General features: G+C 76.3%; 23 protein-coding genes and 1 pseudogene. 13 read left to right on the top strand and 11 right to left on the bottom strand.

Annotated elements, in window-relative coordinates; translation table 11 throughout:
- Positions 1–248: 248 nt before the first annotated feature.
- Positions 249–854: a rhodanese-like domain-containing protein gene (locus tag ABZ793_RS30320; protein ID WP_357463346.1), complete on the top strand. Its 606-nt coding sequence runs from the start codon at positions 249–251 to the stop codon at positions 852–854.
- Positions 851–1,609: pseudogene (locus ABZ793_RS30315) on the top strand (sulfite exporter TauE/SafE family protein); the annotation flags it as partial. The gene ABZ793_RS30320 and the pseudogene ABZ793_RS30315, both read left to right, overlap by 4 nt.
- A gap of 294 nt (positions 1,610–1,903) precedes the next feature.
- On the opposite strand, the gene ABZ793_RS30310 reads toward ABZ793_RS30315, so the two are convergent.
- Complete coding sequence (locus ABZ793_RS30310) at positions 1,904–2,908, bottom strand: zinc-binding dehydrogenase (protein WP_357463349.1); 1,005 nt, start codon at positions 2,906–2,908, stop codon at positions 1,904–1,906.
- Positions 2,909–3,039: 131 nt separating this feature from the next.
- On the opposite strand from ABZ793_RS30310, the gene ABZ793_RS30305 reads away from it, so the two are divergent.
- Both ABZ793_RS30305 and ABZ793_RS30300 read left to right on the top strand, forming a co-directional pair.
- Positions 3,040–3,753 carry a spermidine synthase gene (locus ABZ793_RS30305; protein WP_357463343.1) on the top strand — a complete coding sequence of 238 codons (714 nt, stop codon included), beginning with the start codon at positions 3,040–3,042 and terminating at the stop codon, positions 3,751–3,753.
- Between the two features lie 108 nt (positions 3,754–3,861).
- Positions 3,862–4,038 carry a hypothetical protein gene (locus tag ABZ793_RS30300; protein ID WP_357463340.1) on the top strand — a complete coding sequence of 59 codons (177 nt, stop codon included), beginning with the start codon at positions 3,862–3,864 and terminating at the stop codon, positions 4,036–4,038.
- Here the strand turns inward: ABZ793_RS30300 and ABZ793_RS30295 are convergent.
- Positions 3,995–5,626, bottom strand: coding sequence for a glycosyltransferase 87 family protein (locus ABZ793_RS30295; protein WP_357463337.1), 1,632 nt, complete (start codon positions 5,624–5,626; stop codon positions 3,995–3,997). The two genes, ABZ793_RS30300 and ABZ793_RS30295, sit on opposite strands and share 44 nt — an antisense overlap.
- A gap of 165 nt (positions 5,627–5,791) precedes the next feature.
- Positions 5,792–7,609, bottom strand: coding sequence for an acyl-CoA dehydrogenase (locus ABZ793_RS30290; protein WP_357463334.1), 1,818 nt, complete (start codon positions 7,607–7,609; stop codon positions 5,792–5,794).
- Positions 7,610–7,891: 282 nt separating this feature from the next.
- On the opposite strand from ABZ793_RS30290, the gene ABZ793_RS30285 reads away from it, so the two are divergent.
- Both ABZ793_RS30285 and ABZ793_RS30280 read left to right on the top strand, forming a co-directional pair.
- The gene (locus tag ABZ793_RS30285) at positions 7,892–8,671 is read left to right on the top strand and encodes a hypothetical protein (protein WP_357463332.1); all 780 of its coding nucleotides are present in this window, start codon (positions 7,892–7,894) and stop codon (positions 8,669–8,671) included.
- A gap of 2 nt (positions 8,672–8,673) precedes the next feature.
- On the top strand, positions 8,674–9,504 hold the full coding sequence (locus tag ABZ793_RS30280) for a hypothetical protein (protein ID WP_357463328.1): 831 nt from the start codon (positions 8,674–8,676) through the stop codon (positions 9,502–9,504).
- Between the two features lie 147 nt (positions 9,505–9,651).
- On the opposite strand, the gene ABZ793_RS30275 is transcribed toward ABZ793_RS30280, so the two are convergent.
- The 8 genes from ABZ793_RS30275 to ABZ793_RS30240 form a co-directional block, all read right to left on the bottom strand.
- Positions 9,652–21,411 (bottom strand): amino acid adenylation domain-containing protein, encoded by an 11,760-nt coding sequence (locus ABZ793_RS30275; protein ID WP_357463325.1) that lies wholly within the window; start codon positions 21,409–21,411, stop codon positions 9,652–9,654.
- Positions 21,404–21,748 (bottom strand): phosphopantetheine-binding protein, encoded by a 345-nt coding sequence (locus tag ABZ793_RS30270; RefSeq protein WP_357463322.1) that lies wholly within the window; start codon positions 21,746–21,748, stop codon positions 21,404–21,406. Before ABZ793_RS30270 ends, ABZ793_RS30275 begins: the two co-directional genes overlap by 8 nt.
- A gap of 77 nt (positions 21,749–21,825) precedes the next feature.
- A complete protein-coding gene (locus tag ABZ793_RS30265; RefSeq protein WP_357463319.1) occupies positions 21,826–22,731 on the bottom strand; it encodes a thioesterase domain-containing protein in 906 nt (301 codons plus the stop codon).
- On the bottom strand, positions 22,667–25,765 hold the full coding sequence (locus tag ABZ793_RS30260) for an AMP-binding protein (protein ID WP_357463316.1): 3,099 nt from the start codon (positions 25,763–25,765) through the stop codon (positions 22,667–22,669). Before ABZ793_RS30260 ends, ABZ793_RS30265 begins: the two co-directional genes overlap by 65 nt.
- Entirely contained in the window at positions 25,762–27,531 is a 1,770-nt protein-coding gene (locus ABZ793_RS30255) for a non-ribosomal peptide synthetase (RefSeq protein ID WP_357463313.1), read from the bottom strand. The genes ABZ793_RS30260 and ABZ793_RS30255 overlap by 4 nt, the downstream gene beginning before the upstream one ends.
- A gap of 261 nt (positions 27,532–27,792) precedes the next feature.
- Positions 27,793–28,965, bottom strand: coding sequence for an alanine--tRNA ligase-related protein (locus ABZ793_RS30250; RefSeq protein ID WP_357463310.1), 1,173 nt, complete (start codon positions 28,963–28,965; stop codon positions 27,793–27,795).
- A 260-nt stretch (positions 28,966–29,225) separates the two neighbouring features.
- Positions 29,226–30,368, bottom strand: coding sequence for an acyl-CoA desaturase (locus ABZ793_RS30245; protein ID WP_357463307.1), 1,143 nt, complete (start codon positions 30,366–30,368; stop codon positions 29,226–29,228).
- 14 nt (positions 30,369–30,382) lie between these two features.
- Entirely contained in the window at positions 30,383–31,471 is a 1,089-nt protein-coding gene (locus ABZ793_RS30240) for a ferredoxin reductase (protein WP_357463304.1), read from the bottom strand.
- 84 nt (positions 31,472–31,555) lie between these two features.
- Between ABZ793_RS30240 and ABZ793_RS30235 the strand changes: the two genes are divergently transcribed.
- From ABZ793_RS30235 to ABZ793_RS30205, 7 genes are all read left to right on the top strand, one after another.
- A complete protein-coding gene (locus ABZ793_RS30235; RefSeq protein WP_357463301.1) occupies positions 31,556–32,794 on the top strand; it encodes a helix-turn-helix domain-containing protein in 1,239 nt (412 codons plus the stop codon).
- A gap of 292 nt (positions 32,795–33,086) precedes the next feature.
- Positions 33,087–34,478 carry a hypothetical protein gene (locus ABZ793_RS30230; protein ID WP_357463298.1) on the top strand — a complete coding sequence of 464 codons (1,392 nt, stop codon included), beginning with the start codon at positions 33,087–33,089 and terminating at the stop codon, positions 34,476–34,478.
- 50 nt (positions 34,479–34,528) lie between these two features.
- Positions 34,529–35,566: a transporter substrate-binding domain-containing protein gene (locus ABZ793_RS30225; RefSeq protein ID WP_357463295.1), complete on the top strand. Its 1,038-nt coding sequence runs from the start codon at positions 34,529–34,531 to the stop codon at positions 35,564–35,566.
- 13 nt (positions 35,567–35,579) lie between these two features.
- On the top strand, positions 35,580–36,449 hold the full coding sequence (locus ABZ793_RS30220; protein ID WP_357463292.1) for a hypothetical protein: 870 nt from the start codon (positions 35,580–35,582) through the stop codon (positions 36,447–36,449).
- Positions 36,446–38,608, top strand: coding sequence for a tetratricopeptide repeat protein (locus ABZ793_RS30215; RefSeq protein WP_357463289.1), 2,163 nt, complete (start codon positions 36,446–36,448; stop codon positions 38,606–38,608). Before ABZ793_RS30220 ends, ABZ793_RS30215 begins: the two co-directional genes overlap by 4 nt.
- Before the next feature lie 35 nt (positions 38,609–38,643).
- Entirely contained in the window at positions 38,644–40,095 is a 1,452-nt protein-coding gene (locus tag ABZ793_RS30210) for a VWA domain-containing protein (RefSeq protein WP_357463287.1), read from the top strand.
- A 5-nt stretch (positions 40,096–40,100) separates the two neighbouring features.
- On the top strand, positions 40,101–41,822 hold the full coding sequence (locus ABZ793_RS30205) for a hypothetical protein (protein WP_357463284.1): 1,722 nt from the start codon (positions 40,101–40,103) through the stop codon (positions 41,820–41,822).
- Positions 41,823–41,971: the final 149 nt, after the last annotated feature.

Below are 41,971 nucleotides of genomic sequence, written 5' to 3'. Positions count from 1 at the left end.
GTGGTCGTGGTCCTCGCCCCGGCGTTCGCCCGGGCCGCGGCCGCCGGCGTCCCCTTGGGCGGCGCCCCCTCACCTTAACGTGGCCGCCGGCCGCCCCCACCGGGGGCGCCCGGCCAGCCCCCTGCGCCGGTCGGCCCCCGCGAAGCGGCTTCGGCCGGCCACCCCCTGTCCGAGTCGGCCGCCGCGAGAACGCCGTGGCCGGCCGGGCCCTGCCCAGATTCCGCGCGACACACCCCGAATGAGGAAGAATGAGTACTTCGGAGAACGCCCGCCCCGCCGTCCTCGACGCCGCCGCCCTGCGCGAGCTGATCGACTCCGGCCGCGCGCCCCGCCTGCTGGACGTACGCACCCCGGCGGAGTTCGAGACCGCACACATCCCCGGCGCCTACAACGTCCCGCTCGACCTGCTCAAGGAGCACCGCGAGGAACTGCGCCACCACCTCGACGAGGACGTGGTGCTGATCTGCCGCTCCGGCGTCCGCGCCACCCAGGCCGAGCAGGCCCTCTCCGGGGCCGGGCTGCCCCGCCTCAAGGTCCTCAGCGGCGGCATGACGGCCTGGCAGGCCGCCCACGCGCCGATCACGCAGGGCGCCCCGCGCTGGGACCTGGAGCGACAGGTGCGGCTCGTCGCCGGGTCGATCGTCCTGGTCAGCATCCTGGGCTCGGTGTTCGTGCCCGGCCTGAAGTGGGTGGCCGGCTTCATCGGCGCCGGGCTCACCGTCGCCGCCGTCACCAACACCTGCGCCATGGGCATGCTGCTCGGCAAGCTGCCCTACAACCGGGGCGCCAGCTGCGACCTGGACACCGTCGTCGGCCAGCTGCGTGAGGGGTCGACAACCAGGCGGCGGTCGTGACCGGCGGCCTCGCGCTGACCGTCGGGCTGGCCGTCCTCATCGGGGTCAGCCTCGGCCTGCTCGGCGGCGGCGGCTCCATCCTCGCCGTACCGCTGCTGGTCTACATCGCCGACCTGCCGCCGAAGGAGGCGATCGCCACCTCGCTGCTGGTCGTCGGGGTGACCAGCGCCGTGGGCGTGCTGCCCCACGCCCGCGCGGGCCGCGTCCGGTGGCGGACCGGCCTGGTCTTCGGGGCCGCGGGCATGGCCGGCGCGTACGCCGGAGGCCGCCTCGCCGCGTTCGTCCCGGCCGCGGTCCTGCTCGCCGGCTTCGCCCTGATGATGCTCGCCACCGCGACGGCCATGATCCGCGGCCAGCGCGACCGCGGCGGCGGCCGGCCCGTGCCGCACGAGCTGCCGGTGCTGCGGGTGGTGCTCGACGGCGCCGTGGTCGGCCTGGTCACCGGCCTGGTCGGCGCCGGCGGCGGCTTCCTGGTCGTCCCCGCCCTCGCCCTGCTCGGCGGCCTGCCGATGCCGGCCGCGGTCGGCACCTCGCTCGTGGTCATCGCGATGAAGTCCCTCGCCGGCCTGGCCGGCTACCTGTCCACCGTCGACGTCGACTGGGGCCTGGCCGCCGCGGTCACCGCCGCCGCCGTGGTCGGCAGCCTCGCCGGCGGCCGGCTCGCCGGGCACGTCCCCGAGGACGTGCTGCGCAAGGCGTTCGGGTGGTTCGTGGCGGCGATGGGCCTCTTCGTCCTCGGCCAGCAGCTCCCCGGGCAGGTGCGGACCAGTCCGCTGCTCTGGGTCGTGGCGGGAGCGGTGGCCGCCGCCGCGGTCGGCGCGCTGCTGCGCGACCGCCGGCGCCGCGCCCGACCCGACCGGACGGCGGGTGCCGGTGTGCCGCGCCGTCGCCGGCGACGCGACCGGCACGACCGGCACGACCGGGCAGACCGGCGCGACCGGCACGACCGGCGCGGCCGGGCAGACCGACCCGGCCGGGCGGCGGTGCGGCCGTGACGCCAGCTCCAGCGGCGGGCGGAGTCGCGGGGCGACCCAGCGGGCCGGCGCCACTCAGGGACGCAGGATCAGCCGGATGGGGTTGCCCTCCTTGGTGTGCACCCGCCGCACCGCCTCCTCCGCCTCGGCCAGCGGCAGCACGTCACTGATCGACGCGCTCAGGTCGAGCCGCTTCTGCCGGGCCAGGGACACCAGTTGCTCGACGTGCTCGGACTCCGAGCCGTAGTGGCCGAGCAGCGCCTGTTGGAAGTAGTTGAACGGGCTGTCCGACGCGATCGTGACCGGCTTGTTGGCGATCCCGGCGAGCACCAGCCGGCCCCGGCGGGCGAGCACGGTCAGCGCCTGCTCACGGACCGGGGTCACCCCGGCGAAGTCGAACGCGACGTCGAGACCCCGCCCGCCGGTCAACTCCAGCACGGCGTCGCGGAGCCCGGGGTCGGCCGGGTCGAGCGCCGCGTCGGCACCCAGCGCCGTCGCCCGGTCCCGCGCCGCCGCCAGCGGCTCCACCGCGATCACCGGGGCCGCACCCACCAGACGCAGCAGTTGGACGGCGTGCGCGCCCAGACCGCCCACGCCCCACACCGCGACCGCCTCCCCGGGTCGGGTGCGCCCGGTGTCCATCACCGCCGCCCAGGGGGTGGAGACCGCGTCCGGGATGATGCAGGCCTGCTCGAACGGCAGGTCGTCCGGGATCGGCACCACCGTGTCCTCGCGGGCCACGGCGTACTCGGCCCAACCGCCGTCGTAGTCCACGCCCCGGGTGAACACCGTGCCGCGCCGGTCCCGCTCCCCCGCCTGGAGCAGCACCCGCTGGCCCGGCTCCCACCCCTCGACGTCGTCGCCGAACGCGTCGACCACCCCGGCGACCTCGTGGCCGAGCGTCACCACGTCGCCGGGCAGGTAGAGCGGCGTGAGGGTGCCGTCGATCAGGTGCACGTCCGACAGGCAGACACCCGCCGCCTCGACCCTGATCCGCACCTGCCCACGCTCCGGCTCCGGCACCGGCACCGACTCCAACCGCAGCACCCGGTCCGCCACGTGCAGCCGTCCGGCCAGCATGTCCGCCACAGTGCGCGCTCCCTGTCCGGCCCCCGGTCGGCGGCCCTCGACGAGCGCGCATACCCGGCTGGACGGAAGGAATGCGCGCCGGTGGCCGGCCCTCGGGGCGCCACCCGGTAGCATCCGGGCCCGTGGGCGTGCGATTCGAGGAACTGGCCTGGCGGGACACCCCGATCGGCCTCATCAGCCTGCGTCGGCGCCGCGACCCGTCGCTCGACGTCGAGGTGTACGAGGTCAAGCTCGACGACGAGTTCCTGATGTCCAGCCTCTTCCCCGTCGCGGAGATCGAGCTGGCCCGGCTGGGGCTGGCACCGTTGGCCGGGCGCGACCTCGACGTGGTCGTCGGCGGCCTCGGCCTCGGTTACACCGCCCGCACGGCGCTCTCCGACGAGCGGGTCGGCTCGCTGCTGGTGGTGGAGGCGATCGAGGACGTCATCGACTGGCACCGCCGCGAGTTGCTGCCGTTCGCCGTCGGGCTGGCCGCCGACCCGCGGACCCGTTTCGTGCGGGCCGACTTCTTCGCCGCCGTCACCGACGGCACCGGCTTCGACCCGCAGGCGCCGGGACGGCGGTTCCACGCCGTGCTCCTCGACGTCGACCACTCGCCGCGCAACGTGCTGCACCCCACCCACGCCGCCTTCTACACCCCGGACGGCCTGCGCCGGCTCGCCGCCCACCTGCACCCGGACGGGGTCTTCGCCCTCTGGTCGGACGACCCGCCCGACGCCGCGTTCGAGGAGGCGCTCGCCGCGGTGTTCCGTACCGCGCGGGCACACGTCGTCCCGTTCGCCAACCCGCTGACCGGCGGGGAGTCGACCAACACCGTGTACGTCGCCCAGCTCTGACAGGCCACCTGACCAGGCGTTTTCGGGCCGTTCGCGCCGCATGGTGCGGGCCGGGCCGGGAAGGCGGGCGGGGGCCGCGCGGCGCGGCCGGAGTCACGGGAGGTGGACATGCGGGCCATGCTCTGGGTCGTCGCCGTCATCGCCGGCGCGCTCGTCCTGCTCGGGCTGCTCCTCGAGGCGGTGCGCTGGCTGGTGGTCATCGGCGCGGTGGCGCTGCTCGCGGTCGTCGTGCTGGCGGCGGTCAAGGGGCGACAGGCGATGCACCACTCCGCCGGGCGCCGGTGACGTCGAGCGCGGCGGCCAGCTCCTCGTCGTAGGTCGCGATCGGTCGCCCGTCGGCGGCGTAGGCGACGAGCCGGCCGTGGGCCATGGTCGCCGACCGGAACGAGAACGTCCGGGGCCCCGGATGGGCCGCCAGCAGCGGGATGACCCGGGGCGCGCCGCCGGGGGCGGAGTGGTATTCCAGCCGGGCCACCGCCGGCGACACCACCCCGTTGACCCGGACCTTGGTCTTCTCGCGCCGGGTGCCGAAGGTCACCGGGGCGTCGGTGCCGTACGCGGCGCACTGCACCGGGCCCCGGCAGACGAAGAAGTAACGCGGATTGTCCACGTCGGACAGCGTGTACGCCTTGAACGTCGGATCGGCGCCGGCCGGCAGCGGCTGCACGGCGAAGAACGCCACGGCCAGCGCGGCGGTGGTGCCCACCCGCAACCAGCCGCGGGCCGCCCGGGGCCGCCGGCCCGCGCCCGCCACGGCCAGTGCCGCCCCGCCGAACCCGGCCAGGCAGAGCACCCCGACGCCGAGCGCCCGGGCGTTCTCGAAGAGGAACTGGATCCCGGGGGTCGTCGAGACCGGGGCCAGCACCACCCCCAGCGAGACCACCATCGCCACCAGCAGCGCGCCGCCGGCCACCCGCCGGGCGATCCCCTCGGCGCCGATCAGCAGCATCGCCGCCAGCACCGGCCAGATCTGGTGGTGGGTCCAGGACACCGGGGACGCGGCGACGGTGGCGCACCCGACGAGCACGGCGGCGTGCCCAGGCCGCCCGTGCCCGGCGAGGTGCCGCGCCCGCAGCAGGGCCACCCCGCAGAGAACGGCCACCAGGGCCGCCCAGAGCAGCGGCAGGGACGCCTCGTCGAGCCCGATCCGCAGCAGCATGCCGTGCACCGACTGGTTGCCGAGCGAGGCGAGGTTGCCGATCCGCGCCGTGTCGCGCATCGCCTCGGTCCAGTACGTCCAGCTCGCCGCCGGCAGGACCGCCGCCCCCAGCGCGGCGCAGCCCAGGAAGGTGACCACGGACCGCCCGGCGTCCCGGTAGCGTCCGGTGGCGAGGAAGTAGACGACAAACAGCAGCGGAGTCAGTTTGATCGCGGCGGCCACCCCGACGAGCACGCCCCGGAGTCGGGCCGGGACGACGCCCATGCCGTCCAGCAGCGCAAGCAGCACGATGAAGATGCTGACCTGGCCGAAGCGGAGGTTGCTCTGCACCGGCGCGGAGAGCATCAGGGCGCAGGCGACGGCCGGCACGACGAGGGCCCGCCGGGGCCCGGGGCCGGCGAGCAGGCGGCCCACCGGCACCGCGATGGCGACCACCGCGAGGCAGGTCAGCGCCAGCCAGACGCCCTGCGCGACTCCCTCGGGGACGGCGGCGACCGGCCAGAGCACCAGCGCCGCGAACGGCGGGTAGGTGAACGGCCCGCCGTTCTCGGCGACGAAGTCGTACAGCGGTCGGCCGGCGTGCAGGTGCAGCAGCGCGCCCCGGTAGATGTGCAGGTCGGAGAGGCGGTCCGGGCGAAGCGTCACGAGCGCGGACGACCCCGCGGCGACGATGACGAAAACCGACCAGAGCACCGCCACCCGCCGATTCCGCATCGTCGGAGTCTACGGCCGCCGTCCGGCCGCCGGGGACCCCGACGGACACCGACGCGACGGTGGGTCACGAGGCCCGCGACCGGCGGTTCGCCGACGGCTGAGACGGGCGCGTCCCGGTCAGGCGGGCCACCCCGCACCGCCACGCGGGCCGGTTGCGGCGGGCGGTCAGAACCAGTCGTCGCGCATCTCCAACGTGGTCCGGTCGAGGCTGTCCAGCAGGTCGAACTGCGGCCCGGTGCGGGGCAGCTCGTAGCGGAAGAAGTACCGGGCGGCCTGCCGCTTGCCGGCGTGCAGGTCGGCGTCCGGCCCGTCGCCCGGGCCGCCGGCCGCCTCGACGACGAGCAGCTGCTCCAGCCACATCCAGGCGATCACCACGTGGCCGACCGCCTCCAGGTAGACGCTCGCGTTGGCCAGCGCCGCCGCCGGGTCGCCGGTGCTCCACAGCCGCCGGGTGACCAGGGTGATCCGGTCCAGGGCCGCGCCGAGCGGGCCGGCCAGCTCGGCGGCCTCGCCCTCGGCCTTCCACGCCCGGGTGACCGTGGCGCGGACCGTCTCGACCAGCAGCGCGAGCCCGTCCCCGCCGCGCATGGTCACCTTGCGGCCCAGCAGGTCCAGCGCCTGGATGCCGTGGGTGCCCTCGTGGATCGGGTTGAGCCGGTTGTCGCGCCAGTGCTGCTCGACGTCGTAGTCGCGGGTATAGCCGTAGCCCCCGTGCACCTGGATGGCCAGGTCGTTGGCGGCCAGGCACCACTGCGACGGCCAGCTCTTCGCGATCGGGGTGAGCACGTCCAGCAGCAGGCGCGCGCGTTCCCGGTCCGCCGCCTCCGGCGCGGTCTTCTCCTCGTCGAGCAGCCGTCCGCAGTAGAGGACGAGCGCCAGCGCGCCCTCCACGTAGCTCTTCTGCGCCAGCAGCATCCGCCGCACGTCGGGGTGGGCGACGATCGGCACCTGCGGCGCGGTGGGGTCCTTGTCGGCGGCCGGGCGGCCCTGCGGCCGCTGGCGGGCGTACGCGAGCGACTTCAGGTAGCCGGTGTAGCCGAGGGCGGTGGCGCCCGCGCCCACCCCGATCCGGGCCTCGTTCATCATGTGGAACATCTGCGGCAGGCCCTGGTGCGGCTCGCCGACCAGGTAGCCGACCGCGCCGGGGCGCCCGCCCGGCCGGTGCACGCCCTCGCCGAAGTTCAGCAGCGTGTTGGTGGTGCCCCGGTAGCCCATCTTGTGGTTGAGGCCGACCAGCACCACGTCGTTGCGCGCGTCGAGGGCGCCGTCGGCGTCGAGCAGCACCTTCGGGACGATGAACAGCGAGATGCCCTTCACCCCGGGCGGCCCGCCCGGGATCCGGGCGAGCACCAGGTGGACGATGTTCTCCGACAGCTCGTGGTCCCCGCCGGAGATCCACATCTTGGTGCCGTGCAGCCGGTACGTCCCGTCGTCCTGCGGCTCCGCGCGGGTGGTGATGTCGGCCAGCGAGCTGCCGGCCTGCGGCTCGGACAGGCACATGGTGCCGAAGAACCGGCCCTGCACCATCGGCCGGACCCAGGTGTCGATCTGCTCCGCGCTGCCGTGCGCCAGCAACAGGTTGGCGTTGCCGAGGGTCAGAAACGGGTAGGCCGAGGTGCCGATGTTGGCGGCCTGGAACCAGGCGAAGCAGGCGGCCTGCACGACGTGCGGCAACTGCATCCCGCCGATCGAGGCGTCCATGCCGGCGGCCAGCAGACCGGTCTCGGCGAAGACGTCGAGGGCCTTCTTGACCTGCGGAATGATGTGCACCCGCCGGCCGTCGAAGCTGGGCTCGGTGAGGTCGGCGGCCCGGTTGTGCGGGGCGAACCGCTCGGTGGCCACCCGCTCGGCGAGGTCCAGCACGGCGTCGAAGGTCTCCCGGGAGTGCTCCGCATAGCGGGGCCGCTCGGTCAGCCGGGTCACCTCCAGCCAGTCGTGCAGCAGGAACCGCAGGTCGCGACGGGAGAGCAGAGTGGACGACACGGGTCTCCTTCCGTCCGCGGGCGCGCCGCTGTGCCACGCGCCCCGGCGATGTCCTCGCGCAGGTCATCCTGACCGATCCGGCCGGCACGCGCATCATCCTGCGCCCCACGCGATGTCGTGGCGGGTCGCGCCGGCCCGACACCTCCCGCAGGTCCGGCCGGGCGCGCCGGGGGCCGGGCGGGGTGCCACCCGACCGGAGGCGGGCTGTGACGGGACGGCGTGCTTCGACCGGCTCCACTACGGTGGGCCGGTCAGGTCGCCGAGCCACCGGAGGACGCTTCTTTGTCCGACGCGCCGTCCGCCGAGCCGTACCTCCCCAGCTTCGATCCGAAGATCGTGCCCTGGCACCTGACCTGGGCGGAGGTGGACCCGGCCCGGCAGCCGTTCGATCCGGTCTCCGCCCCGGCCGTCGTCCGGTCGCTGCCGCCGGCCGCCGCTGTCCCCACCCGGCCACCCGGCCGGTCGGGCCGATCCGAGGTGTACGAATGGGGGCAGCGGCAGGGCACCCGGTGGGCCGACGAGATGAGCTTCGCGATCGTCGGTCAATACGGGCACTGGGCATCGGGCTGGCGGTGGGGTGTCGGCGAGGCGGACTTCGGCGGCGGCCCCGTCCACGCCTGGTGCTGCCCCGCCGACAGCATGGGTGACCCCGAGCAGACGCTCGGCGTGGTCACCGAGGCGCTGGTCGAGTGGCGGGGGTGGCTGGAGGAGCTGGCCGAGCGCTTCGACCGGTTCCTGCCGCTGATCGCCGCCGACGGCGCCGACCCGGCCGCCTGGGAACGGGCGGTGACGCACCTGGTCACCGTCGTGGTCGACCGGACCTGCGCCGACGGCGCCTGGGAGTGGCACTGCCGGCAGGTGCTCGGCTGGTTCCTCGGCTTGGCGGGCCTACCCTCCGAGCGGCACAAGCCGCTGCTCGACCGGTCGATCGACGGTCGCTTCGACGACTTCCGCACCCCCTCGAACCTGCTGATCCAGGACGTCGCCGAACGATTCGGCCGCGCGGTGACCGGCCGGGGAGCAAGCCCACCGCCGCGCCTGGAAGATTTTCCGGAGGGGTGATCATGGGCGCGGACGCCGAGATCTTCGTGTTCGACTACGGACGCTACCGCAACGACGTCGTGCCGGCGCTGCTGGAGCTGCTGCGCACCGGTGAGGTCGTGCCGTGGCTCGACGACGTGTTCCGGGCCGCGACACCGATGGACGGGCAGGGCTACGACGTGCTGTGGCCGCGGTTGGCCTCACAACTGCGGGAGCGACCCACGGATCTCGCGCGGTACTGCACATGGCTCGGCCCCGACCTGCGATACGTCGGGGAAGACCGGGTGAACCGCGCCACCCGCGAGCAGCTCACCTGTCCGTCGCTCACCTGCCCCGAGCGCCTGCGGTGTCCATTCCACCAGGACGGTGACCGGCACGCCGTCGAGGAACTGAACGCGCTGCACGAGGCGCTGGTCGCGGTGTGCTGCCTGGGGCCGTCCCAGTTCGTCGGCCGCACCGTAACCCCGGACTACTACCTGCCGGTGCTGGAACGTCAGGGCGTGCCCGCCGACGACCCACTGCGGGCGCTGCTCGCCGCACTCGCCAGGCGCGGTGCGGCGCTGGGCTACCAGTACGGCGTCACCGAGGGCATCCACGGCTGGCTGACGGTCGCGGAGACCGCCGAACTGGCAGCGCGTCTCGGCCACCTGGACCTGCCCCGGTACGAGCCCACGTTCGCCGCCATGGCGAACCTGTCGAAACGTGCCGGGCCGACGAGACGCGAGTGGCAGGACGTGAGCCTGTCGTTCGTGCGCACCGTGGCCACGATCGCTGCCGGCGCCGGGCGGTCAGTGCTGTGGGGCAACGACGTGATCCCGGATCTCTGGCGCCAGACACACGGCATCCAGGCTTGACCTCCTCCCCGACCTGAAGGCCGGGGTATCCACGGAAGGAGCCTGATGACCTCAAGGTGATCCGCACCGGACACCGGCGCCCGCGCCGCAGCCGGTGACGCGACGGCATCCATGCAGCCGATACCAGTCTCGTCCCGGGCGGCTCCGTCAGCGGGCGCCGGTCAGCTCGGCCAGCCGCCGGTCGGCGAGTTCCTGGATGCGGTCCTTGTCGCTGACGATCACCGTGCCCGGGTCGGCGTCCGGCAGTTCGTCCTCCAGCCGCCGGATCGGCCGGTACGCCCAACCGGCGGCGGCGAGCGCCAGGGTGCACAGCCCGGCGACGACGGCGGTGAGCGCGATCCCCCGGCCGGGCCCGTGCCCGAGCACCGCGCCGAGTGCCGCAGCGACGTCGCCGGAGGCCATCAGCGGCTCGAAGACCCCCTCGGCGAGCGGGGCGGCGGTGAGGAACCCGGCGGGCACCATCAGCCAGGAGAGCATCAGCGTGGTGGAGAGCACCCGGCCCTGCAGTTCCAGCCCCACCTTGGCCTGCACGATGGCCAGCCAGTGCGTGTTGACCAGCGCCGAGGCGAGCCCCAGCCCGAACAGGCCCACCGCCGGGAAGACCGGGTCCGGACGCAGTCCGACCGTCAGCATCGCGACGCCGAGCAGCACCACGCCGGTCAGGATGCCGGTGGTCCGCCGCGCCGTACCGCCCCACACGCCCATCAGGATGCTGCCGACCAGCAACCCGGCGCCGCTGGCGGCGAGCACCACGCCGAGCACGGAGGGGTCGCCGAAGGAGAGGGTCAGCGGGGTGGCCAGCACCTCGACGACGGCGAAGAAGTAGTTGAGCAGCGCGGTCAGCACGATCATCGCGAGCAGGCCGTGCCGGCGGGCGATGAACCGCCAGCCTCCGAGGACCTCCTGTCCGAACGACTCCTCCCGCCGCTTGAACAGGGTGTCGGGGAACCGTACGGCGAGGGTGATGCCGACCGCGACGGCGAAGCTGACCAGGTCGATCAGGACGATGCCGCGCAGGCCGATCGCGACCACGAGCGCGCCGCCGACCAGCGGGGCGAGCACGGTGCTGGTCGCGGTGCCCAGCGAGATGAGGCCGTTGGCGCGGCCGTAGTACCGCTTGGGCACGAGCTGGGTCACCGCCGCGAGGTACGCCGGTTGCTGGAACGCGGTGGCCAGCGCGCTGGCCGTGAGCGCCGCGAAGACGTGCCAGAGCTGCGCCCGGCCGGTCCAGAGCAGCACCGCCAGGACCACCGTGCCGCAGGCGGCGAAGGAGTCGGCGCAGACCATGATCAGCCGGCGGTCCCAGCGGTCGGCCAGCGCGCCGGCGATCGGTGAGAGGACCACCGCCGGCAGCAGCGCCAGCACCGACGCCAGCGCGAACCAGGCGATCGAGCCGGTGCGCTGGTAGACCCACAGCGACAGGGCGAACCCCGTCAGCCCCGTGCCGACCAGCGACACGAGCTGCCCGAACGCGACCAGGAAGAACGTGGCCAGCCCGGAGCGGGCCGGCGGGACCGGCGGGGGAACGGCCGGCGGGGGAACGGCCGGCGCGGGAACGGCCGGCGCGGGAACGGCCTTTGTCGGGACGGCCTGGACGGAAATGACCTGCGCGGGGACGGCCGACGCGGGGACCGCCGCGTCCGGCGGGTCGGCCAGGATGATGTCCGCCAGCTCCGTGGCCTGGTGCTTCTGGAAGTAGTGCCCCGCGCCCTCGATGGTGCGCAGGCAGACCGAGTCGGAGAAGAACCCCCACTCCAGGTAGCGCTCCTCGTACAGCTCGGTGGCGCGGTCGCCGGTGCCCACCACGCAGACGATCGGGGCGGCCAGCCGCCGGGGCAGCCCCTGGGCGTAGACGTCGGTGTAGTAGTCCTCGCCGACCCGGGTGTCGGCCAGGAAGACCCCCATCAGGAAGTCCTTCTCCCGTTCGTCGAGCACGTCGGTGAAGAAGCCCATGGCCCGCAGGAAGTCCAGCGCGTGCCGCTTCGAGGTCCAGCGCTCCATCGGGAAGGCGCGGCGGAACCAGCGGGCGAACCGGCCCGGCAGCCGGGGTGCCGGGAAGTGCCCGCCGACGACCACCCGGCGCACGTCGACTCCGGCCGCCTCCAGCCGCCGGCCCAGCTCGACGGCGGTGGCGCCGCCCATGCAGTGGCCGTAGACCAGCACCGGCCCGGAGATGCCGGCGGTCACCTCGGCCACGCACCGCTCGACCAGCTCGGTCATGCCCAGGGCCGGCTCGTCGGGGCGGTTGAGGTCGTGCCCGGGGCGTTGCAGGGCGTAGAGCGCGACGTGCGCGGGCATCGCGGCGGCCAGGGACTGGTAGGTCACCGCGCCGGCCCCGGCGAACGGTACGCAGAGCACCGTCACCGCCGGCGCGGCGGCCCGGGGCGGGGTCAGCTCGTGCAGCAGCCGGCCCGGCTCGCCCGCCGCGGTGTCGGCGTGCCCGGTCAGGCCGCGGATCGTCGGGTGGCGGAACAGGTCCAGCACGCTGATCGGCGGCGCGATGCCGCTGAGCGCCCGGATCGCCGTGAACGAGTCCCCGCCGAGGTCGAAGAAGTCGTCGTCGATGCCGACCCGGTCGTAGCCGAGCACCTGCGCCCAGCGCTCGGCGAGGGCGGCCTGCAGCGGGGTGGTCGGCGCCGCGCCGCCGTCGCCACGCGGCCCGCCGCGCTCGGGCGCCGGCAGGGCCCGGCGGTCGACCTTGCCGTTGTCGGTCAGCGGCAGGGCGTCGAGCGGCACGTACGTCGTCGGGACCATGTAGTCGGGCAGCCAGTCGCGCAGGAACGCCCGCCACCGGCCGGCCCCCTCGTCCGGCGGCTCGGGGCGCGGCGCGAGGTACGCGACCAGGGCCGGCTCGCCGTCGATGTCGCGGACCACGACGGCCGCTTCCCGCACCGCCGGGTGCCGTTGCAGCGCCGCCTCGATCTCGCCCAGCTCGATGCGGTGGCCGCGCACCTTCACCTGGGAGTCGTTGCGGCCGAGGCACTCGACGGTGCCGTCGGGACGCCACCGGGCGAGGTCGCCGGTGCGGTAGAGCCGGGCGCCCGGCCGGTCGGCGTACGGGTCGGGGCGGAACCGGTCGGCGGTCAGGCCCGGCTGGTCGAGGTAGTCGCGGGCCACCCCGGCGCCGCCGAGCCAGAGTTCGCCGACCACCCCGACGGGCACCGGCCGCAGCGCCTCGTCGAGCACGTACGCCCGCAGGTTGGCGATCGGCCGGCCGATGGTGACCTCGGGCGCGTCCGGCGCGATCCGGGCCGTGGTGGCCCAGATGGTGGCCTCCGTGGGCCCGTACATGTTCCACAGCTCGCCGACCCGGGCGGCCAGGTCGCGGGCCAGCGGCGGGGGCAGCGCCTCGCCGCCGCAGAGCGCCTTCAGCCCCGGCATCCCGGTCCAGCCGGAGGCGATCAGCAGCCGCCAGGTGGCCGGGGTGGCCTGCACGACGGTGGCCCCCTCGGCGCGCAGCAGCGCGGCCAGCCCGGCGGCGTCGTAGCCGACGTCCCGGCCGGCGACCACCACCCGGGCGCCGACCACCAGCGGCAGGAACAGCTCCAGCACGGAGATGTCGAAGGCGAAGGTGGTCAGCGCGACCAGGGTGTCGTCGGCGGTCAGGCCCGGCGCGTGCCGCATCGCGGTGAGCAGGTTGACCACCGAGGCGTGGCTGACCCGCACGCCCTTGGGCCGGCCGGTGGAGCCGGAGGTGTAGAGCACGTACGCCAGGTGCCCGGGCGTGGTGACCGGATCGGGGTCGGCGGCGCACTCGACGGCCAGGGACGGGTCGTCGACGCGCAACACCGGGCCGGCGAAGTCGGCGAACCGGTCGGCCAGCGCCGGCTCGGTGACCAGCGCCGCCGCGCGGCTGTGGTCCAGCACCCAGCGCTGCCGGTCCAGCGGGTACGACGGGTCCAGCGGGACGTACGCGCCACCGGACTTGAGCACGCCGAGCAGCGCCACCAGCAGGTCGGCGGAGCGTTCCATCGACACGGCGACCGTCACGTCCGGCCCGACGCCCACCCGGCGCAGCCGCCGGGCCAGCCGGTTGGCGCGCACGTTCAGCTCGGCGTAGCTGAGGGTGCGACCCGCGAAGGTGACCGCGGGGCGGTCCGGGGTGCGGGCCACCTGCTCCTCGACCAGTCGGGCCAGCCCGACCGCCGGGACCGGCGCGTCCGTGGCGTTCCACTCCCCCAGCTGTCGGTGGCGCTCGGCGGGGGTCAGGATCTCCACGTCGGCGAGCCGGCCGTCCGGGTCCGCGACGAACGCGGTCAGCAGCGTCTCCAGGTGGGCCAGCATCCGCTCGGCGGTGCCCGGGTCGAACAGCGCGGTGTTGTACTCCAGGCAGCACAGCAGCCCGTCCGGCCGGTCGTACGCGTACAGGGCGAGGTCGACCTGGGCGGTGCCCGGTTCGACGGTGAGCTGCTCCACCCGCAGGCCCGTCATCGCCAGGTCCTGCTCGGGCAGGTTGAGCAGGTTCACCATCACCTGGAACAGGGCGTTGCGGCTGAGGTCCCGGGGCACGTCGAGGGCGTCGACGACCCGCTCGAAGGGCGTCTCCTGGTGGTCGTACGCGGCCAGGGCGGTGCGGCGGGTCTCGTCGAGCAGCCGGGCGACGCTCCAGTCGCCGTCCAGCGTGGTGCGCAGCACGATGCTGTTGAGGAAGAAGCCGACCATCGGCTCCAGCTCGGCGCGGATCCGGCCGGCCACCGGGGAGCCGACGCAGATGTCACGCTGCCCGGTGTAGCGGAACAGCAGCGCCTGCACGGCGGCGAGCACCGTCATGTAGAGGGTGGCGCCGTGCCGCTGGCCGAGGTCGCGGACCCGCTCGGTCAGCGCCGGCGGCAGGGTCAGCCGGGCCACCGCCCCGTCGAAGGTCTGCACCGGCGGCCGGGGCCGGTCGGTGGGCAGTTCCAGGGTGCCCGTCGCGCCGGCCAGCCGCTCGGTCCAGTAGGCCAGGTCGGCGGAGTCGGCGGCGGCCCGCTCCCGCTGCCAGCGGGCGTAGTCGGCGTACTGGACCGGCAGGTCGGGCAGGGGCGAGGGCAGGTCGGCGGCGAAGGCGTCGTAGAGGGCGCCCAGGTCGGCCCGGATCACCCCGAGCGACCAGCCGTCGGAGACGATGTGGTGCATCGCGAGGCAGAGCACGTGCCGCCCCAGCCCGGAGCGGAACAGGACGGGCCGGAACAGCGGCCCCCGTTCCAGGTCGTACGGCCGGCGGGCCTCGGCGACCAGCGCCACGCGCTCCCGCTCGGCGAGGTCCGCGTCGTCGGCGCCCTCGGCGGCCAGGTCGACCACCGGCAGGTCGACCGGCGCGGCGGGCAGCACCACCTGCACCGGGTCCCCGCCGTCGGGGGCCGGGCGGACCACGGTGCGCAGCACCTCGTGCCGGCGCACCAGCTCGGTCAGCGCGGCGGCGAGCACGTCGACCCGCAGGTCGCCGTGCAGCCGCAGGGCGGTGAGCACCGCGTACGCGACCTGGTCGTGCACCTGCTCCAGGAACCACAGCCGGCGCTGCCCGGAGGAGACCGGGGCGGGCCCGGGGTCGGTGGCGCGCGGGATCGGCGGCACCGCCGGCTCCGGCGCGGCCGGCAGGGCGGCGGCGACCCCGGCGACGGTGGGCCGGGCGAACACCGCCTCGATCGGCAGCGCCACCCCGAGCCGGGCGCGCACCCGGGCGACGACCTGGGTGGCGAGCAGCGAGTGGCCGCCGAGGGCGAAGAAGTCGTCGTGCGCGCCGACCGGCGCGACGCCGAGCAGCTCGGACCAGATCTCCGCCACCGCCCGCTCCGCCTCGGTGCGGGGGGCGAGGTAGGCGGTGGTCAGCGCCGGCCGGTTGCCCCGCTCCGGCGAGTCCACGCCGGACGGGACCCCGCCGCCGTCCCCAGGGGACCCAGCCGCCGCTCCGGACGACGACGCGGGCTCCACCCCGTGCACGGCGGGTTCCGCGCCGGACGGCGGGGCAGGGCGCGGGGCGGGGACGGTGCGGTCGACCCAGTGCCGCTGCCGCTCGAACGGGTAGGTGGGCAGTTCCACCCGGCGGTGCGGCCCGGGGTGGAAGGCGGACCAGTCGACGGGTACGCCGGCGAGCCAGAGCCGGCCCACGGCGTCGAGCGCCACGCGGTGGTCGTCGGCGTCGGCGCGGACGTGGCGCATGACCTGCACCACGCGGTCGGGCCGCGCGCCGCCCTGGCGCAGCAGCCCGCCGAGGGTGTGCCCGGGGCCGACCTCGGCGACGACCAGGCCCCGGTCGGCCAGCAGCGCGGCGCAGTCGGCGAAGCGGACCGTGCCGCGCAGGTGCCGCACCCAGTACTCCGGGTCGGTGACCTCCCCGGGCCCCACGGTGGCGCCGGTGACGTTCGAAAGGAACGTCGTCGTCGGCTCGGCGTAACCGACCTGCCGCGCCTCGACGCGGAAGTCGTCGAGCACCGGGTCGAGCAGCGCGGAGTGGAAGGCCCGGTCGGCGTGCAGCGGGCGGGTCTCGACCCCGTCGCGGTCGAGTCGCCGGCGCAGGGCGGCGACGGCGTCGGGCCGGCCGGACACCACGCACAGGCCGGGCGCGTTGACCGCGGCGAGCGCCAGGTCGTCGCCGAGCAGCGCGCCCACCTCGGGCTCCGGCAGGGCGACGGCGAGCATCGCGCCCGGCCCGGTGCCCTGCGCGAGGCGGCTGCGGGCACACACCAGCCGCAGCGCGTCGGCGAGGGAGAACACCCCGGCGAGGCAGGCGGCGACGTACTCGCCGAGGCTGTGCCCGGCCACCGTGTCGGGGCGTAGGCCCCGCTCGACCAGCAGCCGGGCCAGCGCGTACTCGGTGACGAAGAGCGCCGGCTGGCCGATCCGGGGCTCGGCGAGCAGGCGCTCCGCCTCGGCCCGGTCGGCGGGCGCGGGGTCGAGCACCGCCCGCAGGTCCACCCCGAGCGGCTCGCGCAGCAGTTCCGCGCAGTGGTCCACGACCGCCCGGTAGCCGGGCTCGGCCCGGTACAGGCCGGCGCCCATGCCGACGTGCTGCGCGCCGTGGCCCGGGAAGACGAAGGCCAGGCCGGCGTCGCCGTCGGTCGCGGCGGTGAGCAGCCGCGCCGGGTCGCCGAGCACGTCGAGGGCGTCGGCCCGGTCGGCGCAGACGACGGCCCGCCGGTGCGCCATCTGCCGCCGCCGGCCCAGGCCCGCGGCCACGTCCGCCAGCGGCAGCGCGGGGTACGCGTCGAGGTGCGCGCGCAGCGCGTCGGTGGCCCGGTCCAGCGCGGCGGGCGTACGCGCGGAGAGCACCAGCAGGTGCGGACCGGCGGGTGGCGCGACAACCGGCGGCGCGGCGGCGGCCGGCGGGGCTTCCTCCAGCACGACGTGGGCGTTCGTGCCGCCCATCCCGAAGGAACTCACCCCGGCCCGGCGCGGCCCCCCGTCGCCCGGCCACGGTCGGGCCCGGGTCGGCAGGTGGAACGGGCTGGCGGCGAAGTCGATGGCGGGGTTGGGCCGGCGCAGGTTGACCACCGGCGGCAGGGTGCGGTGCCGCAGCGCCAGCACGGTCTTGATCAGGCCGGCCACCCCGGCCGCGGCGTCGGTGTGCCCGATGGCGGCCTTGACCGAGCCGAGCGCGCAGAACCCGGTGTCGGCGGTGCCGCGGCGGAACGCCTCGGTGAGCGCGGCGACCTCGATCGGGTCGCCGAGGCTGGTGCCGGTGCCGTGCGCCTCGACGTAGCCGACCGTGCGGGGGTCCACCCCGGCCACGGCGAGGGCCCGGCTGACCACCTCGGCCTGGCCGGCGACGCCGGGGGCCGAGTAGCCGGCCCGGCGGGCGCCGTCGTTGTTCACCGCCGAGCCGCGGATCACCGCGTGCACCAGGTCGCCGTCGGCGAGGGCGTCGGCGAGCCGGCGCAGCACCACGATGCCGACCCCGCTGGAGGCGATGGTGCCGCGGGCGTCGGCGTCGAACGGGCGGCAGTGCCCGTCCGGGGAGAAGATCCCGCCGTCGTGGTGCAGGTAGCCCTGCCGCTGGGCGGGGAAGACGCTCACCCCGCCGGCCAGCGCCAGGTCACACTCGCCGGCGAGCAGGCTCTGCCGGGCCAGGTGCACCGCGACCAGGGAGGTGGAGCAGGCGGTGCCGACGCTGACGCTCGGCCCGGTCAGGTTCAGCTTGTACGACGCCCGGGTCGCCAGGAAGTCCTTGTCGTTGCTCAGCGCGAGCTGGTACTCCCCGAGCGCCCGGATCTCCTCCGGCGCGTCGCGCAGGTGCTCCGACAGGTAGTCGGCCCGGCCGGAGCCGGCGAAGAGCCCGATCTGCCCCGCGTACGCCTCCGGGTCGTGGCCGGCGCGTTCGAGGGCCTCCCAGGCGCACTCCAGCAGCAGCCGGTGCTGCGGGTCGAGCACCTGCGCCTCGCGTGGCGTGAAGCCGAAGAACTCGGCGTCGAAGCGGTCCACGTCGGGCAGCTCGGTGCCCCGCCGCACGTACGCGGGGTCGCCGATCAGCGTCGGGTCGGCCCCGTCGGCGAGCAGTTCCTCGGTGCGGAACTCGCGGACGGCCTCCACGCCGTCGCGGACCAGCCGCCAGAACTCCTCCGGGGTGCGGGCGCCGGGAAACCGGAGAGCCATCCCGACCACCGCGATCGCGTCCCCGGGCACCCCCGTGCGCGTGGCGGCCGGGGCCGCGCGGGGCGCCGGGACCGCCGGCGGCGCGGCGACGCCGGCGAGGAACCCGGCCAGCGCGGCGACGGTGGTGTGGCGGAACAGGTCGGTCACGGTGAGCACCGGACCGAGCCGCTCGACCAGCAACCGGTGCACGGCCAGCAGCCGCAGCGAGTGCCCGCCCAGGTCGAAGAAGTTGTCCCGGGCGCCGACCCGGTCGACGCCGAGCACCTCCCGCCACACCTCGGCGACGAGCCGTTCGGCCGCGGCGACATCGCCGACCGGCGGTGCCACCGGCGCGACCCCCGGGTCCGCCGGCTCCGGCCTGCCGCCCGGGGGCGGCGGCAGGGCGGCCGGGTCGAGCTTGCCGTTGCCGGTCAGCGGCAGCGCGTCGACGCCGACGAACGCGGCCGGCACCAGGTGTGCGGGCAGCTCCGCCAGCAGCCCGGCGCGCAGCGCGGCCGGGTCCGGGTCGCCGGTGAGGTAGGCGACCAGCCGGGGGTCGTCGGGGTCGTCGCGGCGCAGCACGACGGCGACGTCGCTGTCCGGCCGGAGCCGGCGCAGCGCCGCCTCCACCTCGCCGGGCTCGATGCGGTGGCCGCGCAGCTTGACCTGCCCGTCGGCGCGTCCCAGGAACTCCAGGACGCCGTCGGGACGCCACCGGGCCAGGTCGCCGGTGCGGTAGAGCCGCCGCCCGCCCTCGGCGGCGAACGGGTCGGGCAGGAACCGGTCGGCGGTCAGCCCGGGCCGGTTCAGGTAGCCGCGGGCCACACCCGCGCCGCCGACGTACAACTCGCCGGTGACGCCGACGGGAACCGGGTCGAGCCGGTCGTCCAGCACGTACAGGGTGGTGTTGGCGATCGGCCGACCGATCGGCACGGAGCCGGTCCGCGCGGTGTCGGGGCCGACCTCGTGCACCGCACAGCCGACGACGGTCTCGGTCGGGCCGTACTCGTTGACGAGCCGGGTGCCGGGGGCGTGGTCCCGCCACAGCGCCACCTGGTCGGCGCGCAGGTTCTCCCCGCCGATGACGAACGCCCGGGTCCGGCCCGCCGCCCCGGTCTCCCCGACCTGCCGGTTGACGATCTCCAACTGGGCGGGGGTGATCTTGACCAGCCCGTACGGCGTGCGCCGTGCGCGCAGCGCCTCGCCGAGCCCCGCCGGCCCGAGGTCGTCGGGGAGCAGCCGGACGGTCGCGCCGGCGGCCAGCGGCACCAGCAGGCTGGTCACCGTCAGGTCGAAGCCGATCGAGGAGTGCACCGGCACCTCGTCGCCCGGGCCCAGCCGGTACGCGGCGCCCGCCCAGCGCAGGTAGTTCACCACGCCCCGGTGGGTCACCATGACGCCCTTCGGGCGGCCGGTCGAGCCGGAGGTGTGGATGACGTAGGCGAGGTCGTCCGGGCCGGTCGGCACGGACACCGGGGTCGTCCCGGTCGGCGGCGCCGCGTCGGGGCCGACCTCGACCGGCCGGGCCTCCCCCGCGGGGAGCCGGTGCCGCAGCGGCGCGGAGGTGAGCACCACGGGCGCGCCGCTGTCGGCCAGGAGGTGTCCGAGCCGGGCCGGCGGGTGCGTCGGGTCCAGCGGCACGTACGCGGCCCCGGCCTTCAGCACCGCGAGGAGCGCCACCGGCAGCGCGGCGGACCGCTCCAGCAGGACGCCGACGAGGTCGCCCGCGCCGATCCCCTCGGCGCGCAGCGTCGCGGCCAGCGCGTCGGCGCGGGCGTCGAGTTCCCCGTAGCTCAGGGTGCGCGCGTCGTCGGCGACCGCCGGGGCGTCGGGCAGCTCCCGGGCCCACCGGCCGACCAGCGCGTGGACGCGGTCGTCCGGCGGCGCGGCGGTGGCGGTGTCGTTCCAGTCCACCAGCATCCGTCGACGTTCCTCGGCGGCGAGCAGCCGGGCGTCGCGGATCCGAACGTCGGGGTCGGCGAGCAGGTCGGCCAGCAGGGTCCGGAAGTGTCCGGCGAGCCGCGCCACGGTCGCCGCGTCGAACAGGTCGGTGCGGTACTCGACCACGGCGTCGAGCCCGTCCGCGCCGGGGCGTACGGCCACGGTCAGGTCGAACTTCGCGGTGTGGGTCGGCACCTCGACGCAGGTCGCGTCGATCCCGGGCAGCCGCAGCGGCGCGGGCGCGTCGGCGTGCACGAACATCACCTGGAACAGCGGGCTGTGCCCGGCGTGCCGGGCCGGCCGCACCGCCTCGACCACGCTTCCGAAGGGCAGCTCCTGCCGCTCCTGCGCGGCCAGCACCTCGGCCCGGACCCGGGCGACGCAGGTGGCGAAGGTCGGGTCGTCGGTCAGGTCGGTCCGGATCACCACGGTGTTGACGAACAGGCCGACCAGCGGCTCCGTCTCCGGGCGGCCGCGGTTGGCCACCGGGGTGCCGACGGGCACGTCGTACCGGCCGGTCCACCGGGCCAGCAGCACCTGGAACGCGGCGAGCAGCAGCAGGTACGGCGTGACGTTGAGCCGCAGGCACAGCGCCCGCAGCGCGTCGGGCGGGACGTCCAGCGGGAACGCGGCGGTGGCGCCGGCATGCGACGGCACGGCGGGCCGGGGGCCGGGGGTGGGCAGCTCCAGCACCGGCGGCGCGCCGGCGAGCCGCTCCCGCCACCAGCGCCGCTGCGCCTCCGCCTCCGGCCCGGCCAGCCACCGCCGCTGCCACCGCGCGTAGTCGCCGTACGTGACGGGCAGCGCCGGCAGCTCGGCGGACCGGCCGGCGTACGCCTCGGAGAGCTCGTCGGCGACGATCCGCAGCGACCACTCGTCCACCGCCGCGTGGTGCGCGGTCAGCACCAGCACGTGGTCGGCGTCGGCGAGGCGCAGCAGGCGGGCCCGCAGCACCGGGCCGCCGCCCAGGTCGATCGGGGTGGCCGCCTCGGCGGCGAGGCGGGCGGCCAGCTCGTCCTCCCGCGCGGACGCGGCCAGCCCGGTCAGGTCCAGCACGGCCAGCAGGCCGGTCGGCGGCTCGGCGACCACCGGCACCACCCGGTTGCCCTCGGCGGTCAGCGTGGTGCGCAGCGGCTCGTGCCGGGCGACCACCGCGTCCAGCGCCGCGCTCAGGGCGGGCAGGTCCAGCGGGCCGCGCAGCCGCCACGCCACCGGCGCCAGGTACGCCGGGTCGCCCGGGTCGGCCTGCGCCAGGTACCACATCTGCCGCTGCCCGGCGGAGGCGACGCGGTCGGCAGCCCCGCCGCCGGGGATGATCGCGTCCGCGCCGGGGACGGCCGCGTCCCCGTCGGCGGCGGCGCGCCGGGCGCGCAGGGCGGCGAGCAGCGCGGCCTGGCGCGGGGAGAGCACGTCAGTCATCGAGACGCCCGAGCATCGTCTCGGCCTCGGCGTCCGAGCAGGCCAGCACGCTGAGGTAGAGCGCGGCGGCCTCGTCCACGGCGGGACCGTGCTCGGCGCGCAGCGCGGCGGTGAACTCGCCCAGCGTGGGGTGCTCGAAGACGGCGGCCAGCGGCACCCGCACGTCGAGGGAGGCGCGCAGCCGGGCCGCCATCCGGGCGGCCACCAGGGAGTCGCCGCCGAGCACGAAGAAGTTGTCCTCCGTCGTCACGTGGTCGGCCCGCAGCGCCGCGCGCCAGGCGTCCGCCACGACCTCCGCGACCGGGCTGCCCCCGTCGCGCGTCCCGTCCGTCGTCATCGTGTCCCCCGTCGTCCCGTCATCGTGTCCCCCGGTCGCGTCGTCCGTCCGTCGTCATCGCGTCCCCCGTCGTCCCGTCATCGCGGCCCCCGGTCGCGTGGTCCGTTCCCGTCAGCGCGTCCCCCGGTGTCTGCGCCGGTGCCGGCGGTCTGCCCGTCAACGGCCCACGCCCGCAGCAGGCCGAGCGCCTCCGCGTCGTCGCGCGCCTCGACCACCGGGCACGGCACCGGGGCCGGGCCGGTGCCGGCGGCGTCCAGCAGGAACCAGAGCCAGGCGAGGTACCGGCCGGCGATCTCGTCGGCCGCGGTCTCCGCCTCGGCCGGGTCGAACCCGTTGGCGGTGGCGAAGGCGCGGGCGAGCCGGGTCAGCTCGTGCCGCAGCCGGTCCACGGTCGCGGCAGGGTCGGCGAGCAGCGGGACCGGTCCGGCCGGCGCGGGCTCGCCGGTGAGCTTGCGGTGCAGCACCGCGTACTCGTGGCGGACCGTCTCCTCGTCGGGCACCGTCGCCGCGACCAGGACCAGGTGGACCGGTGGCCCGCCGGCGTCGGCGAGGGCGCGGGCCAGATGGTGGGCGAAGACCGCCGCGCTGCAGTAGCCGACGACCGTCACCGGGCCGGCGTCGGCGGGCCGCAGCCGGAGGAACTCCGCCGCGCAGGCGTCCGCCAGGTCGCGGTGGCCGGGCAGCCCCGGGTGCAGCTCCAGGCTGGTCACCGGGTCCAGCCGCCAGATCTCGTGCCGGCCGCCCCGCCCGGGCCCACCCGGCCGGCACCCCGCCCCGGCTCCCGTCGCCCCGTCGGCACCGGGCTCGACCTCGACCTCGGCTTCGGATTTGGCTTCGGCTTCGGCTTCGGCTTCGGCTTCGGCTTCGGCTTCGGCGAGGGTGGCGGCGAGGCCGGGGCCGGCGGAGTCGCCGGCGAACTCAACCGTCAGCAGGCACCCGGACCGTCCCTCGCTGACCTGGCGCAACGCGATCGTCCGTGCCATCGGGGTCTCCTTGTGCGTACGCGTCGAGCTGGTCGGTGACGGCGGCGGCGAGCGCCGCCGCGGCGTCCGGGGTGAGCGCCCGCCCGTCGGCCTCGACGAGGACGGACAGCGCCCCGTCCGGGTGCTGACGCAGGGTCAGGCAGACCGGGAAACGGTTGGCGGAGCGGTGCAGCTCCCGCCGCCGCCAGGTGACCCGGCCAGTGACCAGCTCGGGCTCCTCCACGGAGTCGAGATAGCAGGTCGGGTAGGCGCCGGGCGGCGCGCCGGTGCCCCGCAGCACCTCGGCCGCCACCTCCCGGAACGGGGCCTGCTCGGCCACCGCCCGACGCAGCTCCGTCCGGACCCGGCCGAGGGTGTCGGGCCAGGGCTTGCGCAGGTCCGTGCAGGGCAGCAGCACGGTGTTGACCGCGTACCCGGCGACGTCGAACTCGTCGGCAGCCCGGCGGGTGGTGGTGGCGCAGCCGACGACCACCGCGTCCCGGTCGAGCAGCGCGCCGAGTGCCCGCGCGTACGCGGCGGCGGCCAGCTCGGTCGCGGTGCCGTCGCCCGCCCGGGTCAGCGCCCGGGCCGTGGCGCGCACCGGACGGGTCACCACGGTCCGGCCGGTGCCGCCGGGTACCGGGGCCGGCTCGGCGATCCCGCGCACCCGGGCGGCGGTGGCGCGGACGGCCTCCCGGGCGGCGGCGTCGGCGACCCGGGCCGACCGGCGCAGGTTCAGGTCGCACAGCGTGGTGGCGGACGGCGGGGGCGACCAGGCCGGATCGTCGTGGCAGCGGGCCAGGTCGGCCAGGAACAGCCGCAGGGACCACGCGTCGACCGCCAGGTGGTGCCAGACCAGCAGCAGGTCGGTGCGGTCGCCGGCACCGAGCACGGCGCAGCGCAGCAGCGGCTCGGCCGTCGTGTCGAACGGGCGGCGGGCGCGGGCCCGCACGGCCGCCTCGAGCGCCGGGCCGTCGGTGAGGTCGACCAGTTCCACGGTCGGCGGGTGCCGGTCGAGCACCAGCTCGGGCAGGCCGTCGACGAGCCGCAGCCCGGCGCCGAACGCGGGGTGCGCGGCGACCGCCCGGCGCAGCGCGGCGGCCAGCCGGGGCCGGTCCACCGGGGAGGTCGTGCTGAACCAGACCGGCTCCACGTAGAGGTCGGTGCCGGGGTTCAGCTCGTCGTGCAGCCACAGCCCGAGCTGCTCGGGGGTCAGCGGCGCGCGCCGCGCCCCCACCTCCGGCGGGTTCGCGGCCCGGCCGGCGGCGCCGGGCGGCCGACCGGTCGCCGCCTCCCGGAGCCGGGCGGCGAGGGCCGCCGCGTCGGGGGCGCGCAGGACGTCGGCGGGGGTCACCCGCACGCCGGTGCGCTCGGTCAGCCGGGCGGCCACCCGGGCCGCGGCGAGCGAGGTGCCGCCGAGCGGCAGGAAGGCGTCGCCGGCCCGGATCTCCCCGGCCGGCAGCACCCGCCGCCAGGCGTCGAGCACCACGCCGACCGGGCCGGCGGCATCGGCCGGGTCGGTCGCGTCGGGCGGGCCGGTCACGTCGGCCGGTTCCCCGGGATCGGTCGGGGCGGCGGCGGGCAGGGGCAGCGCGGCGAGCCGGTCGTGGTCGTACTTGCCGTGCGGGGTGAGCGGCAGGCGGGGCAGCAGGGCCACCACCGCCGGCACGGCGTACCCGGGGAGCCGCTCGCGGGCGTGGTCCCGTACCGCCCGCTCGGTCAGCCCGGCCCCCGGCTCCGCCGCCACGTACGCCACCAGCACGTCCCCGAGCCCGTCCCACCGCCGGGCCGCCACCACCACGTCGCGGACACCGGGCAGCCGGCGCAGCACCGACTCCACCTCGGCCGGCTCGATCCGGAAGCCGCGGAGCTTGACCTGCCGGTCGACGCGGCCGAGGAAGAGCAGGTTGCCGTCGGGCAGGGTGCGCGCCAGGTCGCCGGTGCGGTAGCTGCGCGTGCCGTCGGCCGCCGCGCCGAACGCCGGTTCCCCGCCCGGGTCCCGCAGGTAGCCGCGGGCCACCGCCGCACCGGCGACGACCACCTCGCCGGTCCCCGTCGGGCGGCACGACCCGTCGGGTTGGCGCAGCAGCAGCCGGGTGCCCCGCACGGCGGTGCCGATCGGGGTCCGCTCGCCGGCCACGGCGCCGTCGCGGGGCACCACGTACAGGGTGCAGCAGACGGTCGCCTCGGCCGGGCCGTACCCGTTGACGACGGTCAGGGCCGGCCGGCTGCGGGCGATGTCCTGCAACAGCGGGCGCGGAATCGGCTCGACGCCGACCAGCAGCCGCCGCAGCCCGGTCAGCGCCCCCGGCTCGGCGCGCAGCAGCGCCCGCAGCTCGGGCAGGAACGCCGGCGGCACGTACGCGCTGCCCGCCCCCGCCGCGTCCAGGAACCCGGCGAGCGCGGCCCCGTCGTGCCGGGCCCCGTCCGGCACGACCCGCACCGTCCCGCCCCGTGCCAGCGGGGCGAAGCACTCCCAGACCGCGACGTCGAAGGAGGGGCGGGTCCACCACGTGCCGGTGTGCCCGTCCGGCACCGGCGCGCGGTCGTCGAGGTCGGCGAGGAGGTTGAGCAGGTTGCCGTGCTCCACCTGCACGGCCTTCGGCGCGCCCGTCGAGCCGGAGGTGTGCACCACGTACGCCACGTCGGACGGCTCGCCGGTGTCGGTGAGGGGCGCGGCCGGCCCGGCCCCGACGGCGGCCGGTGCGAGGACGGGCCGTCCGGGCGGGGCGGACCCGGCCACCACGAGCGCCGGTTCGGCGGCGTCGAGCAGCGCGGCGACGCGGGCCGGCGGTTGGCGCGGGTCCAGGGGCACGTACGCCGCCCGCACCGCGAACGCGCCGACGGCGGCGGCGACGGCGTGCGCGCCGGGCTCCAGCAGTACCCCGACCCGGTCGCCGGGGCCGACACCGCGCGCGGCGTAGCCGGCGGCGTAGCGGCCGGCCAGGTCGCGCAGGCCGGCCCAGGTGACGGCGGCGTCCTCGGCGTGCACGGCGACCGCGTCCGGCCGCCGGTCGGCGGCGGCGAGCAGGCGGCTGAGCAGGGTGCCGGTCACCGGGCCGCCCCGACCCCGTCCGGCGCGACTGGCCCGGCGGCGCGCAGCGCCTCGACGGCGGCGAGGTAGTCGGCGAAGCGCCGGTGCTCGTAGAGCAGCGTGGCGCGCACGTCGACCCGCAGGCCCTGCCGGACCAGGGCGCTCAGCCGCACCGCGAGCAGCGAGTCGCCGCCGACGGTGAAGAAGTCGTCGTCGGGGCGGGGCGGGGCGCCCAGCACGGCCCGCCACGCCTCGGCGACCGCCGTCCCGGCCTCGGTCGGCCGGTCCCCCGGCGCGTCCCGGCCGTCCCCGCGCTCGCCGGCCAGCCGCCGGGCGGTGCCGGCGCGCAGCGCGGCCCGGTCGAGCTTGCCGTTGGTGGTGAGCGGCAGGGCGTCGCACCGCTCCACGAGGTGCGGCACCATCGCGGCGGGCAGCCGGGAACGCAGCCAGTCCCGCACGCCGTCGGCGTCGACCCCGCCGACCACCCAGGCCACCAGCAGCGTCTGCCCGTCCCGGTCGAGCGTGCCGGCCGCGGCCTGGCCGACCCCGGGCATCGCGAGCAGGGCGAACTCCACCTCCCGCAGCTCGATCCGGTGGCCGCGGATCTTGACCTGGCCGTCGCCGCGGCCGACGAAGTGCAGTTCGCCGTCGCGGTCGCGCCGGCAGACGTCCCCGGTGCGGTAGCGCCGCTCCCCGTCGGCGACGCCGAAGGCGGCGGCGGTCTCGGCGGGCGCGGACCGGTAGCCACGGGCCAGCACCGGCCCGGCGACGACCATCTCACCCTGCTCGTCGCCGTCCTCGGGGCCGGTCGGGGCCAGGGCCAGCCGGGCGCCGGCGACCGGCCGTCCGATCGGCGGCGGACCGGTCCGGTCGGTGTGCCGGCGCAGGTCCGACGTGGCGGTGACCAGGATGGTCGCCTCGGTGGGACCGTAGAGGTTGTGCACGGCGGCGCCGAAGTCGGCCGGTGGCCAGGTGCGCAGCCGGTCACCGCCCGTGGCCAGGCTGCGCAGCCGGCCGGTGTCGGCACCGGCGCGCAGCAGGTGCTCGGCGAGCGGGGTGGTGAGGAAGCAGTGGTCGACCTCGCGCACCGTCGCCGCCACCCGCTCCGGGTCGCGGGCCACCGACTCGTCGGCGAGCAGCACCGTGGCGCCGCGCATCAGCGGCGCCCAGAGGTCGAGCAGGGCGGCGTCGAAGGCCAGCCCGGCGAAGGCGGCGGTCCGCACGCCGGGGCCGAGGCGGAAGGCTGTCGCGTACCAGTCGAGGACCGTCCACAGGCTGCGGTGGGCGACCTCGACCTGCTTGGGCCGGCCGGTGGAGCCGGAGGTGGAGATGACGTACGCCAGGTCGTCGGCGTCGGGCAGCCGCAGGTGTTCCTCCCGGCCCGCGCGGACCGGGGTGACCCCGGCGGGCAGCCGGTCGCCGTGCTCCTCGGCGGTGACGGCGACCCGGCAGCCGGCGTCGGTGAGGATCCGGGCGACCCGGGCCGCCGGCAGCGCCGGGTCCAGCGGGAGGAACGCGGCGCCGCAGAACCAGGCGGCGAGCTGCCCGACGACGGCGTCGGCGGTGCGCGGCCGCAGCACCGCGACGACCCGCCCCTCGGCGTCGCCCGCGTCCAGCGTCGGGGCCAGCGCCCCGGCCAGCGTCGTGGCGGCGGTGACCAGGTCGCGGTAGCGCAGCGTGCCGTGGCTGTCGACGACCGCCGGCCGGTCGGGGTGCGTCCGGGCGGCGCGCAGCACCTGGGCGGGGACCGTGGCGGGGCGGTGCTGGCCGGCACGTGCGGCGGTCACGGCTTCCCGCAGGGTCGGGTCACGACAGCGCCTCCAGGTCACGGCGGAAGGGGTGCGTAACAGCGCGTCAACGGTTGTTACGCGAGCCATCCTGGCACCACGGCACGTGTCACGGCCATCATCGACGGTGACGGGCCGGAACGGCGTTCGCCTCCATTTTCATGCACGTAGGTCTATTGACGCGCGGATGCCGACTTCGCTAAATGGAGCTGGCGGGAAACCCACGGTGACCCGGCGGCCGCGGGGCCGGGGCGGGCCGGCTCACCCCACCTCGCTCAGCAGGCCGTCGACCAGGTCGCGCGGCAGCCCGTGGGTGTCGTGCAGGTCGCGATAGTCCTCGTCGGTCAGCGGCCCCCGGGACCGGCGGCGCCGGACCACCGGGCGTCCGCGCCGCAGCAGCTCCCGGAACCGCCGCTCCTCGCCGGAGAGCACCTCGCGCACCTCGTCGACGGTGACGCTCTGCCGGAACCCGTCGAGGGTGTGCCGCACCGGCCCGGTGGGCAGGTCGGACAGGCTCCGGGACGGCTCGTCCCGCCACAGGCTGGTGAGCACGCGGCGCAGCAGCCGGCGCAGCACGTAGCCGCGACCCGTGTTCGACGGCCGGACGCCGTCGCCGACCACCACCACGCTCGACCGCAGGTGGTCGCCGACCAGGCGCAGCGGCTCGTCCCGCAGGTCCCACACGTCGCGGACGCCGCGGACCCACGGCACGAGCCCCTCGGTCTCGAAGACGGAGCGGTGTCCCCGCAGCACCATCTCCAGGCGTTCGAGGCCCATCCCGGTGTCCACGTTGGGCTGCCGCAGCGGCGTCAGGCTCCCGTCCGGGTGCCGGCGGTAGCGCATCCGCACGTGGTTCCAGACCTCCATCCACCGGTCGTCGGTGCCGGGGGTGCCCTGGGGCGGCCCGTCCCCCGTCCAGACGAAGATCTCCGTGTCGGGTCCGCACGGCCCGGTGGGGCCGTTGGACCACCAGTTCTCTTCCCCGGTCAGCTCCACGGGCAGGCCCAGCACACCCCAGGTGCGCAACGAGGACTCGTCCGGGCCGACCTGGTCGTCGCCGCCGAAGACCGTCACGTGCAGCCGGTCGTGGTCGACGCCGAAGCCGTCGCGCAGCAGCTCGTAGCCCCAGCGCAGGCTCTGCGGGAGGCCGTAGTCGCCGAGCGACCAGGAACCCAGCATCCGGAACACGGTCAGGTGGGTGGTGTCACCGACCTCGTCCAGGTCGGTGGTGCGCAGGCAGCGCTGCACGTTGACCAGGCGCCGGCCCAGCGGGTGGGGTCGGCCCTCCAGGTAGGGGGTCAGGGGATGCATGCCGGAGGTGGTGAACAGCACCGGATCGTCCGGCGGCGGGATCAGCGAGCCGTCGGGCACGAGTTCGTGGCCGCGCTGGCGGAAGAAGTCGACGAAGGTGCGGCTGATCGGGTCGTACGTCATGGCGGACGGCCTTTCCGGGTGGGCGACCGGAAAGGGTCCACCGCCGGGAGCCGGCGGGCCGGGACGACGGAGAAGTACGCCGGCGGACCGTTTCCGGTCGCCGGCGGGAGGTGGTGAGGTCAGGCGGCGGCGACCGACGAGCGCGAAGCTCGCGCGGCCGCGGCGGCGAAGGAATGCCTGATCTCCATGCTCCCGACTGTACGCGGACGGCGACGCCGCCGCCCAGCGTGTTTCGTGCCGGGCGGCGGCGTCGGGGAGGGTCAGGCGCCCACGGAGGCGAGGGCCGGGGCGGGACGGTCGTCGACCGGGTTCGGGGTCTTCCGGTTGGGCAGGGACAGCCGGAAGACCTTCTTCCACGCGGAGAAGACCTGCCGGGGCAGCGAGCCGGTGGTGTACTTCAGTCCGTACCGGTCGAACAGGGCCCGCACCTCGGGGGCGATCTCCTGGTAGCGGTTGCTGGGCAGGTCGGGGAAGAGGTGGTGCTCGATCTGGTACGACAGGTTGCCGGTCATGATGTGCATCAGCCGGCTGCCGCTGATGTTGGCCGAGCCGAGCATCTGCCGCAGGTACCACTCGCCGCGGGTCTCGCCCTCGATCGAGCGCCGGGAGAAGGTCTCCACGCCCTCCGGGAAGTGCCCGCACATGATCACCGAGTGGCTCCACAGGTTGCGCAGGAGGTTGGCGGTGAACGTGGCGGCGAGCGTGTGCAGGAACGACGGCCCGGACAGCAGCGGGTGCAGGACGTAGTCCTTGAGGACCTGCCGGCGGATCTTCCGCCCCACCGCGCGGGCCCGGGCCCGGAACTCCGGCTTCTTGTGCCGGCCCTTGCGCAGGTTGCGCCCCAGCTCCAGGTCGTACGCGGCGATGCCGTACTCGAAGAAGCAGGCGTTGATGAAGTTCCACAGCGGCTGGCCCAGGTGGAACGGGTGCCACCGCTGGTCCTCGTCGACGCGCATGATGCCGTAGCCGAGGTCGTTGTCCTTGCCGATCACGTTCGTGTACCGGTGGTGCAGCTCGTTGTGCGAGTGCTTCCACTGGTCGGCCGGCGAGACGTGGTCCCACTCCCAGGTGGTGGAGTGGATCTTCGGGTCCCGCATCCAGTCCCACTGGCCGTGCAGGACGTTGTGGCCGATCTCCATGTTCTCCAGGATCTTGGCCACGGTCAGGCCGGCGGTGCCCACGATCCAGGCCGGCGGGAAGAGCGAGAACAGCAGCACCACCCGGCTGCCCAGCTCCAGCTTGCGCTGCGTCGAGATGACCCGGCGGATGTACGCGGCGTCCCGTTCGCCCCGGTCGGCGATCACCCGGTCGCGGATCGCGTCGAGTTCCTTGCCGATGGTCTCGATGTCCTCGGCGGTCAGGTGGGCGATCGGGTTGACGGGCTTGTTCTGGATCACGGTCACGTCGGGTACTCCGGTCAGTGGTCGATGTCGCAGGGGCCGGCCGCGGCCGACACGCAGGTCTGGATGAGGACGCCGTCGCCGGGCACCGCCGTGGTCAGGTCCCCGTTGCGCAGGTCGCGGACCGCGCCCTGACGCAGCGGCAGGACGCAGCCGAAGCAGATGCCCATCCGGCAGCCCGAGGGCATCAGCACCCCGGCGTTCTCGCCGGCGTCGAGCAGCGGGGTGGCGCCGTCGGCCGCCACGGTCACCCCCGAGCGGGCGAAGGTGACGGTGCCGCCCTCCCCGGGCGAGATGACGGTGGGCCGGAACCGCTCGGTGTGCAGCCGGTCGCCGCGGCCCCGGGCCGCCCAGTGCTCCGCCAGCGCGTCGAGCAGGCCGACCGGGCCGCAGGCCCAGGTCTCCCGGTCGAGGTGGTCGGGCACGAGGCCGGCGAGGTCGGCCACGGTGAGCAGCCCGTCGGCGTCGGTGTGCCGCTCCACCAGCCGGATCGCGCCCCGCGCGGCGAGGTCCCGCAGGTCGGCGCCGAAGATCATGTCGGCCGGGGTCGGCGCGGAGTGCACCACGACGACGTCGGCGTCGGCCAGTACGCCCGAGCGCAGCATCCCCATCACCGGGGTGACCCCGCTGCCGGCGGTCACGAAGAGCACCCGGGCGGGCGGCCGGCCCGGCAGCACGAAGTCGCCCTGGGCCTGGTCGAGCTGGACCAGCGTCCCGGGCTGCGCCCGCCGGACGAGGTGGTTGCTGACCACGCCGTCCGGGATCGTCTTGACGGTGATCGAGATGGGCCCGCGGGCGGTCGGGGCCGAGGTGACCGAGTACGCCCGCCACAGGCGCACGCCGTCGACGTCGACGCCGAGGCGGACGTACTGGCCGGGGGTGTGGCCCCGCCAGTCGCGGCCCGGCCGGATCACCAGTGTCGCCGCGTCGGCGGTCTCGGGGCGGACGGCGACGATCCGGCCGCGCAGGTCCGCCCCGGAGCGCAGCGGGGCCACCAGGTCGAGGTAGTCGTCGGGCAGTAGCGGGGTGGTGACCGACGCGGCCAGCCGCAGGATGCGGCCCCGCAGGGGCGCCTTCGCGGGTGGGCGCGGGACGGTGGTCGTCATGATTCGATGGTCGCGGCGGCCTGGCATAAAATCTTGGCCTGCGAAGGTGAACCGATCCAGCCTTTTTGTGCGGAGGGAACAAACGTGTCGGAACGCTCCGAGGCCACCCGGCGCGCGGCCCGCCTCGAACTGGACGCGCGGGTCGCGGGCGCGCTGCGCGACCGGCTGCCGCTGCTCGCCGAGCGTACGGTCACCGCGATCACCGCCGAGGTCCCGAGCTACTCCGGCACCCTCACCGGCCAGATGCGCGAGAAGATCGAGACCGCGGTGCAGCTCGCGCTCGGCACGTTCCTCCAGCTCATCGAGCGGTCCCAGGGCGCCGACCCGAGCACGCCCCTGGTCGGCGCCCTGGAGGCCGCGTACGCCCTCGGCAGCGGCGAGGCGCGCTCCGGCCGGAGCGTGGACGCGCTGCTGGCGGCCTACCGGGTGGGCGCCCGCGTCTCGTGGCGGGAGATGTCGACCACCACGGTGCAGGGCGGATCGTCCGCGGCCACCGTCGCCGAGTTCGCCGAGCTGATGTTCGCGTACATCGACGAGCTTTCCGCCGCCAGCGTGGCCGGGCACGCCGACGAGCTGGCCAGTGCCGGCCGGGCCCGGCGCCGCAACCTGGAACGGCTCACCCAGCGGCTGCTCGCCGGCGAGCCCGAGGAGGTGCTGCTGCGCAGCGCCGACCGGGCCGACTGGCCGCCGCCGCAGACCCTCACCGTCGTGCTGCTGCCGCGGGCCAACCTCCGGGCGGCGCTCGCGCTGCTGCACCCGCACACCCTGGAGAGCGGCGAGGAACCTCCGGCGGCCGCGGCGGGCGAGGACCTCGCGGTGCTGCTGGTGCCCGACACGCACGGCGACCGGCGGCGCCAGCTCGCCCGGGTGCTGCGCGGGCGGCGCGCGGTGCTCGGCCCCGCCCGCCCGTGGACCCGGGTGGCCTCCTCCTACCAGCGCGCGACCCGGGCCCTGTCGCTCGGCCTGCGCCCCGCCGACGACGGCGCGCCGCTGGACACCGAGGAGCACCTCGCCGAGCTGGTACTGAGCACGGACCCGGAGGGGCTCGCCGACCTGCGCGCCCGGGTCCTGGCGCCGCTGGCGTCGCTGCCGTCCGCCACCGCCGACCGCCTCGCCGAGACGCTGCGCTCCTGGCTGCTGCACCACGGCCGGCGTGACGACGTCGCCGCCGACCTCTTCGTGCACCCGCAGACCGTGCGCTACCGGATGGGCAAGCTCCGTGAGCTGTACGGCGACCGGCTGACCGATCCGGGGACCGTCCTCGACCTCACCCTCGCCCTGGCCTTCCCGCCCCGCGACGGGGCCGGCGAGACAGCGTCCTAATCGGACTGTCGACCCTCGTGAACGCGGCCCCGCCCCCGCTCGGGATCGGCGACGGGACGCGCGCCGAGCGCCGTTCAACCGCGTGGGAACGATCAGGTCAGATACCGGACATAACCGTATCGCCGGCCGACTTCGTCTGGCACCCTGGTCCCTCCTCGCCCGCGATCACCACGCCGGCCGCCGGCAAGGCCGGTGGTCGCCGCGCGGCGGGGCGGAACGGGTCCGCTTCCGACACCGCGACGCCCGCACCAGGAGGGCCGCCGGGCGGGGCCCGGCGAGCGAGAGGACGTGCATGGCGCCGCACACGGGGGACGGACACGGGGCCGACCGGTCGGCCCCGGCCACCCGTCGGAGACGTCGCGCGGGCCGGCTCCGCGACGCCCTGCGGACGACCCCGGCGCTGATCGTGGTCGGCGGCGCCCTGCTGGTCGCCGCGCTCGCCGCGACCGCCGCCGTCGCCGTGCAGTCCCGGGCGTCCGCCACCACGCTGGGCGAGCGGTCCGCCGAGACCGCCGTGCGCACCAGCACGACCGCCCGGGAGATCTACCAGGGCCTCGCCGACGCCGACGTCGCCGCCAGCGCCGTCTTTCTGCTCCCGCCCACCGAGGACCGGCGCGCGTCGCTCGTCGGCGCGTACGACGCGGCGGTGCACGAGGTGGAGCGCACGCTGACCGACTCGATGGGCAACGCCGTCGACGACCCCGACCGGCTGACCAGGCTGGCGACGATCGCCGCGCGGCTGAAGGTCTACCGGGACGTGGTGTGCGCCGCGCTGCGGGTGGCCGGCCCCCTCCCCGCGCTTCCCGGCGCGGAGCAGCGCCGCCCCTGCACGCCGGCGGAGACGACGACGGCGGAGGCCGGGGCGGACGACGCGGCGGCCCGCGCCGTGCTCGCCTCGGCCTACGCCCGCGAGGCGTCGCACTACATGTCCACCGAGCTGCTCACCGCGGCGCAGGGCCTGTGGAACTACGACACCCGGCGCCTGCTCGAGGCTCGCGCCGACGCGCGGCCGTGGCTCGCCGCGTCCGTGCTGGTGCCGCTGGGCACCCTCGCCGCCCTGGTGGTGGTGCAGGTGTGGCTGCGTCGGCGGACCCGGCGCCGGCTGAACGCCGGCCTGTTGCTGGCCTCGTTGGGCACCGCGGCCGTGCTGGCCATGCTGGTCTCGTCGTGGTGGCACTGGCCGGACGCCGACCGGAGGTTCCCCGAGCTGGAACGGGCGATCGACGCGCAGAGCGCCACCCAGCAGCGGCTCGGCACCCTGCTGGCCGGCCGCGCCGACGTCTACCTCGGGCTCGGGGCGAGCGTCGACCCGGCGGGGCACAAGGCCGACTTCGACCGGCGGGACCTCTGCGCCGATCCCGCCGGGCAGGAGCCCCCGAGGGACCGGATCGACTGCACCGCCCTGACGGAGGCGGTCTGGCCGGCCCGGCAGAGCCGCACACCCGACGCGTTCCGCAACGCGGTCGACACCGTGCTCAGCGACGGTTCGGCGGGCCGGGCGTTCGTCACCGCGGAGGGCCACCTCCTCGCCGACCTGACCGCCCGCAACCAGGAGGTCTCCCGGATGGTGACCGACCTGCCCGAGGCGCCACGCCATCTCGGCGGCACGGCCGCCTGGGTCACGCTGCTCGCCGCCGCCGGGGTGGTCGCCGGGCTGCGCCAGCGCTACCTGGAGTACCAGTGAACGCGACCCGGAGGGCTCCGACGACGACGCGACGCGGTGGCCGCGGGGCGATGGCCGCCGCGCTCCTGACCGCCCTCGCCGGGTGCACCGCGCCGACGGCGCCGCCCCCTGCGCCCCCGGCGCGGCCGCAGGGCGTGGCGACGGTGCCGACGACCGACGGGGCGGACGCGATCTGCCCGGTACGCCGCAGCCTTCCCGCGAGCCCGACCCCACCGTCCCGGATCCTCGACCGGGGCGAGCTGGTGGTGGGCGTCGACCCGTCCGACGCCACGATGAGCCACTGGGACGCCCGCACCCAGCGGTTCGAGGGCTTCAACATCGAGCTGATGCTGGCGGTCGCCCGGGCCCTCTGGCCGACGGATGACCCGCGCGAGCGGCTCACCTTCAAGGTGGTGCCGCCCGGCCAGGGCGCCTTCACCATGGTGGAGAACGGCGAGATCGACGTCGTGGCCACCTCCCTGACGGCGACGTGCCAACGCGCCCGGCGGGTCGTCTTCTCCAACGACTACCTCGACTCCGGTCAGAGCGTGCTGGTCCGCGAACGCGCCGAAGGGGTGCCGGAGTACGCCGGCATGGAGCAGCTCGGCGGCAAGCGGGTCTGCGCCGGCGCGAACACGACCTCACTCGCGATGATCTCCAGCTACCGCACCCTGGCGGGCGAGCGGCTCGTACCGGTGCAGGCCATCCACTCGGTCGACTGCCTCGTCATGCTGCGCCAGGGCCAGGTCGAGGGCGTCAGCACCGACGAGAACATCCTGCTGGGCTTCGCCCAGATGGCCCCGGACACGATGCTGGTGACCGAGCCGCCGCGCCGCGACCGGCAGTTCTGCGCGTACCACCGGGACTCCGACTGCACCTGGTTCACCGACGAGCCGCACGCCTTCGCGTTCCACCTCGACCACGGCCGGGAGCTGGCCGCGTACGTGAACCACGTGCTGGCGTCGCCGCGCACCGCGACGGTGTGGCGGCAGGCCCACGACCGGTGGCTCGCCGGGCACCGGGACAGGGGCATGCCGTCGCCCGAGCCGCCGACCACGGTGTGGCCGCCCCCCGACCCGCCGCCGGTCACGCCGCGGCCGACCGACTGACGGGCGGCGCCTGATGTCCCACCGGGAACGCCTCGACGCCACCCTGGCGGCACACGCCTGGGTGTGCGAGAGCCTGCTCGAGGTGCAGCAGCTCGTCACCGAGACCTTCCGGCAGCCGGCCGGCCCCGCCGCGGCGTCCGCGCGTGAGGCCCGGGACCTGCTGCACCGGCTCGGCTGCCTGTCGCTGGCCCTGGACCGCCTGGTCGACGACCTCGACGGCGTCGACCGGTCCACGCCCGCCGGTGCGGACGCGCTGGCCCGGCTGCTGGCCGGCCCCTGCCGGGTCCGGTTCACCGCGGCGACCGGCGAGCCGGTCCGCCTGGAGGAGATGACCGTCGAGCAGGTCGTGGTGGCGGCCCGCGAGCACGTGGCCCGGATCCGCCGGATCGTGGACGCGCACGGCCGCGACCGGCTGGCGGTCCGGGCGCAGCGGCTGCGCTCCTCGGTGGACCGGCTCCGCCGGCTCGCCGCGGACGCCGCCGCCGAGGGCCTGGGCGACGGGGCCGACCCGGTGGCCGGGCTCGCGGTCGACGGGCTGCTGGAGCAGGTCGCCGCCGCCGAGGCGGCGGGCCGGGGGCGGTGGCTGCGCGGCGACGCCGGGCCGGACGGGGACGACGGGACGCTGTCCGAAGCCGTCGACCGGGCGGTCGAGCTGACCGACGCCGCGCGGCGCCGGCTGCGCCGCCGGTGCCACCTGGAGCTCACGGGGCGGCTGGAGGCGTACCGGCAGAAGGCCGCCGACGTGGGCCGGGCCGAGCATCCCGACGTCGAGGAGAGCTACCGGGACGCCCGGGCCGCGCTGCGCCCCGACGTCTTCGACGTGACCGGCGCCAGCCGGGCGGTCCGGGCCTACCAGCAGGCCGTGAACGGAGGCACACGATGACGGCGGTCAGCCGCGGCTGCGCGGAGCGCAACTGCCCCGGCAGCGTGGACTCCGACGGGTTCTGCCGGCTGTGGGGGCACGAGTGCGCCGGGGCCGGCGCCGCCACCGGCCCGGGGCCGAGCCCCGGCCCCGACCTCGACCGGCGCCCGGCGCGGACGGTGTCCCGGCCGTGGGAGCAGCCGGCCGTACTGCCCACCGCCCGGCCCCACGACCCACTGTCGGCGCTGGTGTCGCAGCCGGTCGTCCCCGAGCACTCCCGCTACTGCGCGAAGACGACCTGCCGGCGCCGGCTGCCCCGGGTCGCCGGATACTGCCCGGACTGCGGCACCCGGTACTCCTTCACCCCGCCGCTGTCCAACGGCGACCTGCGGGCCGGGCGCTACCGGATCGAGGGCTGCCTGGGCAACGGCGGGGTCGGCTGGGTGTTCCTCGCCCGGGACGAGGACATGGACGGCGCGTGGCGGGTGCTGAAGGGGCAGCGCAACCCGGAGGACCGGGAGGCCGTCGCGGCGTTCGTCGCCGAACGGCAGGCGCTGATCGCCCTGAACCACCCGCACATCGTCACGATCACCCACGCGCTGCGGCCCGAGTCCGACCGGGACGCCGGCTACCTGGTGATGGAGTACGTCAACGGGGGCACCCTCGAGGAGGCGCGCAGCACGGCCGGGCCGGGCGGCGGTTCCTGCGCCGTGGACGTGGCGCAGGCGCTCGGGTACGGCGTGCAGATCCTCGACGCCTTCGAGTACCTGCACGACCAGGGCTGGCTGTACTGCGACCTGAAGCCCGAGAACGTGATGCGGGTCGGCGGCCAGGGCGCCAACGATCCGATCAAGCTCGTCGACTTCGGCGCCGCCCGCCGGATCGACAACACGGTGAGCCCGGCCTGGGGCACCGCGGGCTTCACCGCCCCGGAGGTGGAGCGCCTGGGGCCGGCCGGCCCGAGCGTGCGGTCGGATCTCTACACGGTCGGCCGGACCCTCGCGGCGCTGACCCTGGTGCCGCGGTCCGTCGACGTGGCCCGGATCCCGCCCGGGCAGGACCTGCTGCGGCTGCCCGTGCCGGCGCGGCTCGACCCGTTCCTGCGGTTGCTGGCCCGCGCCACCGCCGCCGAGCCGGACGACCGGTTCGCCTCCGCCGCCGAGATGCGCGAGCAGGTCCGGGGGGTGCGGCGGCAGGTCAGCTCGGCGGGCGACGGCGTGCCCCGGCCGACCCGGTCCACCCTGTTCAGCCCGTCCGCCTGCGCGTTCGGCCTGCACACCGACGGGGACGCGCTCGACGTCGTGGAGGTCATGCTCGGTCTGCCCGCGCCCCTGGTCGACGGCGCCGACCCGGCCGCCGGTTTCCTCGCCTCGCTCGGCCCGGCCGACCCGGCGGAGCTGATCGAGCTGCTGAGGACCGCCCCGGAGCGGACGGCGCAGGTCACCTACCGTGCTGTCCGGGCACACCTCGCCGCCGGTCGGGCGGACGAGGCGGGGCCGCTGCTCGCCGAGTTCCCCGAGGAGCTGCGGGACTGGTCGCTGTGGTGGCACCGCGGCCTGGTGGCCCTGGTGGGCCGGGACTTCGGCACCGCCCGCCGCCGGTTCGACCAGGTCTACGGGTGGCTGCCGGGTGAGGTCTCCACCCGGCTCGCGTACGCGGTGGCCTGTGAGCTCGACGGCGACCCGCGCACGGCCGCCGACCACTACCGGGGGGTGTGGGACACCGACCCGGGCGTGGTGGGCGCGGCCTTCGGGCTGGCCCGCTGCCTGCTGGCGACGGCCGACCCGCGCAGCGCCGCCGACGCCCTGCTGAAGGTGCCGGAGTCGTCCCGGGCCTCGACGGTGGCGGTGACCTGCGCGGTGCGGATCCTGCTCGACGCGCCGGACGACGAGCACCGGCTCGACGTCGCGCTCGACGCCGCGGCAATGGTCGACAAGCTGCCCCCGTTCGACGAACGCGAGCAGGTCGAGGCGCACATCCTGCGGATCGCGCTGGACTGCGACCTGGCCGCCGGGCGACACGCCGGGCGGCGGCTGTTCGGCCACCCGCTCGAGGAGGACGCCCTGCGCGGCGCGTTCGAGCGCCGGTGCCGGTCCCGCGCCCGGCGCACCGCCGACCGGCGCGAGCGGATCGCGCTCGTCGACCTTGCCAACGCGTACCGGCCGGTGACGTGGTGGTGAGCCCGGCCGCCGGCCCCGACGGAAAGAGGTCCCCCGTGCCCCCCGCCAACGGTCTGCCGCTGCGCCTGAGCGTGCACCACACCGAGTACGTGCCCGCCGACGGGGCGGTCGTCGACGTCGTCGCCACCGTCCAGGGCGCGGAGCCGGAGAACGGGGACGTCCGCCACGACGGCTTGGCCGAGGTGATCCTGCTCGACTCCTCCGGCTCGATGGGGGCGCCGCAGGCGAAGATGCGGGCCGCCCGGCAGGCGACCGCCGCCGCCATCGACGCCCTGCCGGACGGGGTCGCGTTCGCGGTGGTGGCCGGCACCGCCAACGCCACGATGGTCTACCCGGGCGACCGGCGGCTGGCGGTCGCCGACGAGAGCACCCGCGCCGCCGCCCGCAACGCGCTGCGGCACGTGGCGCCGCACGGCGGTACCGCCATCGGCACGTGGCTGCTGCTGGCCCGCCGGCTGCTCGCCACACGGCCCGACGCGATCGGGCACGTCATCCTGCTCACCGACGGCCGCAACGAGTCCCAGCGCCCGGCCGACCTGCGGGCGGCGGTGGACGACTGCGTGGGGCGCTTCACGGTCGACTGCCGCGCCATCGGCTCCGCCGACGGTGTGCACGACTGGGACGCGGCGGAACTGCTGGGCATCGCGGAGGCGTTGGGGGCCAACCCCGTCGTGCCGGTGGAGGACCTCGCCGGGCTCGCCGACGAGTTCCGGGCGGTGTTGACGCGCGCGATGTCCCGTCGGGTCGCCGGCGTGCGGCTCCGGGTGCGCACCACCGGGCTGACCCGGGTCCGCTTCGTCAAGCAGGTGCACCCGGCGATCGCCGACCTGACGGGGCGCGGCGAGCCGGCCGGCGAGCTGACCACCGACTACCCGATCGGCGCGTGGAGCCCGCACGACCAGCGGGACTACCACGTCGCCCTGGAGGTCGACGCGATGGCGCCGGGGGCGCGGCGGCGGATCGGCTGGGTGAGCGTCCACGCCGACGCGGACGGCGAGCCGGTCGAGGCGCCGATCACCGTGGAGTGGACCGAGGACGCCCTGCGGTACTCGGAGATCAACGAGAGCGTCGCCCACTACACCCGGCAGCAGGACTACGCGGCGGCGGTCCAGCGCGGGCTGACGGCCGCCCGGGCGGGCCGGACCGGCGAGGCGGAGGAGCACCTGGGACGGGCGGTGGCGCTCGCCCACGCCGCGGGCCGCGACGACGACGTGGTCCTGCTCGCCCGGGTGGTGGAGGTCCTGGACGCCGCCGGCGGTCGGGTCCGCCTCAAGCCCGACGTGGACGCCCGGCTGACCCAGTCCTCCCTGGTCGTGTCCCACCACACCTCCCGCTGGGGGCCGCAGGAGCCGCCGGCGCAGCGGTCCGCGCCAGCCGGCCCGCCCGCGCCGTGGCGGCACTGCGACGAGACTCAGACCGGCGCCTACTGCGAGGGGTGCGGGGCCCACCACCTGGCGGCGGACCGGCCCGGCGCCGGCCGGCCCTGACGCCGATGGACCTGGAGATCCCCAACCAGGTCGCCGGAGTCGTCAGCGGCACGCTGGCGCTCGCCGGCGCGGTCCTCGCCGTCCGCCGGTACACCCGGGACCGGGACCGGCGCGGCTGGTGGTCCGCGCTGAGCCCGGTCTGGAGGCGGGAGGCGGACGCCGGCATCGTGCACCCGCACCGGTTCGGCGGGTACGTGAAGCCGCTGTCCGAGGTGTACGTGCCGCGCCGGGTGGTGCCCCGGCTCGCCCCGGCCGGCGACGGCGTCGACGTGGCGGACCTGCTCACCGGCGCCGGCAACGTGCTGCTGATCGGGGAGCCGGGCAGCGGCAAGACGGCGCTCGTCCGCTACGAGAGCGCCCGGTCGGCGCAGCGCTGGCTCGCCGGACGCGGCCGGCGGCGACAGTCCCCGCCCGGTCCGGTGCTGGTGAGCCTGCCGGCCGCCGCCCTGGTGCACCAGCCGCTGCCCGCCGCGCTCGCCGAGGCGTACCCGCGGGAGGGCGCCCCGCTCGACGTGGAGCAGCCGCCCGCTCCCGGGCGGCGGTGGCTGGTCTGCGTCGACGGGGTCGACGCCGTCGCCGACCCGGACGAGCGGGCCGTCGTGCTCAACCGCCTCGCCACCCTGGCCCGCTCCCCCGCCCCGGCCGCCGCGCCGAAGCCGTGGCGCCTCCTGGTGACCACGCGGCACCTGGCCGAGGACGAGCTGGCCGTGCTGAGCGACGGCTACGCGGCGTACCACCTGGCGCACTTCACCGACGCCGACGTCGCGCTGCTGGCCGCCCGGTGGTTCCCGGACGACGCCACGGCGCGCCGGTTCCTGGACTGGGCCCACGCCCAGCGCATCACCGGCCCGGTGCACAACCCGCTGACCGCCACCATCGCCGTGCTGGTGTGGGAGGGCGGGCAGGCGGAAGCGGCCCCGCAGCCCGGCCCGGCGGCCCTGCTCGACGAGTTCGTCCGCGCCCTGCTGCGCGGCGGCCGGGACAGCCTGGACGCCGCCTGCGAGGCGCTGCTGCGCTGCCCGCCCGAGGGCGAGTCGATCGCCGCCTGGCTGGTGGCGCGGCACACCGAACTCGTCGAGGTGGCGGCGACCGCCGCGGTCACCGGGGGCGATCCGGTGGCGGCGGTCGTGGACTGGTCGGCGGCGCACGCGCCGGCTCCCCCGGCCCGGGCGCTGCCCGACTGGCCCACCCACGTACGGCAGATCCTGCTCGCCACGAACCTCTTCCGGGCCGACCGGCACACCCTGGCCTCGGTCTGGCCCAGCCTGGTGGACTACCTGGCGGCGGGGCCGCTGGCCCGGGACTGGCGGCCCGACGAGTGGGTGACGCTGATGAACACCCGCTCGACGCGGTTCGTCGCCTTGCAGGCGATCAGCCGGGCCGCCGTCGCGCCGGCCTTCCTGCGGGACCGCCTGGCGGAGCCGGACGGCGCGATCGCCGCCGGTCACCTGCTCGCCGGCCGCGCCGGGACGGGCGGGGCCGGCGCACTCCCGTTCCGGGCGGACGTGCTCGCGGCGCTGCTGACGCACTGGGCCGGCGGCGCGGACCGCCCCGGCGGCCGGGACGCCGCGCGGGAGTGCTTCTCGCTGCTCATGACGCTGGCCGCGGACCGGGCCGACCGGGACCTGCTGCACGACGTCGCCACGGATCCACGACGGCCGGGCGACGTCCGCCGGGCCGCGGCGCTCTTCTTCGCCGTACGCAAGCGCAACGCCCGCCCCCGATGAGCGCTGGCTCCCGACCCCGGCTGCCCCGGACGCGCACGGCGGCATCCCGCGGCAGCCGTACCACCGCAGAGGCCCGCCCCCGCCCCCGGGGGGGCCCGGGGGCGCGGCGCCCGCCCGGCGGCGGGGGGGTGGCCGACCCCGCCGGCCGC

Source organism: Micromonospora sp. NPDC047465 (genome assembly GCF_040643125.1).
GTDB lineage: Bacteria > Actinomycetota > Actinomycetes > Mycobacteriales > Micromonosporaceae > Micromonospora.
This window is presented reverse-complemented; position numbering and strand designations above follow the sequence as displayed.

Excerpts from the sequence above, each read along its gene's own strand:
- ABZ793_RS30320 (WP_357463346.1), top strand. The coding sequence starts at position 249 with ATGAGTACTTCGGAGAACGCCCGCCCCGCCGTCCTCGACGCCGCCGCC.
- ABZ793_RS30310 (WP_357463349.1), bottom strand. The coding sequence starts at position 2,908 with ATGCTGGCCGGACGGCTGCACGTGGCGGACCGGGTGCTGCGGTTGGAG.
- ABZ793_RS30300 (WP_357463340.1), top strand. The coding sequence starts at position 3,862 with ATGCGGGCCATGCTCTGGGTCGTCGCCGTCATCGCCGGCGCGCTCGTC.
- ABZ793_RS30295 (WP_357463337.1), bottom strand. The coding sequence starts at position 5,626 with ATGCGGAATCGGCGGGTGGCGGTGCTCTGGTCGGTTTTCGTCATCGTC.
- ABZ793_RS30280 (WP_357463328.1), top strand. The coding sequence starts at position 8,674 with ATGGGCGCGGACGCCGAGATCTTCGTGTTCGACTACGGACGCTACCGC.
- ABZ793_RS30275 (WP_357463325.1), bottom strand. The coding sequence starts at position 21,411 with ATGACTGACGTGCTCTCCCCGCGCCAGGCCGCGCTGCTCGCCGCCCTG.
- ABZ793_RS30270 (WP_357463322.1), bottom strand. The coding sequence starts at position 21,748 with ATGACGACGGACGGGACGCGCGACGGGGGCAGCCCGGTCGCGGAGGTC.
- ABZ793_RS30265 (WP_357463319.1), bottom strand. The coding sequence starts at position 22,731 with ATGGCACGGACGATCGCGTTGCGCCAGGTCAGCGAGGGACGGTCCGGG.
- ABZ793_RS30250 (WP_357463310.1), bottom strand. The coding sequence starts at position 28,965 with ATGACGTACGACCCGATCAGCCGCACCTTCGTCGACTTCTTCCGCCAG.
- ABZ793_RS30240 (WP_357463304.1), bottom strand. The coding sequence starts at position 31,471 with ATGACGACCACCGTCCCGCGCCCACCCGCGAAGGCGCCCCTGCGGGGC.
- ABZ793_RS30230 (WP_357463298.1), top strand. The coding sequence starts at position 33,087 with ATGGCGCCGCACACGGGGGACGGACACGGGGCCGACCGGTCGGCCCCG.
- ABZ793_RS30225 (WP_357463295.1), top strand. The coding sequence starts at position 34,529 with ATGGCCGCCGCGCTCCTGACCGCCCTCGCCGGGTGCACCGCGCCGACG.
- ABZ793_RS30220 (WP_357463292.1), top strand. The coding sequence starts at position 35,580 with ATGTCCCACCGGGAACGCCTCGACGCCACCCTGGCGGCACACGCCTGG.
- ABZ793_RS30215 (WP_357463289.1), top strand. The coding sequence starts at position 36,446 with ATGACGGCGGTCAGCCGCGGCTGCGCGGAGCGCAACTGCCCCGGCAGC.
- ABZ793_RS30205 (WP_357463284.1), top strand. The coding sequence starts at position 40,101 with ATGGACCTGGAGATCCCCAACCAGGTCGCCGGAGTCGTCAGCGGCACG.